The following is a 57,671-nucleotide window of genomic DNA, read 5'->3' on the forward strand; positions in this document are numbered from 1 at the left end:
CTGCGACCTTAGCCGAACACGAGCGAAACGTGCTGGTACAACGCACCCACGCCGGCCTGCAAGCCGCCCGCGCCCGGGTCGGCAGGGCGGCCGGCCCCCGGGCTTGGCCCCGCGTTACCAGAAAATCGCGCCCGCTGTCAAGGAACTCTACGAAGCCGGCCAACAGTCCACCCGCCAGCTCATGACCTACTTTCAGATTGGCTCCCGCCGCACCCTCTACAAAATCCTGCGCTTTGCCGGCTGCCAGATCAATGAAAAGATACCTGCGCTTCCCAATAAGTCAACCAACAAGCCCTTATGAAGTGAGTTAAAAGGCAAGAAGGAACAGAAAATTTGAATTAATAGCCTTTGCAGAGGTCTACCCATGACTGGTAAGAATGCATAGCTCTACTCCTTATTAATAGGCGAAGGCAATGTGGCGACAAGGGGCGATGTATTATTTCCCGAAGTTTGAACAGATTCGGCGCTCTACTTAAGACAACGCCATAAGCCCAATATATACTAACCGCTGCCTTTATATAATTCACTGAAGGCTTCCCAGTACTGCTGTATTTCTCTGATCATTCGCCTTAACGTTGCTCTGTGTAACTACTCCAGCGGAACCCCTGAATTTGTTTGTTCAGCGAGCGGCCAATCTAAATAAGTCCGGGTAAGCGTAGAGCGGTTTGGGTGGATTGTTTCCAGAACAATGCTGGCGGGTATGCAAGCAAAGTAGGGCGAAATGCCTTGTTCGTAGAAAGCCGCTTTCTCGTAGAGCAGTTCCGTAATTATGCCCACGACGGTGCCCAGTTCGTCCAGTACAGGGCTCCCGCTGTGCCCTGGTGAAGTACGGGCAGAAATTACTAACAGGTTTTGCCCTGAATACTCCTGCACCACGGAATTCACTTCGCCACGGTGCACCACTTGGTACGCATCGCGAGTACGCGGAATGGCAGGGTACCCGATGGTGATGATCTCATCTAGGATACCTGGTTGCGCCCCCAAGGTAAAGTCCGGTACGTCAGCCTGCGCGTCAACGCGCACAATAGCAATGTCAACGCCTAGCCTATCTTGAAACCGTTCCACTTCGTGGTGAGGAATGAGTTCATCGTCCTTGGTTAGGATCCGAAAGCTCGTTGCATTAGCCAAGACATGATCGTTCGTCACGACCAACCGGCATCCTAGCGTATTATCTGAGTTGTTCATGTCGATGTACCATCCGGTGCCGATTCCGAAATCACCGTTGGCATTCTTCACCTCAATCTTAACGACAGAGTTTTTGTACCGATCAACGACATAGCGGAATCCGAGCAACGCATTCAGCAACAAGCCGTGATGGTGCAAGTTTTGCGTGTAGTCCCGGTTAAACACGTACTCTTGGTCCTGAACTGGTCCATATACCAAGGGAGTGAAATCCTCCGTCAGGATAAACTTCTCTACCAGAAGATCGAATGCAGCGTCGACCACGGTTCCAGACAATCCACCATCAAAGCCATCCGGTTTCTCGCTGAAGAAGTACTGATAGAATAGATCTTTGGACGGGACGTTTGGGTACTGAAAGGAGCGTTTATTCTTGAACCGCTCCTGGCTAAGGCCTGCCGCCGCAATCGCCTTGATGCGCTCAAAACGGGATGGATCGGTTACCTCAGCGGTAGCATAATTGACGACCGCGTGAAATATAAGTAAGCGATTCGGACTGCTGAAGAAGTACTCGTAGGATTTTGGTTTCATAATAATGAGCCATGGTGGAACCTGGCTTCCGCAAGTTAGGGATAGGATTCAAGCGCAGCGACAGCTCTGTTCTCATCTACAGCTACCTGCTTCCAATATGATCTAAGAGTGCAAGGGTGTCGACCAGTGCTAGAGCAGTAGGGAGAACACTGGATTGTAAGTAGTAAGCCAGTTATCCGTGCAGCCCATGTAACAGGCTAAGACACCAACGTGCGGATCTATATAGTCGTTTGCACCCATCCTATTATGCACGAAAATCATTTTTATGGATACGCTTTTAATCATAATGATTACGAAATCAGAGTTATTGAACACGCATATTAGGAAATAACAAACGCTTTTCGGTTATTTGCGTACACAATTACTCACATAGTGTTTACTAGGCCCCGATGTACGCGGAACTGCTTAAGATCATAGAAGGTGGCCTTTCCAAGGACCCCCAAAAAGTAGCTAGCTACGCTAAGTTGCTGGCGCAGAATTACGCCAAGGATGGCGACAGCAAGTCTGCCGATCGTATCATGCGCTTGCTCGAAAACAAGCGCAGCCCGCTTGTTTACCTAGACCAGGTAATCACGCCTCCCGTTGATCAAGAGACGCGTCTGAGCATTGCCGATTTTATCATGCCGGGCGCGCAGGCCGAAATCCCTTTCATTTTCTCGGACACCCTGAAGAGCAAGCTCGACGTGTTTATTGGGCGTTTGGCGCACCGCAATGAATTACAAGCCGCCGGCATTACCCTTACGTCTTCACTGCTGCTCTATGGCCCTCCTGGGTGCGGCAAGACGACATTGGCCCATTATATCGCGCAACGCCTGGACTTGCCATTAGTGGTAGCACGGCTTGATTCGCTAGTGTCTTCCCTACTGGGCAATACGTCTAAAAACATCCGGCAAATCTTTGATTTCGCCAACCGCCAGCCCTGTATTCTCTTTCTCGACGAGTTTGACGCCATCGCCAAGGCCCGTGACGACCAGCACGAGTTAGGTGAGTTGAAGCGTGTGGTAAACAGCCTGCTGCAGAACATGGATGAGTTTGTGAAATCGGGCATTTTGATTGCTGCCACTAACCACCAGGACTTGCTGGACAAGGCCATCTGGCGGCGTTTCAACACTATTGTAGAGGTCGGCAAACCCGACATGGAAGAAATTCGACAGTTACTCGCGCTGTACCTTAGCCGCGGCTACGTGGATTTCACTCAGGACGCCCGGAAATGGGACAACATCGTGCAACTGATGGCTGGCAGCAGCGCCGCCGACATCAAGTCGATTTGCCAGAACACCATTGCCCACAACATCATGGCCAAGCGGCCAAAGGTTACCTACGCCGATGTGCTGCTCCAGTATTACCATTTCAAGAACCACAATAGTACCTCTTTTAAGGAACTGATCAAGTTCTTGAGTACCTATGACGTGAACCAAAAACTTATCGCGGAGATCTGCGATATTTCGCTGCGCCAGGTTCGTAATTATCTGACTCATACTGCTTAATTCATTTGCTATGCCGGACCAGAACTTACCCATTAAGATTTTCTACAAGCGTGGCCAGTATGACCAGCGCGCCACCGAAGGCATGGGCAACAAGCAGTTGCCTAAGTGGGTGGAAGGTCCGGCAGAGCTAGCGGCTAAGAGCGAGCTGTTTCAGCAAGCCTTGGCCGAAACAGCGACGGGTTTTGCCAATCGCCCTGCGGACAAAGCGTTTATCCCAGCGGTCATGAAGGTAGCCCTGCGTTCGCAGGCCCTTGCGAAAACTCCCCGGGCAGCCGTTGGAGAATTGTTCAACCGGAACAAGTCCGAATACAACTTTATTGGCTCTGTGCAGCCGTCCGAACTTCTGGTACGGGTTGATTCAGCGCAGCACCTAGAATTCATTACGCGTAATGTCGCGCAACCGCAGGAATTTCAGGTCGGTATGTCGGCTATCAATGAATTGGCTCCTTTTGAGCCAATCATCGAGCTGCCACAAGACTTAACCGGAACGGTGCTGAAAGTAAAGCTTATTCACTTTCAGGAACGCCACTTGGACGAGCAAATCGAAGCCTCGTTTGAGGCGACCCTGCGTCAGCAACAGGTTTCTTTCTCAAAGATCAAGTACACAGTCGAACTGACCATATACGAACTGCAACCGACTAGTGTGGATGCCCTACAGGTGGTGCAAGACTTTGAGGCGCTACTCTCCATTACGCCCGCGCCAGTCTATGGAGTTGGGTTGGATGAAGCAGATGCGGCGGCGGCAATTTCCGTCAAAGTGCCCGTAACTGGTCAGGAGTACCCTACCATCGGCATACTGGATTCCGGTATTGAGCCCATTGACCATTTGCGGGAATGGCTAGATCCGCGCAGCTACGTGGCCGTAGCCCCCGAAGATCTGGATCGGGCTCACGGCACTGGAGTGGCGAGCATTGTGCTGTACGGCGACGAACTGCAGGGCAAGCAGTGGGTAGGGCACGGCGCTTACAAGTTGCTTGACGCCACCGTTTTTCCTCGACGCGGCAAGGCGCTGACAGAGGGCGAGCTTATCAAACGAATTCAGGAAGCCGTATCACGGTTTCCTGACGTTAAAATCTGGAATCTTTCGGGAGGCGGTGACATGTCCTGCCCTGAGCAAGACTTTTCTGATTTCGGTAAAGCGCTCGACGCTATTCAGGACCGATATCAGGTCCTGATCAGCAAGTCGGCAGGCAACTGCCGAAACTTCGAGCAGTTCATGCCCAAAGCCCGCATTGCCCGTGCGGCAGACTCGGTTCGGAGCCTGGTAGTAGCGAGCATGGCGCACGACCGCGGCCCGGACGATGACGTTGACGCAGACTGGCCATCCCCCTTTTCGCGCTCCGGCTTTGGTCCAAACAATTTAGCCAAGCCCGACATTGCCCATTATGGAGGCAATTCCGGCGCTCCGCGCAACGGGCAGAAGGCTTCGTACACGGGGGTAAATGCCTTTTCCCTGGCTGGCGGCATTATCCAGCTATCTGGTACTAGCTTTTCCACGCCTCGTATTACGGCTCTATTGGGCGGGCTCAATCAACGCATGGCAGACGGCTTCGACCCGTTGTTGCTCAAAACGTTAGTGGTGCACTCAGCCAGTTATCCAGCCGGGTTAGCCCTTGACCCAATTGTCCGTCTTAAAGAGCTCGGATATGGCCGCCCTGGAAGCGTGGAGCAGATTCTGTATACTAATCAGCACGAGATCACCATTATTCTGCGCGACAAGCTGATCAAGGGTGGTTATCTGGAAATGTGGGACTTTCCGTTTCCAGAAGAATTGATCGACAACGGGCACTACTACGGCGAGGTTATTCTAACCATGGTAGGCGCCACACGATTGGACGGTACGCAGGGCGTAGAGTATTGCCAGTCGGACCTTAAAGTTGCCCTGGGCACGTACGACCGGATTATCCTGTCTACCTCCAAACGGAAGCGGCCGCTGAATCCCTACCAAAAGGAGAACGGCCATAACCTACTTCTGCCCGATTCTTACGGGGCGCTCACCGGTAAAAAGTACCTCGCATCGCCGTTCACGCGTGAGCGGCAACTGCGCAAGTACGAAGGCAAGTATCACCCGGTCAAAAAGTTCGCTATCAACCTGGATGAGCTGCGCAAGAGCAAAAAGGCAGGCTTGGTTGCACCCAAGAAATGGTTCTTAAAGGTGGAAGGGTTGTTCGCCCAGGCAGCTGAAAGCGCGGCTCGGCAAACGGGCGAAGAATTAAGCCAAGAATTCTGCATTGCCATCACCATCCGCGACCCACGCCAGCAATATGATGTGTATAGCTCAGTAACGCGTCATTTAACGGCCAGCAACTTCCAGCACAACAACATTCAATTGCGCAATCAGGTGCCCGTGCAACTGCGCAACGCACCGGATGGCAGCCAAGCATAAATAGCTGGCAAATAGATCACTTCCATTCACCCTCTACCACGTAGTTCGTGCTGACGACCCCACCATAAAACGAGCCAGCCGCCACGGGATGTGACGGCTGGCCTACAGAAATCAGTGCCAGCAAGTACGAATTGGACCCTCGCGCCTTGCTGCCTGTCCGGCGTTACTGGATTTGCCATCCGTAACACTGCCCCTTCATGGACAATTCAGTCCGCGAAAGTAGCTACTTTTTTGTACGCACCAACTTCGTGGACCGTTGTCTGGCTCGGTGTGCTCTTCCGATAAGAGCGAACCCTACTCACACAGACAACCTCGTGGGAAAGAATCTGCATATCACGCCCCGCCCGAACGGCTGGGCCGTCATCTCTGCCGGCGCCGAGCGCGCGGCCGTCATTGCCCCTACCCAAGCCGCCGCCGCCGCTATCGGCCGTGAAATGGCCATCAACCGGGGAAGCGAACTGCTCATCCATGGCCGCAATGGCCAGATCCGGGAACGGAATAGCTACGGCTACGACCCGGAATCCAGCAAGGCTGATCTTAATTTCTTGCTCACCTGCGCTTTGCCTTAAAGGCGAAGCGCGGGCCACTTGCTGCCTTTTGCCGCTTGGTGAAAGGAGAACGGGACTGCTCATGCAGTTTTTCAGCAAAACCAGATTGGCCCGCGCCTCTCTGCGCCCGTCCCATTCACACACCTAGAACCAGTTTTCAGTAACATGGACAAGTCCAATAACAGCTCGACTAAAGAGCACGAAACCAAAAACAATACCCCTAGTACCAGTAACAACGGGAATGGACATGCTAACAACGGCGGGCCTAGCAACGGAGGCGCGAACGGTAACCCTGGTGCAAACCAAGGAAACGGTAATGCAGGTAATTCTGGCAACGGCAACTCAGGTTCTAATAATCCGGGCACCGGAGGCACGGGGAACGGTAACTCAGGTGGCAACCCTAGTAATGGCAACCCCAATGGTGGCAACAACGGGAATGGAGGACCTAAAGACGTCACTATCATCATCAACGGCACGCCGCACATGGTAGCGAAGGACGAGATGGCCTTCCGCGAGATCATTGCCTTGGCAGGACTGGCTAGTGGCCCGAATGTGAGCTACACGCTTACTTACCGCAGGGGCCACGGCAATAAGCCGGAAGGCAGCTTAGTAGAAGGAGACGTTGTTAAGGTTAAAGACGGAATGATTTTCAATGCAACAGCAACTGATAAGTCGTAGTCCCGACCTCCAGCGCTTGCGCGACGAGGGGTATCATGTTGCGGTGGTTGAGGGTCACCTGCTCATCCGGGATGTGCCCTACGTCACCTCGGCAAAGACCATCGCGCGTGGCACCATTGTCACGGCACTGACTCTGGCCGGAAACGTGACCACCCGCCCCACAGATCACGTGGCGCATTTTATGGGCGAGCAGCCCTGTAGCCGAGAAGGTGAGCCGCTGACGAAGATTATGCACCCGAATATGGGGACACAACTAGCTGTCGGGCTGTTTGTCAATCATATGTTGTCTAGCAAGCCTGCTGCAGGCTATCCGGACTACTATGAGAAGATGACCACCTACGTCCGGTTGATTGCGGGTCCGGCGGAGGCACTTGATCCTACCGCTACGGCCTGCACCTTCCCACCCATTGAAGCGCAGGAGCGCGAATCGGTGTTTCATTACATCGACACGGCTTCCAGTCGTGCTCGCATCTCCACCGTGTCGGATAAGCTAGCGGGTGGCCGCATTGCGATTGTGGGGCTGGGAGGCACCGGCGCCTACGTCTTGGACTTAGTCGCCAAGACGCCTGTCGGGGAAATTCACCTGTTCGATGGAGACGTTTTCTCTCAGCATAATGCCTTTCGTTCTCCTGGCGCAGCGTCGCTGGCGGCGCTGCAGGCGAAGCCCGACAAGGTGACCTACTTCGCAGAGCTTTACTCGCATATGCACCGACACATCATTCCGCATCGGGAATATGTGACGGGAACCAATCTGGGGCAGTTGGGGGAGATGAGCTTCGTGTTTCTCTGCCTAGACAAGGGCAGCGCAAAGCAGGTGATCGTGCAGCACCTGGAAACTGCAGGCATTCCGTTCGTCGATGTTGGCATGGGCGTGTACCACAATGTGCAGGCCAACGCACTGGGGGGAATCGTCCGGGTAACGACGAGTACTGCGCAACAACGGACCCACGTGTACGCAGGTCAGCGCATCTCGTTTGGCGACGCTGATGGCGGGAACGAGTATCAGCAGAACATCCAGATTGCGGATCTCAATGCGCTCAATGCAGCCTTGGCGGTAGTCAAGTGGAAGAAACAGGCTGGATTCTACCTGGATCTGGAACGTGAGTTCCACAGCACCTACACCATTGATGGGAACATCCTGCAAAACGAAGACCAGCTAGGATGAAGCACGCTGTCTTGCACCATGACTTTGTAGAGTTCGTTCCCCAGGTGCTGGAACAGGGTGTGCTCTACGTGTCCATGCCCTACGCCACAGCAGCGCATTTATGTTGCTGTGGTTGCGGCAACAAGGTGGTTACGCCACTGACGCCGACAGATTGGAAACTTTTTTACGATGGCGAAAGCATTTCACTGACTCCATCGATCGGCAATTGGAGCTTCCCCTGCCGCTCGCATTACTGGATCAAACATGGCAAGATTACCTGGGCCGGCCAATGGTCTCAGGAAGAAATTGCTGAGGGCAGAGAACAGGATCGAATCGCGAAGAAAGAGCGACTGTCCAGAGTCTATGTGCCTGAGGATGTAACTCAACAACAAACTCCGGAGCCAGTGGTGGAAACATCTGGATTCTGGCGTAGGCTGTGGCGATGGATTACTTCTGAGTAAGCAGGAGGAAGTCCATGCTGAATACTGTGCGCAAAACCTGCTGCTTAGTCAATAAGCAGTCGGCTTTGCATTCTCCTATTAACCTAACGTTATATATGTCTCTTCATGATGACATGCAGTATGTCACCAGTCGCGTGGCATCCGGCGAGTTTCCGCGGTACTTGTATAAGTACCGTCCGCTTTACGAACACACAGCCTCAATGCCTCTGCTGGAGAATACCGCCAGTATATTGGCTAAGGCGCAGGTGTGGCACCCATCGCCAACGACGTTCAACGATCCATTTGACTGCCAGGTAGCCCTGGATGTGCGACGCTCGTCCACCATTGTGCGCAGCGTAGCCAAACTCATTGAAAAGTCGCGCGAACAGGTGCCTATGAGGCGGGCAGATCGCCGTCGCGGCTTTAATAATCTGCGCCGCCAGACGCCGTTTACTGTTGCTCGGGCACAGGTCTGGTTGCGAGAAACCCTAGCCAACATCGGCGTCTGCAGTTACGGAACGCGCGGCGATAATTTACTGATGTGGGCTCATTATGCAGACTCCCACCGGGGTGTTTGCTTTAAGTTCGATGTGCTTGCCGATCCAGCTGCTTACCTAGACATGAAACCGGTCACCTACAGCCGGGACTACCCGGTCCTGTCAGGACTTGATGAGCAATCCGTCAGCAAAGCCTTATTGGTGAAGGCGGATATCTGGGCCTATGAAGAAGAATTTCGAGTCTTTACCCGTACCGGGCCGGGTGGAAAGGCATTCGCTAAATCAGGGTTAGTGGAAATCATCATTGGAGCCAAGGCTGCCGAAGACCCAGTGGATGCTTTGGTCGACTTGCTCGAAGCAGACCCAGACTACGGCCATGTACGACTGCAGCAAGCCCGCCTTAGCACCCGTTCGTTTTCACTAGAGTTTGGTCAGTACTGATATTTATTGCTACCCAACCCGATTATAGCATGTTGTGTACCACACCACGAAATTGCTAGCTGTGCACTCCTAACACCAGGAATATGATAAACATTGATCTTAATGCCATCCGTCCACTCAATGGCAAACGTGCAGAAGGGTTTGAGGAGTTGTGTGCACAGTTGGCGCGCTTTGATCGGCCCGCCAATTCACGTTTTGAGCGGAAAGGCACACCCGACGCTGGTGTAGAGTGTTATGCCGTCTTGGAAGATGGGAGTGAATGGGGATGGCAGTCCAAGTATTTTGATTCATTTGGCCCTTCTCAGTGGCAACAACTAGATGAATCAGTAGAAACTGTGCTGGTTAAGCACCCTCATCTGGTGCGCTACGTCATCTGCATACCCCTCAACCGTCCCGATGGCCGAATTTCAGGTAAGCAATCAGCCATGGAAGCTTGGGCCAGGCATGTCAGCAAATGGCAGGGTTGGGCAGCAGGAAAGGGTATGCAAGTTGAGTTCATCTACTGGGGTGAATCGGAAATTTTAGACCAATTAGCTCGGCCTGCTCACTTAGGCCGGGTACGCTTTTGGTTTGATACTCAAGCATTCGACCAAGAATGGTTTACGGCGCGGCTGAAGGAAGCGCTGCAAACGGCGGGGGCCCGTTATACAGCAGAGCTAAACCTAAGCTTGCCAATAGCTGAGGAATATGAAGCTTTTGGCCGCACTTCAAAATTCTTTGACGGTCTCAAGGCTTTGGCTAAGGATATACGTGAGCATTTTCGGCGACTGTACCCAAATCAAGAAGTATTAAAAAATAAGCCTATTGGTGAAGCATACACTGAGCTCGCCCAACTAATCCAAGACATCTTACCTAACATTGGTAGAATCCCGGAGCAGCCTGTTGGAGAGTTGCTTTACGCCCCACTTGTTGAACAGCTTTCATCAGCTATTCGGCTGACGAAGGCGATCGAAGAATTGCTTCTTAAAAAGGAGTTTGAGCCAATCCCCTCCGCGAAGCAAAAAAAGAATCGGCCCACAAGCACTGAGCCTTATCAAGACCTGCGCAATGGCATCTACCGGCTCAATACGTCCTTGAGAAAAGCACGGAGCAGCTTCCAGCAGGCAACTGCCATAGCGAATACCCAGTTGCTGATCATGACTGGTCAAGCCGGGTGCGGAAAAACTCATCTGCTGTGTGATATTGCTGCACACCGAATCAGTGAGGGGCGGCCCACTGTGCTGCTCATGGGACAGCGCTTTATTGGGACCAACGACCCCTGGATGCAGGCGCTGCAACAGTTGGACCTCGCTACCATTAGCGTAGAGGAAGCAATTGGAGCACTGGAATCAGCTGCACAGGTTGCAGACAGTAGACTCTTATTGCTTGTTGACGCAATTAACGAAGGAAATGGTCGCTCTATTTGGCCAAACAACATTGCTTCATTCCTGACACAAGCAACGCGCTCGCCTTGGCTAGGTGTCGTGTTCTCGGTGCGCTCCTCATATGAAGGATATCTGGTACCTGCTGATGTACGCGCTCAAGCGCATTACGTAGACCATCAAGGCTTTACGGGCCTCGAATACGACGCTACCAAAAGTTTTTTTATTCACTACGGCTTAGAACTGCCTTCGACACCACTGCTTGCACCGGAGTTCCGCAATCCATTGTTTCTAAAAACGTTATGCAAGGGGTTGAAACTAAAAAACCAGCGGCGATTGCCCCGGGGCTTTCATGGAATTACGGCAGCTTTCAATCTATACTTGGACGGGGTGAACGAAGTCCTAGCAACAAGATTGGACTACCACCCTAGGCAAAATCTAGTGCGAAAAGCCCTGGAAGTATTTGCTGAAGAAACAGCTCACACCGATGAGCGCTGGCTGCCGCTCTCTGCAGCTACCAGCGTCGTTGATAAGTTGTTGCCCGGGCGTAGCCATACCCAATCACTTTATCACGGGTTGGTAACCGAAGGCGTATTAACGGAAGAAGCGTCGCGCTGGACCGGCGAAAGTGAACATGAAGAGGTCGTGTTTATCTCTTACGAACGTTTGGCGGACCATCTGTTCACGAACGTCCTACTAAACCAGTACCTAGATGCAACCAATCCCGCAGAGTCCTTTAAAGCAGGCACGCCCCTGGCTGTCCTCTACGATACCACCAAACGGTTTCACGAAGGCACGGTAGAAGCCTTATTCATCCAAGTGCCCGAACGTACCGGACGGGAACTGTCCGAACTAGCGCCCGAAGTCTTGACGCACTGGAACGGCCATGCTTTTCGGCAGAGCATCATTTGGCGAAAAACAACGGCCTTCTCTCCCGCTACTCGGCAGGCTCTCCGAGCATTCGATGAAACGGATGGTAGGTTAGAGCAGACTCTTGAGGCCATCCTCACTGTGGCCAGCTTACCTGACCACCCATTCAATGCAGAATTTCTGGATCAACGACTGCGAGAGGATGGCATGGCAGAGCGCGATGCTTGGTGGAGCATCCTCTTACACGATTTATGGGATACACAAAGTGCTGTTGATCGACTAGTGGATTGGTCCTGGGGCGTAGAAGTCACCACCCCCCTTGATCCGCAAGCGGTGGAACTGTGCTCTATTACCTTGGCGTGGCTTTTCACGTCTTCGAACCGATTCCTGCGCGATCGGGCCACGAAAGGATTGGCAAACCTTCTTACTGGCCGATTGGAGGCTGCTTGTAAGCTTGTCGAGCGCTTTGGTGATGTAGATGATCCCTACGTGGTCGAACGGGTGTACGCAGCAGCGTACGGCGCTTCTATGCGCAGTTATGACGTCGCAGCGGTTGAACAGCTGGCCGTTCGCGTGTTCGACTGCGTTTTTGCTCTTCAAGCACCACCCGTACACATTTTGCTGCGCGATTACGCGCGCGGGATAATTGAATGGGCCATCTACTTAGGCGCAACACACGCTTTCGATCTCGCACGAATTCGACCACCTTTCAATAGTAGTTGGCCCGTTATACCAACCGAAGCGGAGGTAGCACAACTGTTTCCTGACCATGCTGCCAGACGGCAAGACAACGACGGATCCTGGGCACTAGATCGCATCAGAGACTCCGTTATGGCGGATGATTTTGGTCGCTATGTAATTGATCCAAACCTCGATGATTGGCTAAGTGTACCGTTGAGAGAACCCATATGGAAGCAACCCAAAGATCAACGGCAGCTACTTACGGAGTTGGCATTAACCCTCTCGGAGTCTGAACAAGAGGCTTGGGCTGTGTTTCAAAAGGCAGAAGCGGCATTGAAAAATGCACAGCAACTGCAACTACAGCAACTGCTTGCGGAGCAAGGTGACGACGATTTCGCGCCCTTCTTCTCCGAAAACTCACCGGAACTTGAGAAGCTACAGGCGCAACTAGACGTCCTAACAAGTGAAGAACACCAAGCATATGAAGCAGCCAGTCAAATCCTGGAGGCTGCGTTCACACCGGAACACATGCAGCAGCTCGAAGCGATTGTTGGCCAACCTGAAGCCAACTATGAAAGCCGAGAGGCCCCTCAATTTGATGAGGATCTAGCCAAACGATACATCGTTAAAAGGGTACTGGATTTGGGGTGGACGCCGGAACGTTTTGGCGTGTTTGACGAGCATACTATTGGCTACCGTGGCAGGGAAGCGAGGAAGTCCGAGCGAATTGGGAAGAAATATCAGTGGATTGCCCTGCACGAAATCATGGCCTACACTGCGGATAACTATCATTTTTATGAACGTTATTCTTCCGACGAAGACAAGAGCACCACTTACGAAGGCCCGTGGCAACCTGGAGCCCGGGATATAGATCCGTCAAACATGCTGCGGACTACTGCTAAAACCAGCTTCTGGTATTCGCACAAGCCAGCCTGGTGGGCTGTGCAACGCCAGCAGTATTGGGGAGCTCCTGATAAACCGAAGGAGTGGTTAGCAGAATGGCAAGACCTGCCCGCTGTCGAGAAGCTGTTAACTGTACAGCATCCAGAAACAGGGGTCAAGTGGCTCAATTTAGAAGGTTCTTTCAACTGGACCGAACCCGTTACACCCGATCTCGACTCGACCGACACGGAGAGAAGGCAGATCTGGTATACCGTCAGAGCATACCTGGTGAAGCAAGCAGACGCTCCGGCGTTCATGCAATGGGCTGAGGCCGACAATCTGCAAAGCAGGGACTTGCCCAAACCAGCTCAACTGTATGAGGTGTTCCTGGGGGAGCACGGGTGGTCTACAGCATCCCAGTATTACCAGCGGGCCTACTACAACGGGGAGACATGGCAAAAACCAGGTAGGGACTGCCCCGTTGAGGTGCAAGTATTCTCGTTCGATTATGTAAACGAAAGAGGGACGTTCGATTGCTCGCTGGACGAAACGGTTTCCTTGAACATGCCGCGTGCCGAGTTAGTAAACTCGTTGGGCCTGCGTTGGACCGGCATTGGCGCTGACTTTATTGATGAAACAGGCCAACTGGCCTCTTCAGATCCAACTGTCCACCAAGACGGACCGGCAGCCCTTCTGGTGCGAGAAGATCTAATCCGTGCCCTTTTGATCCGAGAAAACTTAAGCTTGTGCTGGGTTGTGACCGGCGAAAAACAATCAATCGGACCCGACTCAAGAGAACGCTTCCTTGGGCGCTTGAATTTGTCGGGTGCTTATATGCTATCTGATACGGGTGCAGTCGGGTTTCTCAACTGCTTCATGGAAAAAGCGACGCGTAATCACCAAGATCATGACGTCCTAGTACATACCATAAGATCATCCGACACCAAATAAGATGGAAGCATAAAAAGGGGCTCAGCGGTCGCATGTACTACACGCTCGGAAAGCTGAGCCCCAAGTTGAATGCGTGGCGTCCAGCAGTCGCAGGTGAGGTAGGCGTTGTCCCAGAGTTTGCCAGTGAGGCGGGCCATCATCGATGTAGCCAGATGGACGCCGAGGTCGGGCAGGGCACAGGTCACGCAGTGCGTGTAGCGGTTAGCAATTATAGTGGCATAATGAGTATAACACTCAGCCTGTTGCCCCCACTCGTCGGCAGCAGGCGCCTCTGTTCAGGCAGACCCACTTGGGCCCAGGGCGGTGTTGACTAGCTTGATCATGTTTCAGAAAGCATTTCATTCGCAGTATGCATTTTTCTTCCTTGTGGCTCAAGGTCCGCGCTTTCGGCGGGGCTTGCAGGAAAGCAGCCCTACGGCTGATCGATCCCGAAACATATTCCAAGCGAAATATTTTTTTGTTTGGCGTGCTGCTGGTCGCTTTTGTCCTCTGGAAGCAGTTGCTAGGCTTATACAACCAGTATGTAGTTGCTCCTGCCCTGAGTCAAGTTCCACGCGGCCACATTACCGATGTTGCCGCTAGTCTGCTTGCTATAGCTAGCATTCTTTTCTTTTACACCAAAGTGCGGGCCGGGTACCGTCTCTCCTTTTGGCAGCGCATGGTGTTGTTTGTTCCGGGGCTGCTTTACGCCGCTGCCTTGTTCTTTAACGGGTTCGACCCAGAAAACACCTGGAATTTCTACACGTTTCATAGCACTGAGCGGCTTCGGTATGCTGATACGGTCTTGCTGCTGCTGCTAGGTGGGGTGGTTCTAACAGGATACAGCATATGGATCGGCGCTAGCGCCCCCCGCCCCTCTGGCAGCTACTTACAGGAGGATGTTCCACTTACGCGCACTGCCGCCGATTCGCTGAATTGGCGGCCTGAGGCGCGCCGGGTAGCGCAACAGATCACGTCACTCTCCACGCACGCATCGTTTGCAATTGGGGTGCTCGGTAAATGGGGAGATGGCAAATCATCGTTTCTCAAACTCATAGAATCAGAGCTAACCGACACTAAAGCTATTGTTATCCATTTCAACCCTTGGTTGGTAGAAAGCACAGCAGCAATCCGCAAAGATTTTTTCGCTACGCTCAAAGAGCGTCTTGGGGACTACAGCGGGGAGTTAGCCAGCGAAATCGGTACCTACGCCAACGGCTTAGCCAGCGTGTACGACAACACCGCCGCCAAGGCCGTGAAGGAAGCGGCTTCGTTTTTTTGGGATACTCCCACCTTGACCGAACAATTCAAGAAGGTGAACGAGGTCATTGCACGTCTGCGTAGGAAGATCATCATCTTCATAGATGATATCGATCGACTGGACAAAGACGAAGTATTAGAGACCCTGCGGTTGGTGCGCAATACGGCTAGCTTTGGTAACACCATTTTCGTGCTGGCCTACGACAAGCAGTATGTAAGCAACGCAGTCAAACTCACCAACCAAGCCAACAGTAGTCAGTACCTGGATAAGATTGTGCAACTGGAAATTCCATTGCCTCAGTTTAATCCCACCAAACTAGCGCAGCGTACGCTGGACATTATCCAGCAGTCAACAGAGCTTCGGCCCTACCACCCTGCATTGAAGGATTTGCTCATTGGCAACACGGCTAGTAGGCCAGCCGACACGTTCCAACAGCACTACGCAGCGCATATGCACGATCCGAAGGTGTGTTTTTACCCAGAGGTAATCACTAACATGCGCGCTGCCATCCGCTTTACTAACTTATTCACGTTTGATTTTCTACCGCTGGCTAAGGAAGTCCAGTTGGATGAAATGGTAAACCTGACGCTGCTGAAATTTAAGCACCCGGCCCTCTACGAAGCTATCAAGTCCATGCGTGTGGTGAAACCAGACTTCGATATTATGGCTGGGCGCTCGGAGAGCATCATCAAAGTACACGAAGAAGGACTGGATGCTTTCTACAAGCAGAACCCTGTTGAAACGGATGATAAAGAGCTCTTGGACAAACTGATTCAGCATTTGTTTGGCAACGACCATCTGCCTCCTGGGCAGCGGACGATTCAACGCCCTTCTTCTTTCAGTGTTTATTTCTCAGCGGGGAGCTTTGACAATGTGCCCTTGGCAGAACTTGAAGAACTGAGGCTTGGTTCAGCGACCGCCATTATGCCTAAACTCATTCACTGGCAAGGCAAAGAGCAGTTGGCTGAAGCCTTCGAGGTACTCGTTCACGTACGGGAGTTCAACGACCGGGCCGATTTTGAAAATGTCGCAACTGCAGTATTAGCTGCTGGCAGCATACTAGATCGCTCAGTCATAGAATGGATGCGCGAGATAAACAGTCTCAGCAAGCAGATAATTGAAAATCTGTACAGACAAGATGTGGAGACGTTTAAACAGTTTTTTCGGCATCAGTTCGCTAATGCCAAAGACCCGTATTTATATGAGGCTCATCTGGCTTACAATATCAAGGCCGACGCATGGAGGGGTATTACAACAAGTTTTTTCCTTTCGGATTCGGAATTGAATCAGTTCACGTTGAATTACCTGTCCAGGTATTTGGATGCGAACAAGAAGGTTGATTATACCGCTTTTGGCCTCCATCGATGGAATGGAGAGAAGGTTGATCGAAACAACATGATCTGCATCTTACCAGCTGCCAACGAGTTGATGAAGCATGCGCTGCAGGCGTATCCTGATACCGCGCTACAAGCCCTCATCGTTCCTACTGGCCGACCGCCACAGGAAAAACACTTGACTTTTCAACCCTTTTTGATGCAGATTTTTGGCTCTTGGCCAGCTGTAGACGGCTTCATTGCTAGCCTACCTGATTCAGAGCAGGCTCGCCAAGTACAAGCAGAATACCAGTTGTACAAGGACTCTGGTTATAGAGAATTTATCAGAACAACCGTAGCGCCGGCCTAGAATTACCCAAGCCGTGCTATGTATCCAAGGTCACAATCAAGGAGGTTGCGTTTCTTACTTGCGTACGGATTTGCTTAGAATCATAGTCACTTACAGATAACACCTATCTCATTTCATATCATTATACCAGCTTGTTTCCTTGAGCTTTACGTTGCGAAGGCGCCAACCAATCGAGCTTATCTAGTAACCGACTGGTGATGCACTCCTGCCCGTTTCTAATAGCCTGGATAGCAGCCAAGCGGAGCAGCGCTGAAATTTCACCTATCGCACCCTCGCTCATGGCCAATATCTTCAAGCTCAATTCGTCGCTTTCCAGGAACGACGGTTTTTTAAGAGGCAGCTTGTATTCGAAGCTTGATAGCAGCCGCCGGTAATCTTCCCCATCCCGCCAACGGGGTAGCAAATGAGGCTCAAACCGGTTGGCTAGCTGGGGGTCGGTGTGGATAGCCCGGAAAGCATCTTTGGTACCAATGGCGACGATTGGTATCTGCAGCTCGTTAGATAGGTATTTGATTACGTTTAAAAATCCACGTTGCTTGGTCAGGTTACCGGCTAACACATGGTGGATCTCATCGATGATGAGCATTCGTGCTTGTACAGTAGACAGCAACTGCAGCACTTGATATTGCTTCCGATCAATTTTATCGTTGATTTTGTAGGGCGAGGCCAAGCGCTCTAGAATCCCATTGTAAAACCGTTTTTCATCCGGCATTGGGGGAGCCTGTATCATGACAACCGGCACTCGCACAAAATCCTCATCTGGCAATGAGTACGCTTGGTGTTGCTGCAGAAATCGATGCGCAATCACCGTCTTTCCGTTGTTCGTATTGCCGACCAACAGCAGGTTAGGCATACGGTGGGTCGGAGGATGCACTAATAAATCTTCCATCCGGTCCATTGCTTTCTTGGCAAGTGGATAGCCGATGACAGGGCTAACGGCTAGATTATGTATACGTTTGGTAGCCACTTCTTGAACCAATCCGTGTAAATCTACATGCAGGTGTTCCATAATTAGAGGTCTCCGAAAGGCGTATAGTGACGGGGTTGAACAGCGGGTAGTGATTCTTGTGTCACCGGCTCTTTTTCTGTGGCCAGGAAAGCTAACCGAGAAGCGTGTACGGGCTGCCGTTGGTTGCGGCGCCGCACCTCCTTCGTTTGCTTCACGGCTTGCTCTTCGATATGCCGCATTGCCTCGTAAGCGGCGAAGATGTGTTCTTCATCTACCGGAATGTTCTGCGCGCGCACCCGCCGAACAGCTTCCCGGTGCTCCCAGATGCTCATCGGAGGGCGCGACGTATCACGGTATGGAATAGCAAAATACTGTTCCAGCTCTGGGTCGTAGAAATAGACAATGCTCACGTCCCGTGGGTCCCGCTTGAACAGCAACTTCTGACGCCGCTTGTACTTGTCCGTCGTCTTTATCCACCGCCGCAGGACGTCATGATAGTAGTAGATGTGATCAATCAGTACCCCGTACTCCTGTACAGTCCGCTCCTCAAACGGCATAAAGTCCAAGCGCACCTTTTCTTCGCTCATGAAGCGGAATGGCAGGCCGCTGCCAGATGTCGTGTCGGTGCCGAAGACCCCTTGCTTATAGCGTTCGAGTGGTGCCATTCCGAGGCTACTGTGCTCACGTTTGTGATACACATCCGTGATGAACGTTAGCAGCCACTTTTCCAACTCGCGAAGCGTCAAAGCCGCTTTCTCCTCGGACTCGTAGTCGCCCCGTTCGGCAACGGAGGAGAAGGTGGTGCCCGGCAGGGTATGGATTTCTTCCAGGACAGTACCCAAATACCGCTCGATGTGCCCCCCGTACCTCGGCGTGGCAACGGGTCGCCAGTTTAGCTCAATCCCGTATTGCTCGCAGGCGCGCTTCAACATCGTGCCGTGAAATTCGCGGGCATTGTCCAAGTGCAGCGTGCGCATTACCCCCCAACAGGGCCACTCGCCGCCCAAATCATGCAATGCCAGAATCTGTTCCTTGGGCAGTATAGCGTTAGCGATACACATGCCCGTACCCATTGCACCTGGCGGATCAAAGGAAACATAGAAGCCCACCACCATACGACTGAACACGTCGATGGCCATGGTAATCCAAGGCCTGCCGACAGGCAAACGCTGGATTTCATCCACTAGCTCGATATCCAGCTTCGTGTGGTCGATCTGCACAAAGGCCAGTGGGAAATCAGCACCGGGAAAACTGCCTTTGTGAGGAGCCAGTTGATCGTCGGCTACGGCCTTCCCGTAGCGATAGCGTAGCCGGTTGTACTCGGTCAGCTGCCTAATACGGTTGCGAATTGTATTGGGGTGAGGCACCTGCAGGCCTGCCCGACGACACTGGCTCACCACCCGTTGATGAACTTTAGCTAGGGGCTTGCGCTGCTCCGTCAGGTATTCCTCCTTGATAGCCTGTTGTACAATGGCGTCTATCTCGGGGGCCAATCGAGGTTTTCCTCGGCCACCGTTGCGCGGCTTGTCCATGAGAGAGGCAACGAGCCCGGTGGCTTCGTAGCGCTCCAACCAACGATACAGCGTACTCGGACTAACCTTATGTTCACGCGCTACTTGCTTAATCAGTGCCCCGTCCGTTCGCTTGTCCAGAATCGGCTTTAACAGCGCAAAACGGTTATTCGCTGTTGCCCATTGTTCGTCAGTGGCGAGCTCGAAACTGGGTGTTTTCGCGTCATTGGCATAGACCGGCAGCACATCGTCTACCGCGGCGACAACAATATGATCGTCTTCCATACGCTCCAGCAATAGCCGCCGCATATCCAACAGGGCCTTTACGTGATATTGACGGCCCTCGTAAGACACTACCGACCTAGCAGTAATGGGAAAGTGATTCATAAACGACGGAACGGTTGTGTGAAGGCAGGGACTTGGCCGGTAAGTGACCAAATAGGCGTTTGCATCGTCAACGTATGGGTTAACTCAATGCCGACCATTCCCAAAGCGACCATGTGCCAGAGGACAAATAAATATTCTGCCTGCTTATAGGCATCGCGCACGGCAAGCTGGATGAGTTCGGCCGGTGTCGTGCTGGGCAACAAGCCCAGCAAATCCTGCAACCGATGAACATAGCCTAGCTCGACCTCGACCCATCGGTAGCGATTGAGAAAGCGAACATTTTCCAAGTACTGTGTTCGGATTTCCTTTTCCGTTAATATCTTAAATTCCCATCCGCGCATAGCTGCGTAGCGAACTGCGGCGCGAAATTTCGGGCGCAGTGTGGGCCATTCGGCCCAAAGAGTAGACCGATATTTCACCTCGATCAAACGGGGTTTGAGCCACATACCAGGCGGCCGATCCGAACGGTAATGAACAAGCATATCAGGCGTGTAGGAACGTAGTTTCCCGGTCTCATCCTGAAACTCGATACACACGGGTTGCTCTTCGAAGGCCTGCACATTCCGATCAAATTCTAATAAGGCAATCAAGTCCCGCTCCAGCGTAGACTCGAATTCGTGTAACCGCTTCATTTTCTTGCTAGGCACAACGCCGGCAACAGAGGAATAACGAAGAGGGATGTTGCGTACAGGCATATCAAAACGTTCTCAAGAAGTTGTGTAAATGTTTAAAGCAGTCGCACCTTCTACTAGATGATTTCGCAGCTCGTTATGGATGGAGTGAAATGCGGTCACAAGTGGAAGAACGAATGAAAGTGACTGTAAACTTTTGACTTAGACATTGTACACCACAGTTGCATGTCGCATCCAAATTCGCAAGAACTAATGTATTTGACAGGCGGGGGCGGTAATCCACAGCCGGGCGAAATCTCCTTGGCTCACAACGGCGTGCTTTTTCTAGATGAGCTACCCGAGTTTAAGCGGACGGTGCTGGAAGTAATGCGCCAGCCGCTGGAGGAGCGCCGCGTAACTATTTCACGGGCCAAGCTGAGTATTGACTTTCCCGCCAACTTCATGCTCATTGCTTCCATGAATCCGTGCCCCTGTGGGTACTACAACCACCCGGAGAAAGAGTGCGTGTGCGGGCCAGGAGTTGTGCAGCGCTACCTTAACAAAGTGAGCGGGCCGCTGTTGGACCGAATTGATTTGCACGTGGAGGTGACGCCGGTCACGTTTGACCAAATGACGGAAACGCGGCGTTCAGAATCTAGCCACGACATTCAGAAGCGGGTAGAACTGGCCCGGCAGTGCCAAGCTAAGCGCTTCAGGGACTTTCCTGATATCCACTCCAACGCCATGATGCCGTCGCAAATGGTAAAGGACATTTGCCGAATTAACCCAGCGGGCCTTACGCTACTTAAGACGGCCATGGAGCGCCTGGGCCTTTCGGCCCGCGCGTACGACCGTATCCTGAAAGTAGCGCGTACTATTGCCGATTTGGCGGGCACCGACGACATCGAGATTCAGCACTTAGCCGAAGCTATTCAATACCGCAGCTTAGACAGGGAAGGCTGGGCCGGCTAGGAAGTAACTCAGGCTACAACCAAGTAGAATAGCAGCAGTGTCGTTGACTGTGGTGGCAGAGCTTCCGCTTCACATCGCTACTTCTCAATTTCACCCGTAGCTTTGCAACACCATGTATAAAGCGCTGCTCAAACCGTTGCTGTTCCGGCTAGATGCCGAGCAGGCTCACCATTTGGTACTCGACAACCTGAAACGGGCCAGTGCAGTACCCGGCGGCATGGCCCTCCTGCGGGCACTGTACGACTTTCAGCATCCTAGCTTAGAGCGCGAAGTATTTGGGCTTCCGTTCCGCAACCCCGTTGGGCTAGCAGCTGGCCTCGATAAGAACGCCATGGTTACAGATGAGCTAGCTGCGCTCGGTTTTGGTTTTGTGGAAATTGGAACGGTAACCCCGCGTGCCCAGCCCGGTAACCCAGCCCCACGCTTGTTTCGGCTACCCCAGGACGAGGCCTTGGTCAACCGCATGGGCTTTAACAACGAGGGGGCCTTGGCTGCGGCAGCTCGCTTGCGCAAACGGCAGTCAGACATCATCATTGGCGGCAACATTGGCAAAAACAAAGACACGCCCAATGAGCTAGCGGCCCAGGATTACGTAGCGTGTGTGGAGGCCCTGCACGAAGTGGTCGATTATTTCGTGGTCAATGTATCGTCGCCGAATACGCCAGGCCTGCGCCAACTCCAAGAGCGGGAGCCGCTTATTCAATTGCTACAACAGGTGCAGGAGCGCAACCAGTCCCTACCCCGCCCTCGTCCCTTGCTGCTTAAAATAGCGCCTGACCTCACTGACTCCCAGCTTGATGATATCTTGCTTATTGCGCGGGAAACGGACTTGAATGGTCTCGTTGCTACGAATACCACCATCAGCCGGGACGGACTGAGTACGCCAGCAGACCATGTGCACACTCTTGGGGCCGGCGGCCTGAGCGGGCGGCCCTTGCGTCAGCGCGCTACCGAGGTTATTCGCTACCTGCATTACCACAGCCAAGGCCACCTTCCGATTATCGGGATTGGTGGTATCCACTCTCCGGCCGATGCGCTAGAAAAGCTGGCGGCCGGTGCGTCTCTGATCCAGCTCTATTCGGGCTTTATCTACGAGGGGCCAGCCCTTATAAAGCGCATCAACCGCAACTTGGTAGAAGCATAACCCTTCGTCCTACATAGCCTGCCCTTACGCGTGGAGCGTACCCAGGTATATTAACCTACAACCGGGCCCCCACCCGGAATTCTATTACATCGGCGGAGCCGCGGTGCACTTTCAAATCTACGTTGCCGAATACCCGATCGGTGAAGTAGTATTTTAAGCCCAGGCGCTCGTAGTAGAACTTGTTGGATTTATAGGGATTATAGACGTAGAAGCCAGGTGCGAAACGAAGGAGAGCCGACCAAATAGGAGTTCGTGCCCAATGTATAGGCCTGCTTTTTTTACGTCTGGGAGCTTTTCGTTGGTGCGGGCGGTATCACGCAATTGGGCCGACAAGCTCCGGTCGTAAAAACCCTCTAAGCCCGCCGTGAGCAGACTTTTGCGGTTGAGGCGGCGAGTTGCGGCGAGTGTGAGTGAGTTGACTAGGTACTTGCGCCGGTCGGTTTCGTTGCGTTGCTTTATTCCTACAGTAGTGCTCAGCTCCACTCGATTGTGGCCCACATCGGTAGGCTCGGAGGCGGGGTCGGGGGGTAAGGGCGTGAAGGGCCGCTGCTGGTGATAGTTGAAACCTAGGAGCACGGTGGGCAAGTTAATGCCAAAGTTGGGCTTCGTAGTGGCACCATTGGAGTAGTGATTGAGGCCAGCACCCAGCATAAGCCCAAGATGCTCGGAAAGAGCTACGTCGTATTCAGCCCGAAACTGAATGGTAGCATTCAGGCGAGAGCTGATGATGGTGTTCTTGTGGTTGGTGGCTTGGTCGTAGCGAATGGGAAAGAAGCCCACACCCGTACCTAGGCGAAAGCTCAGTTCCTGCCGCTGCGTGCGCCAGAAGCTCTTGTTGATGTATATGGTAGCCGCGTAGGAGCGCCCTAGTACAGTATTGTAGTAATTGTAGTATACCAGAGCAAGTCCCACTTTGGGGTAGCGGTACCACGCATGCCACGGCGCCGACCCGTTCGTTTGGCGCTGCACGTTCAACTCAAGGCCCGTAGGGTGCGATACGGCGAGGTGCTTTACGGCGGGTGTGTGCGCTAGTATAAAGCTTCCTTGCGCGTAAGCACCTAGCACTAGCGGACCCACTGGCATTTGCTGCTGTTGCGCATGGACCTTACTTACCCCTACCAACCCGAGCAACCCAATTCCTACTACTCTAAGGCGAATCGTCATATCGAAGCAAAACCAGCGTTTCAAAAATAAGAAAACTGACTGGATGCGCGACGGCAGCAACCGAAGCTGAACACTAAGGCCAGAGTTTTATCAAAAATTGCAACGTACTCTTGCTGTTGCACTTCGCTAATACTTGCTAGTTACTATTAGGCTAATTCTTACCTAAATCAGGACTCAACCGCAACTAAACCCCTGTTTTTACGCTATGATGCCTTGAAAACCACGAGGAACGTGGCTGTAGTGGTCAGTGAAGTGGTCTTTGTAGGTGTTGTTTCCCATTCTTCTTTTCCCATGAAAAAAATTGCAGCTCTCACGGTAGTTCTAGCTTCGGCCGCTTCATTGGCTCACGCCCAGGACGCCGGAGGTTTCCGGATCGGCGTTAAAGTTGGCGGTACATATTCCAATATCTCCGGCGACAACGTAAGCCAGATTACCGGTCCGAACTACAGCACCGACTTAGGCGACTACAAACTAGGTTACAACGGTGGTATCTCCTTGACCATCCCTCTGAGCAGCGACGGCTTCTTCTCTTTCTCACCCGAACTTCTTTACAACCGGAAGGGCTACGAAATTCAGTCGAAGCAGACAGGCAACCTAGGTACTGAAAACGGTAAGACCGTTGAAAGCCGCGAAATAGAACAGAAACGCGTGCTGCACTACCTAGATGTGCCGCTGCTTGCCAAGATTAACGCGGGCGGTCTGTTTTTCGAACTAGGCCCACAAGTAAGCTATTTGTTTGGCTCGAAGAACAAGCAGCAAACGACCACCAAATACACAGACGGCACCAAGAATAAGGCTGACAACGACGGGGGCTTCCTGGACTACAGCGGCATCAAGCGTGGCGAGTCGTCTAAGTCTGACTTAGCACAGTTCGACATCAGCGGCGTGGCTGGCATAGGTACATGACCGACGGCGGTGTTAGCCTGGGCCTGCGCTACGCTCGTGGCTTCAACTCCCTCATTGACACGAAAGACCAAGACAACGAGCCGAAGGCATTCAACAACGCCTTCACTCTCCAGCTTGGCTACCTCATCCCTACTCGCTAGGCGATTAGAACAATCAAGCAAAGCTGCCCTGGCGACGGGGCAGCTTTTTTGTTTACGGAACATATTCTTTTTTCGAGCCGCCTCGTTTAAGCTACTACTGACGTGCTTACTTAGCTTGTTAGCGGTTCATTTTCAAACATTTGCTTTTTTATCATCATGAAAAAAACCGTATGCGCGCTAGCTTTTGCGCTGGCTGCTGTTGCCGTAACTTCCACTGCCCGAGCGCAGGGAGTCCGTTTAGGAATTAAGGGGGGAGCCAACTTGTCCAACCTGTCGGGCGACCTTACCAACGATGATGGGTACGACAACAAAGTGGGGTTTCATGGCGGCCTGATGCTCAACGTGGGCTTGCTTGATGATGGATTCCTATCCTTGCAGCCAGAAGTGTTGTTTTCGCAGAAAGGCTTCGATTATAATGACAGCTACGCCTTTGGCGTATACAAGAACACCGGTAGCGTTACTTACAACTACATTGATGTGCCGGTGCTCCTGAAGCTAAAGGCCGGTGGCTTGTTCTTCGAGGCAGGCCCGCAGTACAGCTACTTGCTGAAGGTGAAAGATGAGTCGACTCAGACACTTAACGGCAACGTTATTGCCCGAGGATCGGGAGAAGCCGACCTCGACAATGTGAACCGCAACGAGATTGGGTATGCTGCCGGTCTGGGCTTTCAGTCAGATATAGGAGTGTTGCTGGGTCTGCGCTACAATGGCTCGTTCACGGACTTTGCCAAGAACAATAGCTACCGCAATGGTGAGCTGTCAAACGCTCGCAACTCGGTGTTTCAGCTTTCCTTGGGCTACCTTATTCCCAGTAAGTAGCATTGTGCATTCACAGTGGCAAAAGCCCCATTCAGCTACCTGGGTGGGGCTTTTGCGTGGTAGCAACGGGTACTTGGCACACTTTTAGTCTAGTCTAAACACGTGCACATTTTCTCACCTTCACCACTCTAGTTGCACCATGAAAAAGAAACTGCTAACTGCCGCTGTCCTGCTTACTGTAGCCGCAGCCTCCTCTGCCCAAGCCCAAGGCGTACGTCTGGGCCTGCGTGCCGGCGCCAACTATTCCAACCTAGCTGGTAACGTACGCAACGAAAACACTTACAATAACAAGCTAGGCTTGCTAGGAGGCGTGATGCTGAACGCCGATGTCACCGGCGACGGATTCTTTTCTATTCAGCCCGAAGTTCTGTACTCACAGAAGGGCTTCGAGAACAAGCCAACAGAGTATACCAACCTGATTGGAGCTAAGCAGAAGCGCGAAGGCAAAGTAAACTACAACTACCTCGACGTACCCGTTTTGCTGAAAGTGAATGCGGGCGGCTTTATTGTAGAAGCAGGCCCGCAGTATAGCTACCTGCTCAGCGCTAACAACGAAACCAGAACGACTACTTATCCGGCCCTTGGTGGCTCGCCTCGCACTTCTGAAACGCAGAATAAAAAGGATTTGGATGGCCTAAACCGTAGCGAGCTTGGATATGTGGCGGGCATCGGCTACCAGGCCGATAATGGTGTGAGCCTGAACCTGCGCTACACCGGTGCCTTCAGCGACTTTGTGAAAGGTGATAACGGCACCTATTTCGATGGTGACTTGCAAAACGCTCGTCATTCAGCAGTTCAGCTTTCCTTGGGCTACCTCATCCCTAGCAAGTAGCTTGCAGCTAGCTTCCTAACCAACTACCCGATCTTCTACTGCGGAGGTCGGGTAGTTGTGTGTTATGCGGGTTGGGAACTACGCATTGGCTTATACTAAGCAGTGCGGCAGTACCGTTTGATAGAAGTATAGCGCTATATATTTCTTATCCTTATGCGTATCGTCTATTGCTTTTTGCTTGCATTCCTTTTGCTAGGCACCTCTATTGTTCAAGCTCAAAGCGTGTTGACAGGTCTTAAAGGCGGAGTTGCCATTGCCAATGCCATTGGGCGCGATGCTACTGGCAGTACCCTTCGGTTTGGCGGCCAGGGTGGGTTAGCTCTTCGGGTGAGGCCTTATAAGCACCTGGGCATACAAGTTGAAGCCCTCTACGCCCAGCGCGGCGACAACAGTACTAGCTACGGTCCTTCATTAGGCCATCAGCTAAATTACCTCACCATCCCAGTAGTAGCCCAGTACCGCTTCGGTGATATTTTCTTTGAGGGCGGAGGGCAGTATGGTCGTCTTCTGTCGGCCAAGCCGGTGCAGGAGCAGCGTACTGCCATCGGCCGTGCGGCCTTCAACCCTTAAGACATGGGCTTTCTGGTAGGGTTTGGCTACCAAGATACTACGGGCCTGATGGTAGGATGGCGCTACATAGGTGGCCTAAGCAACGTGTATCGTCGCGTAGACTTGGCGGGTAGTAGCCAGGTACAACTCCGTAACAGCGCCATGGAGTTCTACCTATGTTATGTGGTAGAGCCCATCAAAATAGTAAGGGGCAGCGGCCACTTTGCTGTAGGAACAGCCAAGCTAGTGTTTGTGAAGACGCCGGTTCTACTCTTTAAAGGAGTTAGGTTTTTACTTTACACAGGGCCCTCTAAGCTGGTTCGCGCCATCCGAGGCAAAGACCGCCCAGCCCCCACAGCTCCAGAAGCGCCCTCTACTACCCCAGTCCTACCCGCTTCTCCTACCCCAGCAACTAGAAGAGGCATCCGCTGCAGCGGATGCCTCTTCTAGTTTGCTGGGGTAGTGGCCCAGACTTACTGCTGTACTGCTGCCGCGTAGTTGCGGTAGAAATGCGGAATCGTCTCAATACCCTTTAGAAAGTTGAACACACCGTAGTGCTCATTGGGCGAATGGATGGCATCGGAGTCCAAGCCGAAGCCTAGCAGCACCGTATCCAGCCCTAGTTCAGTTTTGAACATAGCGACGATTGGAATAGAGCCTCCCCCACGGGTAGGAATAGGCCGCTTGCCAAAAGTAGTTTCCATTGCATCGGCGGCGGCTTTATAGGCTACTGAGTCGGTAGGCGTTACTACCGGCTCTCCGCATGGTGAGGCTTTACTACTACCGTTACGCCAGCAGGCGCAATGCTCTCGAAGTGCTTCTGGAAGATTTCCGTGATTTCATCGGAGGTCTGGTGGGGCACCAGGCGCATAGAAATCTTGGCGTAGGCCTTGGAAGCAATAACGGTTTTAGCACCCTCGCCGGTGTACCCACCCCAAATGCCGTTCACATCCAGCGTGGGCCGGATGCCGATGCGCTCCACTGTGGTGTAGCCTTCTTCCCCGTACGTAGCGGGTAGGCCGATGCTTTGCTTAAACTCTTCGTCAGAATGCGGTACGCGGTTCAACTCGGCCCGCTCCTCCTCACTCAGCACGGCTACCTTGTCGTAAAAGGCCGGGATGGTGATGTGGTTGTTCTCGTCGTGCAGGGAGGCAATCATCTTGCACAGCACATTGATAGGATTTGCCACGGCACCGCCGTAGAGGCCGGAGTGCAGGTCGCGGTTTGGGCCGGTTACTTCTACTTCGTGGTAGCTCAGGCCGCGCAACCCTACCTCAATGCTGGGCTGGTCGTTGGCTAGCATACCCGTGTCAGAAATCAGAATAACATCGGCCTTGAGCTTCTCCTTGTTGTTGCGCACGAAGATGTTTAGGTTATTGGAGCCGATTTCCTCCTCCCCTTCAATCATGATTTTGACGTTGCAAGGCACACCGCCTTCCTGGTTCATCACCTCCAGGGCTTTCACGTGCATGTACACCTGACCTTTATCGTCGCAGGCGCCACGGGCGTAGATTTTGCCGTCTTTAATAACAGGCTCGAAAGGCCCGGAGGTCCATAGCTCGTACGGGTCGGCAGGCTGCACGTCGTAGTGGCCGTACACCAGCACCGTAGGCAGGCTGGGGTCGATAATTTTCTCGCCGTATACAATGGGATTACCAGCCGTGGGGCACAGCTCCACGTTCTGCAGGCCCACTTCTTCAAAACGGGTTTTCAGGTACTCGGCGGCGCGCAGTACGTCGCCATGAAACTTGGGGTCGGCGGATACGGAAGGGATGCGGAGCCAGTCAATCAGCTCACTCAGGAAACGCTCTTGGTTCTGCTCGAGGTAGGAAGCCATGCGGCGGTGGGGTTGGTTGGAATTGCTAGGAGGGCAAAGGTAGGAAAGGAGCTTTGGTAGATAGCTCACTCCTTCGGAAGGTATTCATGTACAATTTCCCATGCTTTGTCTAAGCTTATGCCTTCGCGTTGAGCTACAGCTAATGGGTGGTCAGTAGGCTCTAGTTCAATAATTGGCCGCTGTCCGTTGCCTTGGAAGTGCGCCTTGGTTTTAAGGTTGAGCGTGGGCGCACAAACCTTTATTTCTGTACATAGCCACCCGAAAAACGGGCCTATTTCATCTATATCTGGATTTTCCAGATAACAGTTAAAATGTTTCTCTGATTGACTAACCCAAACCCCAAAGCCAAGGGTTTCTTCTTGCCCTATTATGGGTATCTCCAACACTCCACGGATAAAGAACTCTTCCTTATTGATGACACAAGTGTCATTCTTCAGAGAGACCAGACTCTCTCGCTTGTCTTCTGGGATAGTGTACATCGGCCAAGGTGCAGAATACCCAATATCTGGTAACCCTTCGTGTATTTGGCCGCAGCAAGCGCATTTGTAACTCATATATCTACTTCTTATCCCACGGCATGGGCACGCGGCTTTCAGTGCCGGCGCGCAGGCGGCCAATGTTAGCCCGGTGGGTGTAAACAAGCAGAGCGGCCAGCACAAAGCCAAACCAGAGCAACAACGAGTTATCGGGGCGGAACTGGGGTAGCAGTTGGAGTAGGGCAAACACGATTCCGGCCGTCATGGAGGACAGAGACACGTAGCGCGAAATCAGCAGCACCGTGATAAATACCAGAATGCACACGCCCACCGTAGCGGGGGCAATGGCCAGCATCATGCCCAACACGGTGGCTACCCCCTTGCCACCCCGGAACCCGGCCCAGATGGGGTAAATGTGCCCCACCACGGCCAGCACGCCGCAGGCCAATTGGTAATACAGTAGCTGATCGGGTAGAATAGCCCCTTGGTTGAGCATGACCTGAGCTAGGGAAGTAGCGGCCCACCCTTTGAGCACATCCACAGCCATTACGAAGGAACCGGGCTTCTTGCCCAGCACCCGGAAGGTGTTGGTGGCCCCGGAGTTGCCCGACCCATGCTCCCGGATATCGAGCCCGAAAAACGCCCGGCCTACCCATAAAGCCGTTGGGATGGAACCAATAAGGTAGGCTGCCAGCAGCAACCCTAAAATGAGGGGAAAATTCATGGACGGGTGGGAGTAGGTGTCGAGCTATAGGACAAAGATACGCGGCAATAGTAGAGGGGTTGGGGCAGAGTATTCTCGGCAGAGTATTGTTTGCTTTGGCCTCCCTACAAACAAAACCGCCCTGCTAGCAAGCCAGCAGGGCGGTTTTGTTTATTCGTCGCCGAAGGGGTCGTTGGGGTCTTTTTTCTTCTCCTTCACTTTCTTTTCCTTCTTCTCTTTCTTCGGCTCATCCGCTGGCGCCGTGGCATCGTCTGCTGGGGCTACATCGGCCTTCTTGTTTTTCTTTTTGCCAGTGTCCTCCATGGGAGCATCGGCCGGGTCAGCATCAGCTGCGGGTTCATCCTTTTTCTTCTTTTTCTTACCCGTTTCCTCAACTGGCGCGGCATCAGCGTTAGCATCGTCAGCTACGACGTCCTCTTTGTTTTTCTTCTTTTTCTTCTTGTCGCCTCCTTCCATAAAGTCGAAGTTGCCGGTGCTCTGTGGCTGGGCCACGTTCACTTTGCGCTTACCTGTTTCTTTAAGGAAGTCTTTGCGGAAGTGGTTGAGGAAAGTTTGCACCTCTTGGTCATCTCCGAGATAGAAGCCGTACTCCGTAGCCGTGTTGTAGTCGCCTTTCGCTTTCAGACCAATGATTTCATCGAAGGAACCATGTTGGGCTTTGGCCAGCATCACGTTGTTCTGGTACTTGAGGTAGTACCACGTCTGGGGCTCGGCCTCCAAGTATAGCTCTACCGCGTCGCCGGTGCTTTCCCGCTTGATTTCAATGTAGCCGTCAATCATGGCATTGATATCTTTCTTACCAATGCTTACTAGGCCAATCTTTCCAACTGAGTACCAGGCCTTGAACTTCTCGTTCCAGCGCAGCTTCACCTCGCTAAGCACCAGTGTATGCAGAAACTTAGGCGACACCTTTTGTAGGGGCGTATAGTTCCCTTTGCGGTTGCTGTATTCCAGGGTAGCCTTGTTGCCAATGAACTCCGCCATCTTATACAGCTGCGCCTGTGAGCCAACCAGCGCCTCAGGCAAGCCCTTGGCATTAGTAGCCATATCGTTGCCCATAGCTTCCACCGCTTTTTCAGGCAGGTTAATATCGAAGGTCAGGAACGCGTCTAGGTCGTAGATGGCGCTGTCGGGTTTGGCATAGCCTAGGCCGGCGCCGGCCAGCGTGTAGTCTTTGTTGGAGTTGATTAGGTTGAGCTTACCCCGGAAATTCAAAGCTCCAGTTGAGTCGTTCAGGGTCATTACGGCGCCTTCGTACACATCTGGGTCGGTAGCCTCGTGGCGGCTGATGGCGTACTGCCGTTTCTTCTGGTCGTACGTCAGTGTGCCATCTACTTCAAAGATGTTCAGGTCGGTGACGCCGGGCTTGGGGGCTACAAACAGCGGGTACACCTTCGTCGTATTATCGGCCAAGAACAAGCCTGTGAGCATGGGGGTACCATCCTCCGCCTTGGGCTCACCTAGCTTGATGCGAATGCCTTTCGGGTCAATACTATCCTGCACCGCAAACCAGTCCGACGAGGCTGGGTTTTTCACAAAATCCAGCTTGGCTTGTCCATCGAAAATAAAGCCTCGCTTCTGCGAGTTCATCTTCACGCCACCACGGTAAGCAATGCGCGGAGCCAGCCGGAACTTGTCGGTGGCGAGTAAGGTAGCAACGGCCGTCGTAGGCGGCGACGCTGGTAGCTCATCCCCCGTTGTGTTGCGCTTGAGCAGGCCACGGCTTGCTTTGCCGGCTTTGCCGCTCATAGCTAGCATAGCCGTAGAATCGACGGCGAAGTTGGCGAACTTGATGGCGAAGGAATCAGCAGAAGCGTTTTTATAGCTGTACAGGGCATTGCCGGTAAAAGCATTGCGCGACTGAATTTTGATTTCGCCTTTGTACAAGCTGTGGTACTTGTGCAGGGTATCCATCACCACTTCGGCATTTTGGAAGGCCCGCATTTCCGCGTTGGGCAGGATGTACACTTTGTTGGAGTCGGGCGAAATCCAGGCGTCGGCGGCGGCAATGCGGGGCACTCCACCCGCTACCAGGCGGTAGCGACTCAGGTCGTACTGGCCCGTAGCGGCTTGGAACTTCAAGCCATGCTGCTCGGGCTTGGTGCTGTAGAAGAAGGAACGTGAGGAGTCGGCGCCGGGCGCTACGCGCAACTGCACCAGCTTCTTTTTGTAGTCCCACTTACCACCCGAGAGGGTAGTTCGGTACTGAGAGTACGGCAGATCAATACTAGACTTGTTATCGCCTTCCTCCCGGGCAAATTCCGTGTTACCCGCTTTTAGGTCCGAGGTAAACGATACGTTGTTGGCCGTCAGAGCAGGCTTGTTCACCTCCGCAGACTTAATGCTAAGGGTGGAATTTTTGCCGATGTAGCGCGTAGGCTTAAACAGCAGCGCCGTAGAACGAATAAACGACTGCGGACCATCTACCCGGCCGTTTCCGTAGAGGCCGCCTGGTGTGTAGGCCAGTGTACCTCTGAAACCGTAGGTGTTGTCGTACAGCTTTAAGTTCTGGGCCTGGCTACCGTCGGCACTGCTCAAATACATAGAGTCTTGCTTCACGGCCCACTTCATTTGGTAACCGGGCAGCAGGCTTACTTTCGCGTATTCCGTCCCGTTCAGCGGACCGGGCAGAATGGTACCCGACTTACCAACCGTTACCACAGAGTCTCGGTAGAAAATAAACTGGTCGCTGGTGAAGTCGCCGGTCAGGTACTTCACGTTGCCAATGCCTTGCAAGCCACGGTTGCTCATGGTCACCTTGTTAAATAGGCGCCCTTTGCCACCGTAAAGCGGGAATCCTTCTTTCGGCACGTTGTAATTAAAACCCAAAGAGCCATCTTCCTGTAGGGTGAGCTTAGTTTGGAAGTTAGGCATGATGCCACCGCTCACAAACGTTCCCTTAAATCCTACCGCTGCCCGGTTCTTGTTATTTAACGAGTCGAGCTTAAACGGCGGAATGTCGAAATACATGGTGGTGTCGTAAGCGCCACCTAGCACTTCTGGCTTGTCGAAGAATACATACGCCCCGGTGCTGGCATCGAAGGAAGGGTAGGCTCCCAGCTTTTTACGCCCCGATTTATTGTTGGGAGCATTGATGTAGAGACGACCAGCCGAGGTTTTCTTTTTGTTGGTAAGCGTAAAGTCGGTGTCCTTGCGCGCTTTCATTACCGAACCCCGCGAGCCTTTACCCTTTACAATGATGGAGTCAATCTTTACCAGATCAATGTAAAAGCCATCGTAGTCGAACTTAAACTCTTTTCCTTTGAAGATAAAGGCCGAGGCGACTACCGTACCATTGAACAGCACTCCCCGGTTTTTTTGGATGCGAATGACGCTGGAATCGGGCTTCACAAACACGGTCACCGAGTCGTCAGAGAAGTTGAAACGGTCAACACCGCGCACCAATAAGTCATTGGTTTGCAGGTTGAGGGTAGCATTCTTACCCGAAGGCGACAAGCTCTTGATGGCAATGTGGTCGTAGTCCTTCTTACCCCGTGAAGAGTTTACGTAGTGCGTAGCCTTGGGAAACAGCACTACCTGATCGGTTTGGGGATACCACTGTATGTAGCCGTCACGGGCCAAGCCCGCCATAGCTGAACGCAAGTTATCCGGCTTCAGACTCAAGGCCGTGGCCATGTCCTGAATGGTAAACAACCGTACGTTGCCGTGGCTCTGGCTGTAGCTACTACCATCTGCAAGGGGTGAATCTTGTTGATGGCCTTGATCTGCTGGTAGCGGGTGTTGGTGTAAAACTCCTTCGATTCGAAGTTGGCGGTAACTTGGTTTTTAGCCGTCAGGATAGAGAAGTCGATGTAGGGGGTCCGCACGGGCCAGGTCAGCAACTCCGCCGCCACCTCCATTTGGTGGTAGGAGTCGTAATAAGGCGTCGATTTGTACAGGCCTTCCTCTCGGGTTAGCTGCAATACTTGCTGCTTCTTGGTGTACTTCAGCTTTACGCCGGGGTGGGTAAGCGAGTCTTGCTTGTCCTGGTAGATGGTAACGCCAGCATGCTGGGCCGTGATAATTGTGTCGCCGAGAACGTACGCGCGGGAAGAGGCCTTAAACTTAGGCTTGCCGTCCACTTCCACAATAATGCGCGACAACGCCCCATCAAGCGACGCTGAGAGTGCACGGTTGCCGGATAAAGAGAAACCACCATAGTAGCGAATGTTGTCGCCGATGTTCTTAACCCGGGCGTTGTTAGTGGCAGAAATAAAGCGCGGGTAACCCGTATCCGTTGTAGCTGTTTTTTTCTTGATGCTGCGGTAGGCAAACCACCCTTTCACGGGTGATTCCAGCACGGCCGGGTACGTGAGCGTCACAGGGTTAGCCACAAATTCGGCCCGGCTGATGTCAAAGTCGTACGCCGCCAAGTCTGCCGTCACGGGATTGTTGTTTACCTGCCAGGCGTATTGCCCGCCGTAGCCGACAAAGCGGCTGCGAGTGGGAATTACTGCTCCACTAGTTTTACGGATGTAGATAGAGTCGCTCCCCGACGCCATAAACAGGTCGGCGTCTTTAATGATGAGTACTGGCCCGCGCGTAGAGGGTGCCAGGTAGGTATCATATGAAGGAGTGGCGGCAGCGTCCCAGCCAGAATCGGTGGCTTTGGTAGTTTTCTGATCGTCGCCCCACAAATCTTCATCGCCCCAGGCGTCGGCCTTCTTCTTGGGGGTTGCTTTGGTATTGAGCGGCTTGGTAGTGACGGCCGCTGTTACTGGGGCTGCCGGAGGAGCCGGGGGCGCCATAGAAGGCATGTCGGTTTCGTTGTAGGCGTAGCTGAATGTGCCCCCTACTACCCGCAACGTGTTGTAACGGGATTTGTACAGAAACTTCGTATCCAGAAACTGCGCGGAACCGGCCAGAAACTTCTCGCGTCGGTGGGCTGCTCCTTCTCCAACGTTTTGCCTACCACATTCAAGAACTCCGTCATCTGCTGATCGGAGAAGTTCTGTACTTGCGCGCCCGCGGCAATGGCCGTGTAGAAATGCTCGAAGTGAGGCCGGGGCCGGAACTTCCGCGTGAGCATGTACTGGCTCAGTGCAATAATGTAGCGCTGGTGCGTAGCCGTGAGTTTATTAGTGGCCCACAGTTGCTGCAAACGCGTGCCGGCGGCCTTAGAGGTAGTGTTGTTGGTGGTAGCCATCATTGACTGCACATCCACCATGAATTGTTGCGGCTCACTGCTCAGCTTGCCCGCAAACTTGGGCAATGCTGGTGCTGCCGGAGCCGCCCCGGCCGCTTGTTTAGAAGGTGGCTGGGTCTTTGGCTGCTGCGCCCAAGCCGAAGAGCTTAGGCTTACTAGCAGCGCACAAACCCATCCAAAAACGGTACGCTTCATATCAAATTCGTCAAAGCCTTATTAATCGCCTACAATTTCGACAAAACCCTGCACTTTTTAGGCCACTTCGCCTCTCCCCTAACCACAATCATAAGGGGCCCTACTTTTGTACCATTCTGAGGCTCAACCGGGTGCCCTTAGCTCCTACAGCTCGGCATCGTGCCGCTACGGTAGCTCCTAAAACGACACCACCCGCGCAAGATTGTTGCGCGGGTGGTGTCGCTTCTGCCTTCTTGCGTAAGGCGTTATGCGGGCTGCCGAAACACGGCCGAAACCCAGTGATTTTGGGTGCGGTGACTTTCATACTGGAAGCCTGCTTTCTCGGCCGCCGCGCGAATCAGCGGGAGGTCTTCTTCATAGAAACCAGAAAACAGAATGGGGCCACCCGGCTTGAGGTGGCCTGCATACGCACCCATATCTTCCAGCAGTACATTGCGGTTGATGTTGGCCAGAATGATATCAAACGGAGCTTCTCCTTCCAGCGCGGTTACGTCCCCCAAGCGAGCTTCTACCTTGTCCTGCACGTTGTTCTCTGCGGCGTTGTCGGCAGCGTTTTCGGCGGTCCAGGGCTCTACGTCCACGGCTAGCACGTAATCGGCGCCGAGCTGCACGGCCATTACGGCCAGAATGCCGGTGCCGCAGCCCATGTCTAATACACGCTTGCCTTGGTGGTCGATGTGCAGTTGATTGGTAATCATGAGAGCCGTCGTGTCGTGATGGCCGGTGCCGAAGGACATGCGCGGCATTATCACAATTTCGTGCTCCAGATCGGGTCGGGCCTCGTGGAAGGGTGCCCGCACCGACACCTTATCGGCAATGACCAAGGGCTGAAAATTCTTCTCCCACTCGGCATTCCAATTTTGGCGGGTGATAACCCGATGAGAATACTCCAGCTCCCCTATTCCCTCGTAGCGGCTCATGACCTCCGCCACATCATCGGGGTTAAACACATCCTCCGTCGTGTAGGCGCAAAAGCCATCATCGTTGTCCTCGAAGGTATCGAAGCCAAGCTCAGCTAACTCAGCTACTAGTATATCAGACAGCTCGCGGGGAGCCTTCACGCTCAGTTCAATAAAATCCATGGTTGGCAGAGGGGTATCAGGAGAAACGAAAATGCCGCCCAACTAACCCGGACGGCAACTTCAGTGCAAAAATACAGATTTGATGCGGCCAATAGAGGCTTAGAATTTCAAGTTGTGCCAGAGCTGGCGCCGGAGAGCACCCTCATTGCGCATTACACGCCTGATCGGCACCCAAGCCGTAGCCATTGCCAGCGCAGCAAAACCTACACGTACCCACCACCACGGCACAAAATACAGCACTGCCCCAGATGCTATGCTAAGCAGGTTTATCAGGGTAGAAGCATTGCCTCGCATGTTCGTAAAGTCAATGCTTTTGCTGATGACTTTGGCCTTATAGAGACTACCCCATAGGCCTAGTACTAGCAGAGTGCCCGCTGCCAACGGTAGCAGGCCCAGTAAATTCCAGCGCCCCTGCGGGAACAACGTCAGCAGTGCCACCGCTGACACCAAGCAGTCAGCCAAAAGCACTGGGCCCACCAGCCGCAAGTACAAGTGCAGTAGCCGTTTCGTTAGGCCCAACCGAGCAATTTCATTCGCAGCCACTGCCCCTACTGCTCCGAAAAGATTATTGTTAACGTAAGTGAAGCTAATGGTTGGCAGGAAGGTCATCCAAAAGATACCGTTCAGTGGGTCACCATGTTTGGCTGTCATTCTACTGCTAAGGACCAGAATTGTCACTTTGAAAACGAGTGCAATAGACAGTGCCGGCCAGCACTTGCGCAGGTAAGCCTTCCACTCTGGTGAAAGACGGGCCAGCAATTGGTTTGCGGTCTTGTTTTCAGGGGTCGTGGCGAGGTAACGACTACTAAACTTCTCCCCTAGCCCGGCCAGCGCCACACCCCACAGCACTAGTGGGCCTGCTATGGCCAATGTGGTCAGCGCGGTAGTGGCGAAGGGAAGAGTAATAAATGTGCTCAGCCAACCAGCCGCCGCTACTAGACACAGTAGGTTTAAGGCAAACAATGAATGACGCCACCGCCCCATTGACAGCAGCAGGCGTAGATTGAAGCTAACCGTAGCTGCACTGAGTAGAACTAATAGGTTGAGGCCAAGCGGGCGCCAGGCGCGCGGAGCACCCACTAGTGCTACCAGCAGAAACAGAAGCAGGATAAGCCGACGTACGGTAATTAGATCCAGCAGAAAGGCCGTAACCATGTTGTGCTTACCCGACACCGGAAAATGGTCGGGTAAGGGCCGCTGCACGGGTCTGTAGGTGGGCATAAAGTCTACTAGCAAGGCCGACAGGTAGAATATGCCATTTATCAGGAATAGCAGTTGCTTGGCAAAGCCCTCGGGTAGCGACGCTTCTCGGTTCAGCATGAAAGCCATGCCCACCCCGTAGAGCACACACAACGACGCTATCAAGATGAGGGCAGCGCGCCCTTCGCCAGCATCGGGCCAGAGCACGGCTTTTAGGCGGCGACTCAGCAAATAGGGAAGAAAGTGCCCTAGCGTTCCGTCGTGAGCCATGTCAGGTCCTGGGCAGAGGTGGAGGCCGGGTGCAGCAGTTGAAGCAATGCGTCGTTGAGGTAAGCCTCGCGCCCGCGCAGGAAGTCAGCCATCGAGCCCCAGTATTTTACTTCGCTGTCGTCGAGAATCAACAGATGCGTGGCTATTTTCTCAATGTGCGCCAAGTTGTGTGAGGACACGAACGTGAGGCACTGGCTGCGGTAGCTGCCTAGCAGCTCCAGAATGCGCTCTGCCGAGAAGATGTCCAATCCGTTCAAGGCTCATCAAGAATCAACAGCTCAGGGCGGTGAAGCAGGCAGGAGGCAACGGCCACTTTCTGCTTCATACCAGTGGAAAAGGAGCTAAGGCGCTTGCGTCGTACATTGTCGTAGTCTTCCAGCAAGTGCCCGAGCAGACTGTTGATGCGGGCTGTAGCGTCGGGTAGCTCATAGATTCGGGCTACGAACTGCAGGTACTCTTCGGCGGTGAGTTGCTCTACAAGGTGCCCTTGGTTGATGAGGGCGCCAATACGGCGCTTGACCGCCACCGGAAATGTTTCGCCCATAGCAGTACCGTCTAGCAGTATTTCACCGCTGGTGGGCAAGAGCACATTGGTAAGCAAATTGAAAAGCGTGCTTTTGCCGGCTCCGTTGCGGCCTAGCACACCTACACAGTAGCCCGTGTGGGCGCTGAGGCTTACGTCACGCAGGATACTTTTGGCCCCAAAAGCTTTCGTGAGCTGACGAAGTTCTACTTCCATTGACAATAAACTGCGTGGCAGATACTAAGCATTCTGTACCTATATCGGGTAGGCCAAGGTAGTAACTTCTGCCTGGGCAGACACTGTGTGACTAGCAGCAAAAAGCCCCGCCCTATTGGCATAGGACGGGGCTTTTCATTTTGTATAGCTGCTCTTCACTACTGCTGCCGACAGCCGGCAAAGGAACGTACCTTGGTGAAGTAAATGGCAAAGTCGGCCAGGTTACGCTGGGGCGTTACAAACAAGGAGTAGTCCGCGAAACTGGGAGAATCGGTGATGTACCATAGCCCGGCTTTGTCGGCGAAGAGCTTGTTGGTTTCCTTGTACACTAGCACATCAGCGAAGGTGTCCTCGGCCTCTATGTAGAGAGTGCCAAAACAGTAGTTCTTACGACGCGGGTCCGTTTCCAGGTACACCGACCCATAGATGCGGCAGGGCTCAACGCTTACCGGTTGGGTAGCTGCCACGAAGGGCACGCGCGGGGCCGGCTGAAATGGGCTGAGCGCCAGCAAACCAGAAAACAGAACAGATGCGAGCATAGCAAGGGGATATACCTCGTCCCAAGGACAATTATCCGACCAAGTTTAGTTCGGGCAAGTATGCCACCACGTGCTTAGAACGACTTGATGATTTCCGTGAAATCGCGCGACTTGAGAGAAGCGCCGCCAATGAGACCTCCATCTACATCAGGCTGACCAAATAGCTCCCGAGCATTCTGGGCGTTGGCCGAGCCTCCGTAGAGAATGGTGGTGTTTTCAGCAGCCTCTGCGTCGTAGGCGCGGGCAATCTGTTCGCGAATGAAGGCGTGAACTTCTTGTGCCTGTGCACTAGTAGCCGTTTTGCCGGTGCCAATGGCCCAAATGGGTTCGTAGGCAATTACTACTTGGTCGAATTCCTCGTTAGAGAGGTGAAACAAGCCGTCTTGGAGCTGCTTGCTGATGAAGTTAAAGGTATCATCCGCCTCGCGGGTTTCCAGGCTCTCGCCTACGCAGAAAATTGGTTTCAAGCCAGCTGCCAGAACTGCTTTTAGCTTCTGGCTCAGCAGCTCATCGTCCTCACCGAAATATTGACGACGCTCGGAGTGGCCCAGAATTACGTACTCGGCTCCTACCGACTGCAGCATTTTGGCCGACACTTCACCAGTGAAAGCACCACTTTCTTTCTGGTGGCAGTTTTGGGCACCCAGGTGGAATCGGCCCCCTTCGGGGAGTTGCTTGCCAATAGTCGTCAGGAATGGGAAGGGCGGGCACACCACTACCTCCACTTGGGAGCCAGTTACTTCGTCCTGCACCATGTTCACAATTTCGGAAATCAAGGCCTGACCGTCTTGCAACGTGGTATTCATTTTCCAGTTGCCGGCCACAATATTCTTACGCATAGCGGAAAGGGTTGAGGTTGGGGTTGACCCGCAAGTTAGCAGGATGTGCTCCAATGAAAGCAGATTTACCTGCCGGCAGTTGCTACTGCTACCGGCTACGGCTAGCCTTGCGCCTACCCCACCACACGAGTACCAGGCCAACAATGGCTACCAGCGCAGCCGCGGCCAGCGCCATCCAAGCCAGTACCAGCGTATCGGCAGCGGCACGGCGGGCGGCCCAAATGCCCAACAGGCCCCAGGCTACGGCAGCGGGGTAGGCAAACTCCCGAAATTTCTTGGTCACGTTCAGGGCCACACCGGCTGTAATGCCTACCAGCACAATAGCTATTTCAATGGCTTGCGCCGCCGCGGGCTGCCACTTGGTACCTATGCCCAGGGTTACGTTTACTACCGTTGCCACCGATATCCACCCCAAGTACAGGCCAAATGCTACGCTACTATACCACGGGGCCTCGCCCCGCTGCACGAAGTGCCGCGTCCGACCATATACCACCGCTAGGCTAGCCAAGATTAGCAACATTACTACCATGCTCGGCACCAAGAGTTCATACGCAAACACTACCAGCCATAAGCTTGTCATCAGGTTTGCAAGCACCAAGGGCCGCGCCACAGCATCGGGAAGCAGGTTACGGCGCTGAGCGGGAAGTAGCTGCCAAATGGCGTAAAAAGCTAAGCCCAGAAATATCAGCCCCCAGATGCTGAACGCGTAGCCTGCCGGCGTAAGTGGCGTTGGGTATTTATAAGATACCTGCCCGTTTGTTTGCCCATTGAAGGGGTAGCGTTGCGACACGTAATTGAGCGCGAGGTTGGCGGCAATAGCAGCCGTAGCAGCCCAGCGCCAAACACGACTTTGGGTGGGAGCTACAAGAGCATCAAAAGCAGCTTGGGAAGAGAGATGCGAATTCATGAAGTGAAGAACAAGGAAGTAGTGCAAATCTCCCTACGCAAGCTTTACAGACTTTAGTTGAAGTGCGGCTCGCACCAGCTCACATTCTATCTTACTCTACTCCCACAACAAGAAGCCCGGCTGTATCCTTGTAGATACAGCCGGGCTTCTTGTTGTAGAGAGTGCGCTTTACAGCTTCTCGGCCAAGAACCGTGCTGTGTGGTTGGTATCCTTGAGCTTAACCATTTCTTCTGGCGTGCCTTCAAACAGCAAGTGCCCGCCGTTGATACCCCCTTCCGGGCCCAAGTCAATAACCCAGTCAGCGCACTTGATGATGTCCATATTGTGCTCAATGATGAGCACCGAGTTTCCTTGCTCCACTAGTGCATTCAATGCCGTCATCAGCTTGTTGATGTCGTGGAAGTGCAGGCCGGTGCTAGGCTCATCGAAGATGAACAGAATCTTATCGTTCTGTAAGGTATTGCCCTTGGTCAGGAACGACGCCAGTTTCACGCGCTGAGCTTCGCCACCCGACAACGTGTTAGCCGACTGCCCCAGGCGGATATAGCCAAGTCCGACGTCGTCCAGGGGCCGGAGGCGCTCCACGATTTTAGGCTGGTCCTTGAAGAACTGAATGCTGTCTTCAATGGTCATTTCCAGCACCTCGTTGATGCTCTTGTCCTGAAACTTCACGTCCAGAATATCTTGCTTGAACTTGCGTCCCTCGCAGGCCTCACACGTCAGGTAGATATCGGCCATGAACTGCATCTCAATCTTTACTTGGCCTTCGCCTGGCATACCTCGCAGCGGCCGCCATCAATGTTGAAGGAGAAGTGCGACGGTTTGAAGCCCCGTGCTTTGGCTAGTTGCTGGTCAGCAAACAAAGTCCGGATGGCATCGTATGCTTTCACGTACGTCACCGGGTTTGAGCGGCTGCTTTTGCCAATAGGGTTTTGGTCCACAAACTCTACGTGCGTCACCTGCCCATTCACACCAGTTAGCCGGTCGAATTTGCCGGTAGCTTCGCCCGCTCCACCGCCTAGTTGCTTGAGCAGAGCCGGAGCCAGAATACGCCGAATTAGGGTAGACTTGCCCGAGCCCGATACGCCCGTCACCACGGTCATCACGTTCAGCGGAAATTTCACCGATACGTTCTTGAGGTTATTCTCGCGGGCACCCGTCAGCTCCAAGGCGTTGCGCCAAGGCCGACGGCTTGTGGGCACAGCTACTTCCATGCGGCCGCTCAAGTACTGACCCGTGTAGGTATCGGAGGCTAGTACTTCGGCATAAGTACCCTGGAACTGCAGCATGCCACCGCCACTACCCGCTTCGGGGCCAATGTCGATGATCTGATCAGCCTGTTCCATCATCTTGTCCTCGTGCTCCACTACAATGACGGTGTTGCCAAGCTGCTGTAAGGAGCGCAGAACGCCTATAAGCTGCTCCGCATCCTTGGGGTGCAGGCCAATGCTGGGCTCGTCAAGGATGTACATGGAACCTACCAGCGCCGAGCCGAGCGACGTGGCCAATGAAATACGCTGGCTTTCCCCACCCGAGAGCGTGCTGCTCAAGCGGTTTAAGGTAAGGTAGCCTAACCCTACGCGGTTTAGATACTCCAGGCGGTTGGTTACTTCGGTCACGAGGCGCTCGGCTACCTTGGCCTCGTGCTCAGGCAGGTCGAGGTTCTGGAAAAACTCTAGGGCCCGGCTCACAGGCAGCAGTACCAGATCCGTGATGCTGTTGCCATTGATCTTGACGTACTGAGCATCTTTGCGCAAACGCGTACCGCGGCAGTCGGGGCAGGTAGTGCGGCCCCGATAGCGGCTTTGCAGCACCCGGTACTGGATTTTGTGCGTCTGAGTCGATACCCAGTTGAAGTAGGCATCAAGTCCTTCAAAGTACTTATTGCCTTTCCACAGCAAGGTGCGCTCGGCTTCGCTGAGTTCGTTGTACGGGCGGTGAATGGGGAAATCGAAGCGGATGCCGTTTTTTAGCAGGGGCTTCAGCCACTCACTCTGCTTATCAGTGCGCCAAGGAGCAATAGCCCCTTCGTATACCGTCAGGCTCTTATCCGGAATTACGAGGTCTTCGTCGATGCCTAACACGGAGCCGAAACCTTCGCAGGTCTGGCAAGCACCGTAGGGATTGTTAAAGGAGAAGAAGTTGACGCTGGGTTCTTCGAACACCAAATCATCCAGTTCAAACCGGTCGGAGAAGGTGCGGGTTTCCTCATCCAGCTTTACTAGGCAGGTGCCATGCCCCTCGAAGAAAGCCGTCTGTACGGAGTCCGACAGGCGGAACATCAGGTCTTCGTCGCCGGGTTGAATAACAGCCCGGTCAACCATAATGAACACGTCGCCCTGCACTTCCGGCTGGCCTTCCGCAATCAACTCCTCAATGAAGGCCGTCTCGTTGTTTACAACAACCCGGCTATAACCTTTCTGCAGAAGCAAGTCCAGCTCCTTACTCATCGGCCGACCGTCTTCGTTAGGCAACAGCGGCGCCAGAATCATTGCTCGCGTGCCTTCGGGCAAACGAAAGAGGTAGTCTACTACGTCGCTACGTTGTCCTTCCGAACCTGCTCGCCGCTCACCGGCGAAAACGTACGACCCACGCGGGCAAACAGCAACTTGAGGTAGTCGTAGATTTCGGTGCTGGTGCCTACTGTGGAGCGGTTATTCTTGATGCTGACCTTCTGCTCGATGGCAATAGCCGGCGAGATGCCGCGGATATAGTCCACGTCGGGCTTGTCCATGCGGCCCAAAAACTGGCGGGCATACGACGAGAGGCTCTCCACGTACATGCGCTGCCCCTCGGCATACAGCGTGTCAAACGCCAGCGAAGACTTACCAGAGCCCGACAAGCCCGTGACAACGATGAATTTATTGCGCGGCAGCGCCACGCTCAAGTTTTTGAGGTTGTGAACCCGGGCGTTCTTTATCAGGATGAACTCGCGCGGGTCGAGCTGGTCAATGGGATCAGCCGCGGGGGCGGCTACTTGCAAAGCGGAGTTATCGGCCATAGGTCGGTAAACAACGACGGCCGGGGGTTTGGTTTCCGGCGGAAGCGGTTTAGGCAGGCGAAGGTACAGTGGATAGCTGCGGGTAAGAAACACCTCTGCACAGAACCACTACTTGCTGTCCGCAAATTCATAACATTGTAGCACCGCCTATCTAGTAGCTATAATCCCTTATCCTCTCTTTATAGCAAAAGGCTTAGGAGCTAGCCTCAGCAATCAGGGCTATGTAAGCAAGGCACTATACGTTTTTGAGAAGCTACCAGAACAAGAAAAGCTATATACCTAGCCAGTAGATTTTTAACTACCTTTTTAGCCCCTTCCCTACTACTGCCTTCCACACAGTGTACCTGCGGGTGTCATATGCAGGCTGTCCGACACGTAGAACTGGGGGCGGGGTTTGCCGTTGGGGCCGAGCAAGGGGGTAGCCGTGTCCACAAAACGCAGGCGCTTTGGGTGCTGCTCGATGTAGTTTTTAATCAGGCGGTTGGCCTCCTGCACTTTGGGATAAAGTGCCCAGCGCGAAGGACTAGGCTTAATGGCCAAAAATACGAGCGGCACATTGGGGAGCTTCTGCTGCATCAACTTCTCAAATGCCAGAAACGACTGAAATACCTCCTGAGGCGTGGCACCGGAGCCAATGTCGTTGTCGCCCTCATAGAGTACTACTTGCCGTGGCTGATAGGCTACTACTAGTTTGTCGAAGAAATACAGGGCATCGGGGAAGCGGGAACCGCCGAAGCCACGGTTGAGCACTGGCTGTCCAGCGAAATCAGCCTTGAGAGTTTCCCATTTTCGAATCGAAGAACTACCGTAAAACAGGATAGGATTTTTGGGTGGAGGGTTGCTACTGTCCTGCTGGGCAAAGGCACGCAATTCGTTGGCCCACTGCTGGGGGTTGATGGGTGGATTAGTTTGGGCTAAGGTTGGGAAAACCGCACGCAGTGCTAGCAAAAGCGCGCCCCCAAACCCACGGATGGTAGCAGTAAGCATAGGTAAACAAGGAAATGGACAGATACGAAGTCACCCAAGGTACTAGGTTGAGTGCAAACTACCGTCGTTGTCATCCCATTATGAGACTTTGCACCTCATAGCATTCGTAAGATTATTGATTACCAGCTTTATTTGCCACCATAGTGATATAGAACAAGTATAGTGCAAACCAGATGCGGTTTCAAGTGTTAGACAGATTCTCGTGTCCAACTTTTTCGGCCCTTTCAGCTGTGCTGGCGCCCTTCTTGCTAGGCGAGCCGCGTGTGGCTGGTATGTATTCGGTAAAGTTGGTATTTTCCGTTCTCTTACTGCCCTATTACGGTAAGATACCATTGTTGAATTTGACTTTATGAGGAAAACTCTATTCGTACTGTGTTCGTTCTTGCTCGTTCTGGGACACGTACTCCCAGTATTAGCCAAGCGCCTGCCTTCGCCTGATCCGGCCCCTATCCTAAACGGACAATGGAAGGGCCCTTTGAAAGTACCCGGTGGTACGCTTGACCTAATTATTACCCTCGTGCCCTTGACTAATGGCACGTACTATGCGGCACTGGATGCTCCTCAGCAGCGCATCAGCCGGATGCCAGCCGAAGTAGTACTGAAGGGAAATGACATCACACTTAACATTGAGCAAGCTGGTAGCCGCTTTATAGGTAAAGTCAAGAATGGTGGGGCTCAACTGGAAGGCACCTGGACGCAACCAGGTCTTTCCGTTCCTCTTACACTCATGCGCGCAGTTTCTGCAACAGCTACCGCCAGTAAGAAGCCTCGCCTCACCCCGCCGTACCGCGAGGAGGAAATCATGTTTACGAATGCCGTCGCCAAAATCAGGTTGGCCGGCACCCTCACCATACCTGCTGGCCCGGGTCCGTTTCCGGCCGTAGCGCTACTTTCTGACTCGGGCCCCCAGGACCGCGACGCCGAGCAGCAGGAGTATCGCATGTTTGGCATGCTGGCCGACCACCTTACTCGCCGCGGCATTGCTGTACTCCGCTTCGATGACCGCGGCGTGGGTAAGTCGCAAGGCAACTATCTGACTGCTACTACCGCCGATTTGATGGGCGACGCTCAAGCAGCCATGACGTTCCTGCGCGCCCGCAACCTAGTGGACCCGCAGCACATCGGCCTGATTGGTCATGGTGAGGGTGCCAACGTAGCGCTGCTGGCAGCTGCCCAACCTGAGCCAGCAGCGCCTGCTTTCGTTGTGTCATTGGCCGGCTATGGTCTGCCAGGCCGGGATGTTTTGGTGCGTCAGCAGGTAGAAATTTTGCGGCTCATTGGAGCTAACCCCGCCCAGGTAAAGGCTGCGTTGGACTTCCACCAGCACATGATCGATATCATTCGGCAGACGCCCAACGACAACCAAGCTCGTGGTAAAGTAGCAGCCTATCTACGCCTCAATAACACCGACCTAGACCCCCAAATGGCGCGGGCGCGGGCCGCTCAGCTTACCTCGCCTTGGTCGCGTTACTTCCTAGACTTTGACCCGGTGGTGCTGCTTCCAAATGTGAAGTGCCCCGTCTTGGCCCTCAACGGCACGGCTGACCTCCAAGTAGACCCCGCCCAAAATTTGGGAGTTCTGAAGAAGGGCCTACACAACTCGCAGGTGAAGTCGGATAAGCTTGTTGGGGTCAACCACTGGTTTCAACCTGAGGCCAAAGATTGGCCCTTGATAAACGGCACCCAGCAACCTACCTTTTCCCCTAAGGCGCTCGACATCGTTCGGGAGTGGATCTTCGACAATACAAAACGCCCACAAGCTACCCCCACAACGGTGAATAAGGCCGCCTCGCAACCCGCTAAGAAAACGCCTAAGAAACCCACTAAATCAGCACAAGCAAGTCGGTAACGGACTTATCGTTCTTAACCCTGTGCTCAGGGATACATAAGGCCCCTACTTAGCCATTCAGCTTCGGTAGGGGCCTTTTATCATGCTGATACTGACGAGCAAGGTGGATAACAGAGTAGTTATCCACACAGTTATCCACATTTCGCCTGCCTATTCTCTATATTCTCCAAGGCTTTAGGTACCCACTGCTAAGTGCTGCTAGGCAGAAACGCGGTCCGGAGTCATATCAAGATTACGCAGCTTATCGGCACGTAAGGCGGTAAACGCTACAACTAGCATGGTTACGGTTCCGCCGAATATGACGGATGGCACCACTCCTAAGTGCTTTGCCGCCACGCCCGATTCAAACGAACCTATTTCGTTGGAGGAGCCAATAAAGATGTTGTTTACCGCTGATACACGGCCTTTCATGTGCTCTGGCGTAAAGGTGTGAATCAAGGTTTGGCGAACTACCACCGAAACAGAATCGAAGACCCCAGTTAGGAACAGCAGGAATAAGGACAACCACATGGTAGTGGATAGTGCGAAGCAGATAGTAGCTGCCCCAAAACCAGCTACAGCCCATAAAAGCTTACGCCCAGCATGACGGCGTAGCGGATAGTAGGTGAGGAAAGTAGCCATCAGGACTGATCCTACGGCTGGGGCAGCCTCCAAATGACCGAGGCCAGCCGCACCCACCTTCAGAATATCTACTGCAAAAATTGGCAGTAGAGCCACTGCTCCCCCAAATAGAACTGCAAATAAGTCGAGCGACAGGGCGGCAAGTACTAACTGGTTGTTCCAAATAAACCGCATACCACTCAGTACGCTATCCTGCAGGCTAAGCCGTTCTCCTTCCATTACGGGAAGAGGCCGTGAGGCAATGAGAACAAACTGCGCCAAAGCAACAGCAAGTAGCACTGTGGCTACGAGGTAGGAGTTGGCGACATCTAAATGCGCGATGAGGTAGCCGCCTACCGCCGGGCCCAATACCGATGCCGCTTGATACGTGGTGCTGTTCCACGTGATGGCATTGGCTAATTGGTCGCGGGTAGGCAACAGTTGAGGCATAAAGGAAAACAACGCTGGCCCCAGAAAGCCCCGTGCAATACCACTAACGAATATGACTCCGTACAGGGCATGCTGCGAAAGCAAGGATGCCCCGTAGGATGAGGAGAAGAAGGTTAGTGCCACGGCACAGAGCAGCAACGCCGTAACCGTGACTACAATAATATTTTTTCGTCTTACGGAGTCGGCCACGTGACCAGCATACAACGACACAGCGATGCTAGGAATAGCTTCCGTCAGCCCTATCAAGCCCAGGGCTAATGGGTCTTCAGTCAGCTTAAAGATCTGCCAGCTCACTACTAGCCCCTGAATACGGGTAGCCATAGTGAGGCACACGCGCGCTGAGATTAGCCGACGAAAGTCTGAAATTCGCAGGGCAGCGTATGGATCATGAGGAGCATCGGAGGAATTGGAAGGCACGGACATGGCAGCAAGACAGAGAAACAGGTGTAAAGGTAGCCCCTACGAACCGGCTCACTGGCACAATTGGCCCCTTGTGTCAAGTAGATGTTGCTTGGGTAGCCAAGTTCCGTTCGGCCATTTGATACCGTCCGTCGTATGAAATACCTGAGAAAGGCCGAGCTAGTACTTGCGAAAGAACTTGCAATGCGCGGCACGAGCGAGTTCTCAGAGCTTCTTGCCTGCGCCTGCTTTTATCACTCTCTGCTACTCCTACATGGCTGCTCCTACCCCTGCTCCCGACTACCTTACCCTTCACCACCGCGACGACCTAGGCGTATTGTTGGTTCGCTGGCAACGGCCCTTGAGTGGTCTGGAAGTGCAAACCGGCTATGAGGCCATTGCTACCCACGCTGTAGCTTGCCGCAGTCGTTACTGGCTACTTGACTACCGAGCCGTAGCGTGCCCACTGAAGACGATACTGACTGGTTTCTAACCCAATTTATTCCTCCGCTTGCCGGGCGCTTGGGCGGCCGGGTTTACCTAGCGTTCTTGATGGCTCCTTCCCACCTCAGCGCTATTGACCAGGAGGATGGAGTGCCCCTAGCCTCCGATACCCATTGCCATCTTCGTATGTTCACGGAGGAAGGCTTAGCCATAGCGTGGTTGGCGCGACGTCAGCATTACGAAAGCGCGTAACGCAACCCGAGTTCCTACTGCCTTTCGTATTCTCTTTTGTACTGTTTGCCTCTCCCCCTTCCAACTATGTCCTTCGCCTCTTCTACTTTTCGTGTCCTCTTGCTAGCTGGTTTGTGGACAGCTGTTCCTGCCGCTAGCCAAGCTCAATCCTCTACTGGTACTACTGCCAATGGATTTGCCCTGAAAGATGGGGCCTACCGCCTGAATGGGGTCGTGATGCAGCTACAGGCCGGGCAGTCTACTCGACTTTCTGCTCCTCTCAAATTCACGAATGGTCTTACTTTGCGACCGGATGGTATTATGGTTGCGAAGGACGGGGCCCGTCAGCTATTGGGTGAAGGTAAAGCCATTAACCAGCAGGGCGATGTAGTAAACCTGCGCGATGATATGATGGCGGCAGAGGCTATTCAACAGTACGACCAGAAAGTCACGGGTGCTACTCCTACTGTTGTGCCAAGTCGTTCCATTCCCGTTGACCCTACCATTACTGCCACACTGCGGCAAACCGAAGCCCGGCTCCAAGTTCTACGCCAGCTAGCCGACCGGTTAAACCAGCGTGCTAGTACGGCTCTGGGCACCAATTCTCAGGCCGAGGCAGCCCAATTAGATGCGAAATTACGCACCCTGGATGCGCGGCTGCGCCGGTAGCTGGCACAACTTTGGCACTCTTTTTTTCAAGCCCGCATCTGCGGGCTTTTTTCGGCACTATTCTTTTTTTATCTTGTTTTTCAGCGCTTCACAAAAGCTGATATACCAACAAATTATATATATAATATGCTTTATGTTAAGGTTTCATTAGTGTAAAATTTTTTTCTTTTTACACTAGCCACCCATTGTGTTTAGCCCTGCTGTTTTCTACATTTGATTTCTACACGGCACTTCACCCTTCCTTCACAATTCCCGAACTCTTTAGTTCTCACCGGCAACTGCATTCTATGGCCTAAAGCTCTACGTTCTCTAATTCCCGTAGCCTTTATGGAAACCATGCAGCCGAGCGACTCCGCTCTTATCTCGCTTTATATTGCCGGCCAGGAAGAGGCCTTTGCGCAGTTGCTTGAGCGGCACAAAAGCCGCGTGTTTACTACTATTATGCTTATCGTTCGTGATGAGGATGTAGCAGAAGATTTGCTGCAGGATGCCTTTATAAAGGCTATTCACACCATGAAGAGCGGACGCTATAATGAGGAAGGAAAATTCTCTTCTTGGATTTGCCGTATCGCACACAATCTGGCCATCGACTTTTTCCGGCGTGAAAAACGTAGCCCTTTGTTGAACTTGGATACAACAAGTCACGCCTTTAATTCGTTGTCGCTGGCAGAAGAAGGTGCTGAAGCTACCATGACGCGGGAAGAAACCCACGCCAGGCTTCGGGAGCTGATTCAGGAGCTGCCCGCGGCGCAGAAAGAAGTCCTGATCATGCGTCACTACGGCGACATGAGCTTTCAGGAAATTGCCGATGCAACGGGGGTCAGCATTAATACTGCGCTAGGGCGGATGCGTTATGCGCTGATCAACCTGCGGAAAAAAATGGCCGCACAACCCGTTTTCTATGATCAAAACTTTACCCCACGAGACACTGCTCCGGTACGTGTACAACGAATTGCCAGCTGAGCAGTACAAAGAAGTAGAGCAAGCGCTACTTCATGACCCTGAATTGGCTGCCACTTGCGCCGACCTGCTGCTTGCCCAGCAAACGCTCAATGGCATCCAGCGCACTCCTAGTCAGCAGTCTACTGCGGCCATTTTGCAATACTCGCGCACCTTCATGCGCCAAGGCTAGGTCTACTTCTGATACAGTTCATTATGCGTGCGGAGTACCGCGAAGCGTACCATCTGGTAACTTCGCGGTACTCCGCATTTTTGCGTTCAACGACTGGCTACGCACACCAGCTACTAGCCTCTCGCATACTTGCTGGTAGCTTACTTTCTTCTCATGCGTAAATCCGAGCGGTTTCGTCTTTTTATTGAGTACTTCACTACGCACTTTCCAGAGCCCAAAACGGAGCTTACTTACTCTAACCCCTATGAGTTGCTCGTTGCAGTAGTACTAAGTGCCCAGTGCACCGACAAGCGGGTCAACCAGGTCATGCCGGCCTTGCTTGAACAGTTTCCCACGCCTGAACAGCTAGGAGCCGCCTCGGCCGAGGATATTTTCCCTTTCATTCGAAGCGTCTCTTACCCAAACAACAAAGCCAAACATCTTGCGGGGTTAGGCCGACTACTGATTACAGAGTTCGGAGGCGAAGTTCCTAGTAGCATTGAGGAGTTACAACGCCTTCCCGGCGTGGGGCGCAAAACTGCTAATGTAGTGGTATCCGTTATCTACAACCAGCCCGCAATGGCGGTAGACACACACGTGTTTCGGGTATCGCACCGGCTGGGGTTGGTAGCCCGCAGTGCCGCTACGCCATTGGCAGTTGAGAAGGAGCTAATGCGCTACACTCCGACCGAATTAGTACCAAAAGCTCACCACTGGCTGATTCTTCATGGTCGCTACATTTGCGTGGCCCGCCAGCCTAAGTGCGTTATATGCCCACTAAAAGAGTGGTGTAAGTATTATGCCGACGTAGTATCAAAAGGATTGTTGGTGGAGTCTCCTAAGCTTTCCAAACGCAAATCATCCCCCAAGATGGATGACCTAGGCACAACTTAGTCTATAAGTAGTTCTAGATAGTCCAAGATATAAAAAGCAGGCCGCTACCATGTCATTTGATGAGTGCAGGTATTCTCCAATACTTGCTCAATAATATTTCCTATCTGTTGGCGGTCGAAATATTTCTGCGCTACTTCTTTGCCAGCATCACCAGCAGTCCGCAATAAGTTTTTATCTCGCAACACTGTTGCAATTGTAAAAACCAAGGCATCTACATCTTCTGCGGGGCTGTACCATCCGCAGCGGTGTTGCTCCACGAATGTTTTCGTCCATCCGGCATTGGTGACGATGACAGGCGTTCCGACGGCCAAACTATCGTAGAACTTGGCAGGCGAATTAGCATCTAGCACGGGCAAGCCCAAGAAAGAAACTACCGCTACGTCAGCTAGGCGAAACCACGTAAAGACAGCGTGCCGGGGCTGTGGCGCTACTAACCGAATGAAAGGGTAAGTAGCAGCGGCCTGCTCCACTATTTCCTGATGAAACCCATGCCCCATAAATAACCAAGTTACATCAGGGTGTTGGGGCGCTAGTTGAACAGCAGCCGCAAGTAAAGTTGGAATAGCATTGGCACGGCCAAAGGTACCTGCATACAAAATTACCCGTTGCCCTTCCAGACCTTGCTGCTGGCGCAATGCGGCTACCGCAGCAGAAGTAGCACAAGCGGCCAAATCGAGGTCAGTACCATTGAGTACAGTAGTAACCTTGTCAGCCGAGATTCCTAGCTGGCGCACGTAGCTTGTCATATCTGGTGACAAGGGCAAAACATGGCGAGCTGATTGGTACAAGCTTTTTTCGAGGTCAAAAAGACGCCGCTGAGCAAACAAATTTGGCACCGCTCCCATAGCAATGGGAAAGGATGGCCACAAGTCTTGCACTTCAAATACCCATGGTACCCGACGCAGCCGCGCTACTTGTGCCGCTGCCCACGCCGCGGTGAGAGGGGTGCTAATGCCCCATATAACATCAGGCTTTTCTAGGCGCACCCCTTCTCGCAGAGCATAAGCGGCATACTGCCCAAAAGACAGAATGCGGCGGGCTACCCCCATCTTATTCTCATAGGAAACCTCTGCCGCGCGCATCGTCACCCCCTCTGGCAGCCACGGAAACTCATAGGTGAGACGCTGTCGTTCCCATGTGCGGGTCGTGATGAGCGTAATGCGGTGTTTGCGGGCCAGTTGGGCCAGCAACGAATAATGCCGACTCGTCGCAGGACAGTCTGGGTTCGTATGGTACTGGCTAAAGACGGCAATGTGCATGCAAATTTCAATGAGAATTGCCGAGTGGAAGAATCTACTTACGAGTTTTGACCACCATGCTATCCTTGCTGCTACCGCTCGGCCCGGCGTGGTTTGGGGCGGTAGCGCGATTCGCTGAGGATGCGCTGCGCATTCTTTTCACTCATCAACTGCCGCAGGGTTACGGTGGGATGCTCTGCCATATATTTCCGCACAATTTGCCACCCAACCCAGGCTCCTACCCGACCAGGACACGTCTTATCAATTTCGGGAATGTTGGGCCGCTCCCCCACGTACTTCTGAATGGTGAACGACTCAGTGTTGTAAAGCAAGCTCTTCTCAATGAAATGCGCCCATATCTTGCTTTCATTGAATGCCACCCCTGCCATTTCTTTATTGGTATAGCCAATCAGTAGAGAGTCGGCTGTGCAAGGCAACACTTTTTCGGCGAAGTACAGGCTCTTACCATAGTATACCATCTCGCTAAGCATGGTCGGGTTGACGGTCTGCTTCTGATTGTATTTGCTACTAATGGCCAGGGCTATTGTGGGCATTAGGTGGTCAGGCGTGTACCGACGCAGCATGTAGTCCGGCATCTGGGGCCGGTACTTAGCTGTTGGTCCCACAAAGAAATCAGGACTAATCATCAGCAAGCTATCATTTACAAATAGATGCTGGCTAAGACCCGTCACAAACGTTTCCACTAGCGGCGGCTGGAAACTGGGGAAGTAATAGCGAATATGCTGAAAGAGCGGCTTCAGCCCTGCTTCCAGCTTGGGCGTAGTAAATATACTATCCGCTTTCAGGTACAGGCGTCGTAGATCAGGGTTAGAGGCGAGGCGGAGTAGAGTGGCGTTCTGTGCCTGGGCAGGGTACTGCTGCACCTGCAGAATTTGCCGGGCAAACAACGGATGCGTCTCCACGAAGCGGTTTACATCGGCATTGTTTTTCAGTTGAAAGAAAGGCACCTCCAACCGTTCCAATTGCACCGCAACGGGCACTTTGGCAATTTCCGGGTCTAGCTCACAAGCATCTTCGCCGCGGTTACAGCTGGGCAGTACCAAAACGGCCGCTCCTATTACGGCTGCAAGCCAAGGGCGTATACGGGCAGGAATGTGCATCTCGCTTCTATCTTTAAGGCGAAATTAGCCAAAACGAACGGTGGATTGCTGCCTTTCGTGTTTTCCCAACGCAGTTCCGTAATTACCATGAAAAAAATATTCCTTGCCCTGCTGGTTACGGGGGCCACCATTAGCGGCGCGTCGGCACAGGTAGAGATTGGCTTGAAGGTTTCGCCTTCCATCACCTCACTACGAGCTGATGCCCCTTCTCAGTACGCGTTGCAAAGTAAGTCTAGCAAAATCAGTTTGGGCGGCGGCCTCGTAGTCGACTACTTCTTTGGTGAGAACTACGCGTTCAGCACAGGAGTAGAGTTAGCCGGCAAGGGCGGAAAAATAACTTACTACGATGAGAACACGCGCTCAACCCAGACTCAGAAAATTGGCTTACAGTATCTGCAAGTGCCCCTCACGGTAAAGCTATTTACCAATGATATAGCCACCGACACGAAGCTTTATTTCCAGTTGGGCGGTACACTTGGCGGAGCTATTGCTGGCAAGATAGATGGAGACAAGTACTACACCGACCCAGGTAATACCAGTGCTGGTCAAACCAAAGCTATCAAGCACGTTATCATCCCAGATGCTAGCGTACTCTTGAGCGTAGGCACTGAGTACCAGGTAGGGCAAAGCACCAAAGTATTCGGTGGAGTAAGCTACCACCGGGGCTTGCTCAATATTGATAACTACTTCGAAGACTCGCGCGGCTTCAGCTCGGCCACGCTAAAGAACAGCGAGTTTGCCCTTGACTTGGGCTTGAAGTTCTAAGCTGAAAGACTCCTCGAAAAGCCACTGCCCGCGCCATGTAGCGCAGGCAGTGGCTTTTTGCGTTAGGGTTGGTAAGGGCACAACTTCAGCACGTTTAATTCGAGGGCAACATGCTCAGGGTGTGTTCCTCTACCCCGGGTGCCACCATAATAGTTCTGGGGGCCGCAACGGACTGAGGCCGTCGAGTGAGATGGTAGGCGCCAGCAAAGCAAATTGTAGCCAACAGCAGAAACTGCAGCAGGCCAAAGACTATTCGTATAGGCATGCAACAACCGTTTTAGTGCTTGGCCACTTGGTTTTCAAATGTAGAAGCGGGCCTTACTACCCAAGCGTAAGATGGCAGCCGCTGAAAGAGACTGTACTGCTCGGGAGTTAGAACCTGAAGCATAATATCATCTAAGGGAAGTACCGTCAAGTCTGATGTACTCTGTAAAAGCAACTGCTGCATCTGCTCGTGAGCAATCCGCCGCACAGCCGCACGTTGCCAGTGAGTGAGGTGCAGGGCCTTGGTTAAATAGCCTGTCAGGCAGTGTGTTTGCGCATTAAGCAAAGCACTATAGCTACGGGCTCAGGTAGCTCGTGGTCGGCTCCGATCAACTGACGATTATGATGTCGGGGCAACGCCTGGCTACTACCGCTTAGCATCAAGCCAGCTAGTAGCAAACAATAGGAGAACTTCATTTTGCGCAAGGTGTAGAGGAGCAGAAACAGTATCCGTAACAGGATATTGCAAACGTACTTGCCTTCCCCCCTACCCCCTAGCTATTTGGCCTAACAGCAAGTTTCTCTTTCTTAACCCACACGTTTTCTGTCTAGTAGGCGGGTTACTCTACTTATCACCGCATCGCGCTATCTCATAGTAGCACTTACCTCAAGAACGAACCAGTATCGCATGGCTCCTTGGTAGTTTCTTATGATAGGATAAAAGACAATATATCGTTGACTTGTAGGTGAGCCACCGCTAGTTTACTTGGCATTTTGAGTATCTCGCCGAGTATTGTTGAGCTTTCCACATTTTAGAATTAGGTTCGTAAAGAATTGCCTGTAAACCTCCTTTCTGTCTCGATTCGGGAAACTAGGATGTCTATGTGCTTTCAGAGTTAGATCGTTTTGCGCACTAGTTTCATGTCCACACCCGCTGTTTGTATCATTGTTGATGACAATGAAATCAACCGTTTAACCCTAGAACATATGGTGGAACTAACTCCCGAGTTGGAGTTAGCCGCTTCCCTACCAGGAAGTCTAGAAACGCTGCAATACTTCCGCCAAGGCGGCCGTGCCGATATCTTATTACTTGATATTGAGATGCCTCATCTCTCCGGTCTGGAGTTGGCACGTCTGATTCCTTCAGAAGTAACGGTTATTGTAGTTACTACGCACCGAGAATTTGCAGTAGACGCTTTCGAGCTTCGCGCCGCCGACTACTTAGTAAAGCCAGTTGAATTTTCGCGTTTCACGCAGGCAATTAAGCGTGTGCTAGAGCAGCGCAGCGTAAAAGTAGCACCCCAACCAGAGCCCGTTAGCACCGAGTTATTTGTGAAGGTAGGCACCCGTATGGTGCGCCTCGACTTCAACGATGTCTACTACATCGAAGCACTATCGACGTACTCTATCATCGTTACAAAAGCTCAAAAGCACATTGTGTACCTTACGCTCAAAGCTATTACCGAGCGGTTGCCTTTTGCCCATTTCGTGCGCGTACACCGTAGCTACATCATCAATACCCAGCGTATTGATGCCATTGAAGACAATACGCTGAAGCTTGGCCCTTACGCAGTGCCAATTGGTAAATCGTACCAAGAAGCCTTTTACCAAAGCTTACGTGAACTATAGGAGTTGGCTTTGCCTGTTGGCTCGAACTTTAGGATAGCTCCTGCGGCAGTTCCTGCAATGCCCGGTTCACTTGCGCTACCAGTCGCGCTACTGCTTCCGGCAAAGGTAGCTGCTCTGCTTCGGCCCCATTCGGTCCCTGTTCTAGCTGACGCACTGCGGCACTCACATTGTGTATACCAAGCGACTCCAGGCTTGGTTTGATGTGGTGCACTAGCTCCGCCACTCGCGGCCAGTCGTGAGTAGCCGCCGCAGCTTCTACCTTCGCAATACTGGTGGGCATATTATTTAGAAAAGAGCGAATAATCTTCCCCACGAAGCTTCGCGACCATGGGAAAGCGCACGTAGCTTGGTAAGATCATAGCTGGGCTCAACGACGGAAACCGCCTCCTTGAGCAAGCGTTCTATCTGCTGATACAGCTCCGCCTCCTCAAATGGTTTAGTCAGGCACGCATTCATACCGGCTGCAAGGTAGCGCACATTATCAGCCCGAAACGCATTAGCAGTAAGAGCCAAAATTGGCACATTGGCCCGCTTACGGTCGGGCAGCTGGCGAATAGCTGCCGTCGCTTCTAAACCACTCATCCCGGGCATCTGAATGTCCATTAGCACTACATCATAGTGATGCTGATTGAACAGGTCGAGACCCTGCTGTCCATTTTCTGCTTCGTCTACTACTACGCCCCACTCTTCTAGTAGCATGCGTGCTACATCCCGGTTGATTTCATTGTCTTCAACCAGTAGTACTCGGCGGCCCTGCAAAGCCCCGGTATCGAATGCGGGCGCTAGAGTCGAAGTGGGTACTGCGTGCGTGCGTGGGAGCGTGAGGGTAAATTGGAACGTACTGCCGCGTCCTACCTCACTTTCTACCGTTAGGGTGCCCCCTAGCTGCTCCACAATAGCGCGTGAAATGCTTAGCCCTAGTCCTGTACCCCCGAAGCGTCGGGTAGTATCAGAGTAGGCCTGAGTAAATCCTTCAAAGATGCGCGCCTGCTGATCCAGCGGAATACCTACTCCCGTATCGGTTACACTGAACTCCACCGTCAGCGTGTCCGTGCTGGTAGCAATCTGCTTACCGATTACTGTAATCCGACCGCCTGGCTCCGTGAACTTCACGGCGTTGGCCATCAGATTAATCAGAATTT

At 52.9% G+C, this 57,671-nt stretch carries 48 protein-coding genes and 4 pseudogenes (1 of these 52 running past the window's edge); 27 read left to right on the forward strand and 25 right to left on the reverse strand.

Annotated features, from left to right (window positions below):
* Positions 1–301, forward strand: a pseudogene (locus VI25_RS25590) (hypothetical protein); the annotation flags it as partial.
* A gap of 287 nt (positions 302–588) precedes the next feature.
* On the opposite strand, the gene VI25_RS04455 reads toward VI25_RS25590, so the two are convergent.
* The gene (locus VI25_RS04455; protein ID WP_045689371.1) at positions 589–1,710 is read right to left on the reverse strand and encodes a serine protease; all 1,122 of its coding nucleotides are present in this window, start codon (positions 1,708–1,710) and stop codon (positions 589–591) included.
* A 389-nt stretch (positions 1,711–2,099) separates the two neighbouring features.
* Between VI25_RS04455 and VI25_RS04465 the strand changes: the two genes are divergently transcribed.
* From VI25_RS04465 to VI25_RS04505, 9 genes are all read left to right on the forward strand, one after another.
* Positions 2,100–3,197: an AAA family ATPase gene (locus VI25_RS04465; protein ID WP_045689372.1), complete on the forward strand. Its 1,098-nt coding sequence runs from the start codon at positions 2,100–2,102 to the stop codon at positions 3,195–3,197.
* A gap of 10 nt (positions 3,198–3,207) precedes the next feature.
* On the forward strand, positions 3,208–5,583 hold the full coding sequence (locus VI25_RS04470) for a S8 family peptidase (RefSeq protein WP_045689373.1): 2,376 nt from the start codon (positions 3,208–3,210) through the stop codon (positions 5,581–5,583).
* A gap of 314 nt (positions 5,584–5,897) precedes the next feature.
* Positions 5,898–6,152: a DUF2188 domain-containing protein gene (locus VI25_RS04475; RefSeq protein WP_055562306.1), complete on the forward strand. Its 255-nt coding sequence runs from the start codon at positions 5,898–5,900 to the stop codon at positions 6,150–6,152.
* 144 nt (positions 6,153–6,296) lie between these two features.
* The gene (locus VI25_RS23925; protein WP_082455393.1) at positions 6,297–6,809 is read left to right on the forward strand and encodes a multiubiquitin domain-containing protein; all 513 of its coding nucleotides are present in this window, start codon (positions 6,297–6,299) and stop codon (positions 6,807–6,809) included.
* The gene (locus VI25_RS04485) at positions 6,784–7,974 is read left to right on the forward strand and encodes a ThiF family adenylyltransferase (protein WP_045689375.1); all 1,191 of its coding nucleotides are present in this window, start codon (positions 6,784–6,786) and stop codon (positions 7,972–7,974) included. Before VI25_RS23925 ends, VI25_RS04485 begins: the two co-directional genes overlap by 26 nt.
* Positions 7,971–8,414 carry a DUF6527 family protein gene (locus tag VI25_RS04490; protein WP_045689376.1) on the forward strand — a complete coding sequence of 148 codons (444 nt, stop codon included), beginning with the start codon at positions 7,971–7,973 and terminating at the stop codon, positions 8,412–8,414. Before VI25_RS04485 ends, VI25_RS04490 begins: the two co-directional genes overlap by 4 nt.
* Before the next feature lie 95 nt (positions 8,415–8,509).
* Positions 8,510–9,331 carry a DUF2971 domain-containing protein gene (locus VI25_RS04495; RefSeq protein WP_161806870.1) on the forward strand — a complete coding sequence of 274 codons (822 nt, stop codon included), beginning with the start codon at positions 8,510–8,512 and terminating at the stop codon, positions 9,329–9,331.
* 83 nt (positions 9,332–9,414) lie between these two features.
* Positions 9,415–14,076: an AVAST type 2 anti-phage system protein Avs2 gene (gene avs2, locus VI25_RS04500; RefSeq protein WP_045689378.1), complete on the forward strand. Its 4,662-nt coding sequence runs from the start codon at positions 9,415–9,417 to the stop codon at positions 14,074–14,076.
* A 349-nt stretch (positions 14,077–14,425) separates the two neighbouring features.
* Entirely contained in the window at positions 14,426–16,999 is a 2,574-nt protein-coding gene (locus VI25_RS04505; protein ID WP_055562307.1) for a P-loop NTPase fold protein, read from the forward strand.
* A 121-nt stretch (positions 17,000–17,120) separates the two neighbouring features.
* Here VI25_RS04505 and VI25_RS04510 read toward each other — a convergent pair whose 3' ends face one another.
* Genes VI25_RS04510 through VI25_RS04520 form a run of 3 tightly spaced genes read right to left on the reverse strand, consistent with a single transcriptional unit; the run spans position 17,121 to position 20,541 of the window.
* Positions 17,121–18,008, reverse strand: coding sequence for a TniB family NTP-binding protein (locus tag VI25_RS04510; protein ID WP_052695360.1), 888 nt, complete (start codon positions 18,006–18,008; stop codon positions 17,121–17,123).
* 2 nt (positions 18,009–18,010) lie between these two features.
* Entirely contained in the window at positions 18,011–19,846 is a 1,836-nt protein-coding gene (locus tag VI25_RS04515) for a helix-turn-helix domain-containing protein (protein ID WP_045689380.1), read from the reverse strand.
* Positions 19,843–20,541, reverse strand: coding sequence for a heteromeric transposase endonuclease subunit TnsA (locus VI25_RS04520; RefSeq protein ID WP_045689381.1), 699 nt, complete (start codon positions 20,539–20,541; stop codon positions 19,843–19,845). The genes VI25_RS04515 and VI25_RS04520 overlap by 4 nt, the downstream gene beginning before the upstream one ends.
* A gap of 195 nt (positions 20,542–20,736) precedes the next feature.
* Here VI25_RS04520 and VI25_RS04525 point away from each other — a divergent pair.
* Positions 20,737–21,429, forward strand: a pseudogene (locus VI25_RS04525) (YifB family Mg chelatase-like AAA ATPase); the annotation flags it as partial.
* Positions 21,430–21,541: 112 nt separating this feature from the next.
* Positions 21,542–22,573 carry a quinone-dependent dihydroorotate dehydrogenase gene (locus VI25_RS04530; protein WP_045689383.1) on the forward strand — a complete coding sequence of 344 codons (1,032 nt, stop codon included), beginning with the start codon at positions 21,542–21,544 and terminating at the stop codon, positions 22,571–22,573.
* A 153-nt stretch (positions 22,574–22,726) separates the two neighbouring features.
* Here VI25_RS04530 and VI25_RS04535 read toward each other — a convergent pair whose 3' ends face one another.
* Entirely contained in the window at positions 22,727–23,737 is a 1,011-nt protein-coding gene (locus VI25_RS04535; RefSeq protein WP_045689384.1) for an acyloxyacyl hydrolase, read from the reverse strand.
* Positions 23,738–24,028: 291 nt separating this feature from the next.
* On the opposite strand from VI25_RS04535, the gene VI25_RS04540 reads away from it, so the two are divergent.
* From VI25_RS04540 to VI25_RS04560, 6 genes are all read left to right on the forward strand, one after another.
* Positions 24,029–24,643, forward strand: coding sequence for a porin family protein (locus VI25_RS04540; RefSeq protein ID WP_045689385.1), 615 nt, complete (start codon positions 24,029–24,031; stop codon positions 24,641–24,643).
* On the forward strand, positions 24,640–24,783 hold the full coding sequence (locus tag VI25_RS25010; protein ID WP_161806871.1) for a hypothetical protein: 144 nt from the start codon (positions 24,640–24,642) through the stop codon (positions 24,781–24,783). The genes VI25_RS04540 and VI25_RS25010 overlap by 4 nt, the downstream gene beginning before the upstream one ends.
* Before the next feature lie 156 nt (positions 24,784–24,939).
* Positions 24,940–25,602 (forward strand): porin family protein, encoded by a 663-nt coding sequence (locus tag VI25_RS04545; RefSeq protein ID WP_045689386.1) that lies wholly within the window; start codon positions 24,940–24,942, stop codon positions 25,600–25,602.
* Positions 25,603–25,741: 139 nt separating this feature from the next.
* Positions 25,742–26,434, forward strand: a complete 693-nt coding sequence (locus VI25_RS04550; protein WP_045689387.1) for a porin family protein — start codon at positions 25,742–25,744, stop codon at positions 26,432–26,434.
* Between the two features lie 222 nt (positions 26,435–26,656).
* Positions 26,657–27,004, forward strand: a complete 348-nt coding sequence (locus VI25_RS04555) for an outer membrane beta-barrel protein (protein ID WP_236704885.1) — start codon at positions 26,657–26,659, stop codon at positions 27,002–27,004.
* Between the two features lie 3 nt (positions 27,005–27,007).
* Positions 27,008–27,433: a hypothetical protein gene (locus VI25_RS04560; protein WP_055562309.1), complete on the forward strand. Its 426-nt coding sequence runs from the start codon at positions 27,008–27,010 to the stop codon at positions 27,431–27,433.
* Between the two features lie 23 nt (positions 27,434–27,456).
* Here VI25_RS04560 and VI25_RS04565 read toward each other — a convergent pair.
* From VI25_RS04565 to VI25_RS04635, 15 genes and pseudogenes are all read right to left on the reverse strand, one after another.
* Positions 27,457–28,820: pseudogene (locus VI25_RS04565) on the reverse strand (dipeptidase).
* 65 nt (positions 28,821–28,885) lie between these two features.
* On the reverse strand, positions 28,886–29,374 hold the full coding sequence (locus VI25_RS04570) for a DUF2199 domain-containing protein (RefSeq protein ID WP_045689673.1): 489 nt from the start codon (positions 29,372–29,374) through the stop codon (positions 28,886–28,888).
* 4 nt (positions 29,375–29,378) lie between these two features.
* Positions 29,379–30,020: a glycerol-3-phosphate 1-O-acyltransferase PlsY gene (plsY, locus tag VI25_RS04575; protein ID WP_045689672.1), complete on the reverse strand. Its 642-nt coding sequence runs from the start codon at positions 30,018–30,020 to the stop codon at positions 29,379–29,381.
* Between the two features lie 150 nt (positions 30,021–30,170).
* A complete protein-coding gene (locus VI25_RS04580) occupies positions 30,171–33,656 on the reverse strand; it encodes a hypothetical protein (RefSeq protein ID WP_045689671.1) in 3,486 nt (1,161 codons plus the stop codon).
* Positions 33,641–34,825, reverse strand: coding sequence for a hypothetical protein (locus VI25_RS04585; RefSeq protein ID WP_045689670.1), 1,185 nt, complete (start codon positions 34,823–34,825; stop codon positions 33,641–33,643). Before VI25_RS04585 ends, VI25_RS04580 begins: the two co-directional genes overlap by 16 nt.
* Positions 34,816–35,361, reverse strand: a complete 546-nt coding sequence (locus VI25_RS04590) for a hypothetical protein (protein ID WP_045689669.1) — start codon at positions 35,359–35,361, stop codon at positions 34,816–34,818. Before VI25_RS04590 ends, VI25_RS04585 begins: the two co-directional genes overlap by 10 nt.
* Positions 35,362–35,606: 245 nt before the next feature.
* Positions 35,607–36,443, reverse strand: a complete 837-nt coding sequence (prmA, locus tag VI25_RS04595) for a 50S ribosomal protein L11 methyltransferase (RefSeq protein ID WP_045689668.1) — start codon at positions 36,441–36,443, stop codon at positions 35,607–35,609.
* A 99-nt stretch (positions 36,444–36,542) separates the two neighbouring features.
* A complete protein-coding gene (locus VI25_RS04600) occupies positions 36,543–37,913 on the reverse strand; it encodes a hypothetical protein (protein ID WP_045689667.1) in 1,371 nt (456 codons plus the stop codon).
* Complete coding sequence (locus tag VI25_RS04605; RefSeq protein ID WP_052695416.1) at positions 37,892–38,170, reverse strand: hypothetical protein; 279 nt, start codon at positions 38,168–38,170, stop codon at positions 37,892–37,894. Before VI25_RS04605 ends, VI25_RS04600 begins: the two co-directional genes overlap by 22 nt.
* On the reverse strand, positions 38,167–38,652 hold the full coding sequence (locus VI25_RS04610) for an ATP-binding cassette domain-containing protein (protein WP_052695415.1): 486 nt from the start codon (positions 38,650–38,652) through the stop codon (positions 38,167–38,169). Before VI25_RS04610 ends, VI25_RS04605 begins: the two co-directional genes overlap by 4 nt.
* A 158-nt stretch (positions 38,653–38,810) precedes the next feature.
* Complete coding sequence (locus VI25_RS04615; RefSeq protein ID WP_236704886.1) at positions 38,811–39,191, reverse strand: DUF6150 family protein; 381 nt, start codon at positions 39,189–39,191, stop codon at positions 38,811–38,813.
* A 74-nt stretch (positions 39,192–39,265) separates the two neighbouring features.
* Entirely contained in the window at positions 39,266–40,030 is a 765-nt protein-coding gene (tpiA, locus tag VI25_RS04620) for a triose-phosphate isomerase (protein WP_045690406.1), read from the reverse strand.
* Positions 40,031–40,118: 88 nt separating this feature from the next.
* Positions 40,119–40,937, reverse strand: coding sequence for a tryptophan-rich sensory protein (locus VI25_RS04625; protein ID WP_045690405.1), 819 nt, complete (start codon positions 40,935–40,937; stop codon positions 40,119–40,121).
* Between the two features lie 168 nt (positions 40,938–41,105).
* Positions 41,106–43,938, reverse strand: a pseudogene (gene uvrA / locus VI25_RS04630) (excinuclease ABC subunit UvrA).
* A 321-nt stretch (positions 43,939–44,259) separates the two neighbouring features.
* On the reverse strand, positions 44,260–44,925 hold the full coding sequence (locus VI25_RS04635; RefSeq protein ID WP_152981489.1) for an SGNH/GDSL hydrolase family protein: 666 nt from the start codon (positions 44,923–44,925) through the stop codon (positions 44,260–44,262).
* A gap of 382 nt (positions 44,926–45,307) precedes the next feature.
* On the opposite strand from VI25_RS04635, the gene VI25_RS04640 reads away from it, so the two are divergent.
* Positions 45,308–46,774 (forward strand): alpha/beta hydrolase family protein, encoded by a 1,467-nt coding sequence (locus tag VI25_RS04640; RefSeq protein WP_161806873.1) that lies wholly within the window; start codon positions 45,308–45,310, stop codon positions 46,772–46,774.
* Positions 46,775–46,972: 198 nt separating this feature from the next.
* On the opposite strand, the gene VI25_RS04645 is transcribed toward VI25_RS04640, so the two are convergent.
* The gene (locus VI25_RS04645) at positions 46,973–48,247 is read right to left on the reverse strand and encodes an MFS transporter (RefSeq protein WP_082455394.1); all 1,275 of its coding nucleotides are present in this window, start codon (positions 48,245–48,247) and stop codon (positions 46,973–46,975) included.
* Positions 48,248–48,497: 250 nt separating this feature from the next.
* Here VI25_RS04645 and VI25_RS04650 point away from each other — a divergent pair, with 250 nt between their 5' ends.
* The 6 genes from VI25_RS04650 (at position 48,498) to nth (ending at position 51,572) form a co-directional block, all read left to right on the forward strand.
* Positions 48,498–48,716, forward strand: a complete 219-nt coding sequence (locus VI25_RS04650; RefSeq protein WP_055562311.1) for a hypothetical protein — start codon at positions 48,498–48,500, stop codon at positions 48,714–48,716.
* 59 nt (positions 48,717–48,775) lie between these two features.
* A complete protein-coding gene (locus tag VI25_RS25015) occupies positions 48,776–48,919 on the forward strand; it encodes a hypothetical protein (protein WP_236704887.1) in 144 nt (47 codons plus the stop codon).
* A gap of 66 nt (positions 48,920–48,985) precedes the next feature.
* A complete protein-coding gene (locus VI25_RS04655) occupies positions 48,986–49,567 on the forward strand; it encodes a DUF6799 domain-containing protein (protein WP_152981490.1) in 582 nt (193 codons plus the stop codon).
* A gap of 327 nt (positions 49,568–49,894) precedes the next feature.
* Entirely contained in the window at positions 49,895–50,530 is a 636-nt protein-coding gene (locus VI25_RS04660) for an RNA polymerase sigma factor (RefSeq protein ID WP_045688220.1), read from the forward strand.
* On the forward strand, positions 50,508–50,699 hold the full coding sequence (locus VI25_RS04665) for a hypothetical protein (protein ID WP_052695154.1): 192 nt from the start codon (positions 50,508–50,510) through the stop codon (positions 50,697–50,699). Before VI25_RS04660 ends, VI25_RS04665 begins: the two co-directional genes overlap by 23 nt.
* A 153-nt stretch (positions 50,700–50,852) precedes the next feature.
* Positions 50,853–51,572 (forward strand): endonuclease III, encoded by a 720-nt coding sequence (nth, locus tag VI25_RS04670; protein WP_045688221.1) that lies wholly within the window; start codon positions 50,853–50,855, stop codon positions 51,570–51,572.
* Positions 51,573–51,616: 44 nt separating this feature from the next.
* Here nth and VI25_RS04675 read toward each other — a convergent pair whose 3' ends face one another.
* Together VI25_RS04675 and VI25_RS04680 are read right to left on the reverse strand one after the other, a co-directional pair.
* Positions 51,617–52,831, reverse strand: a complete 1,215-nt coding sequence (locus tag VI25_RS04675; RefSeq protein ID WP_045688214.1) for a glycosyltransferase family 4 protein — start codon at positions 52,829–52,831, stop codon at positions 51,617–51,619.
* A gap of 71 nt (positions 52,832–52,902) precedes the next feature.
* A complete protein-coding gene (locus VI25_RS04680; protein WP_045688215.1) occupies positions 52,903–53,931 on the reverse strand; it encodes a hypothetical protein in 1,029 nt (342 codons plus the stop codon).
* An 87-nt stretch (positions 53,932–54,018) separates the two neighbouring features.
* On the opposite strand from VI25_RS04680, the gene VI25_RS04685 reads away from it, so the two are divergent.
* The gene (locus VI25_RS04685; RefSeq protein WP_045688222.1) at positions 54,019–54,696 is read left to right on the forward strand and encodes a porin family protein; all 678 of its coding nucleotides are present in this window, start codon (positions 54,019–54,021) and stop codon (positions 54,694–54,696) included.
* A 1,125-nt stretch (positions 54,697–55,821) separates the two neighbouring features.
* Positions 55,822–56,529 (forward strand): LytR/AlgR family response regulator transcription factor, encoded by a 708-nt coding sequence (locus VI25_RS04695; RefSeq protein ID WP_055562313.1) that lies wholly within the window; start codon positions 55,822–55,824, stop codon positions 56,527–56,529.
* A 28-nt stretch (positions 56,530–56,557) separates the two neighbouring features.
* On the opposite strand, the gene VI25_RS04700 is transcribed toward VI25_RS04695, so the two are convergent.
* Together VI25_RS04700 and VI25_RS04705 are read right to left on the reverse strand one after the other, a co-directional pair.
* A complete protein-coding gene (locus VI25_RS04700; protein WP_045688218.1) occupies positions 56,558–56,809 on the reverse strand; it encodes an Hpt domain-containing protein in 252 nt (83 codons plus the stop codon).
* A 5-nt stretch (positions 56,810–56,814) separates the two neighbouring features.
* On the reverse strand, positions 56,815–57,671 hold the 3' end of the coding sequence (locus tag VI25_RS04705) for an ATP-binding protein (protein WP_055562314.1). Its footprint extends 1,210 nt past the window's final position; the window shows 857 of its 2,067 coding nt (coding positions 1,211–2,067); its start codon lies beyond the right edge, outside the window — the gene reads right to left on this strand; it ends in the stop codon at positions 56,815–56,817.

The organism is Hymenobacter sp. AT01-02 (genome assembly GCF_000961955.2).
GTDB classification, from domain to species: domain Bacteria; phylum Bacteroidota; class Bacteroidia; order Cytophagales; family Hymenobacteraceae; genus Hymenobacter; species Hymenobacter mucosus.

What these genes read in the sequence shown, in the direction of transcription:
- VI25_RS04570 (WP_045689673.1), bottom strand. Translation starts at nt 29,374, where the DNA reads ATGAGTTACAAATGCGCTTGCTGCGGCCAAATACACGAAGGGTTACCA.
- VI25_RS04540 (WP_045689385.1), top strand. Translation starts at nt 24,029, where the DNA reads ATGAAAAAAATTGCAGCTCTCACGGTAGTTCTAGCTTCGGCCGCTTCA.
- VI25_RS04580 (WP_045689671.1), bottom strand. Translation starts at nt 33,656, where the DNA reads ATGGCCACGGCCTTGAGTCTGAAGCCGGATAACTTGCGTTCAGCTATG.
- VI25_RS04610 (WP_052695415.1), bottom strand. Translation starts at nt 38,652, where the DNA reads ATGGAAGTAGAACTTCGTCAGCTCACGAAAGCTTTTGGGGCCAAAAGT.
- VI25_RS04655 (WP_152981490.1), top strand. Translation starts at nt 48,986, where the DNA reads ATGTCCTTCGCCTCTTCTACTTTTCGTGTCCTCTTGCTAGCTGGTTTG.
- VI25_RS04490 (WP_045689376.1), top strand. Translation starts at nt 7,971, where the DNA reads ATGAAGCACGCTGTCTTGCACCATGACTTTGTAGAGTTCGTTCCCCAG.
- VI25_RS04650 (WP_055562311.1), top strand. Translation starts at nt 48,498, where the DNA reads ATGGCTGCTCCTACCCCTGCTCCCGACTACCTTACCCTTCACCACCGC.
- VI25_RS04535 (WP_045689384.1), bottom strand. Translation starts at nt 23,737, where the DNA reads ATGACGATTCGCCTTAGAGTAGTAGGAATTGGGTTGCTCGGGTTGGTA.
- VI25_RS04520 (WP_045689381.1), bottom strand. Translation starts at nt 20,541, where the DNA reads ATGCCTGTACGCAACATCCCTCTTCGTTATTCCTCTGTTGCCGGCGTT.
- VI25_RS04530 (WP_045689383.1), top strand. Translation starts at nt 21,542, where the DNA reads ATGTATAAAGCGCTGCTCAAACCGTTGCTGTTCCGGCTAGATGCCGAG.
- avs2 (WP_045689378.1), top strand. Translation starts at nt 9,415, where the DNA reads ATGATAAACATTGATCTTAATGCCATCCGTCCACTCAATGGCAAACGT.
- VI25_RS04685 (WP_045688222.1), top strand. Translation starts at nt 54,019, where the DNA reads ATGAAAAAAATATTCCTTGCCCTGCTGGTTACGGGGGCCACCATTAGC.
- tpiA (WP_045690406.1), bottom strand. Translation starts at nt 40,030, where the DNA reads ATGCGTAAGAATATTGTGGCCGGCAACTGGAAAATGAATACCACGTTG.
- VI25_RS04560 (WP_055562309.1), top strand. Translation starts at nt 27,008, where the DNA reads ATGGGCTTTCTGGTAGGGTTTGGCTACCAAGATACTACGGGCCTGATG.
- VI25_RS04625 (WP_045690405.1), bottom strand. Translation starts at nt 40,937, where the DNA reads ATGAATTCGCATCTCTCTTCCCAAGCTGCTTTTGATGCTCTTGTAGCT.
- prmA (WP_045689668.1), bottom strand. Translation starts at nt 36,443, where the DNA reads ATGGATTTTATTGAACTGAGCGTGAAGGCTCCCCGCGAGCTGTCTGAT.
- VI25_RS04550 (WP_045689387.1), top strand. Translation starts at nt 25,742, where the DNA reads ATGAAAAAGAAACTGCTAACTGCCGCTGTCCTGCTTACTGTAGCCGCA.
- VI25_RS04495 (WP_161806870.1), top strand. Translation starts at nt 8,510, where the DNA reads ATGTCTCTTCATGATGACATGCAGTATGTCACCAGTCGCGTGGCATCC.
- VI25_RS04660 (WP_045688220.1), top strand. Translation starts at nt 49,895, where the DNA reads ATGGAAACCATGCAGCCGAGCGACTCCGCTCTTATCTCGCTTTATATT.
- VI25_RS04510 (WP_052695360.1), bottom strand. Translation starts at nt 18,008, where the DNA reads ATGGAACACCTGCATGTAGATTTACACGGATTGGTTCAAGAAGTGGCT.
- VI25_RS04470 (WP_045689373.1), top strand. Translation starts at nt 3,208, where the DNA reads ATGCCGGACCAGAACTTACCCATTAAGATTTTCTACAAGCGTGGCCAG.
- VI25_RS04700 (WP_045688218.1), bottom strand. Translation starts at nt 56,809, where the DNA reads ATGCCCACCAGTATTGCGAAGGTAGAAGCTGCGGCGGCTACTCACGAC.
- VI25_RS25015 (WP_236704887.1), top strand. Translation starts at nt 48,776, where the DNA reads ATGGCTCCTTCCCACCTCAGCGCTATTGACCAGGAGGATGGAGTGCCC.
- VI25_RS04465 (WP_045689372.1), top strand. Translation starts at nt 2,100, where the DNA reads ATGTACGCGGAACTGCTTAAGATCATAGAAGGTGGCCTTTCCAAGGAC.
- VI25_RS25010 (WP_161806871.1), top strand. Translation starts at nt 24,640, where the DNA reads ATGACCGACGGCGGTGTTAGCCTGGGCCTGCGCTACGCTCGTGGCTTC.
- VI25_RS04635 (WP_152981489.1), bottom strand. Translation starts at nt 44,925, where the DNA reads ATGCTTACTGCTACCATCCGTGGGTTTGGGGGCGCGCTTTTGCTAGCA.
- VI25_RS04590 (WP_045689669.1), bottom strand. Translation starts at nt 35,361, where the DNA reads ATGAAGCGTACCGTTTTTGGATGGGTTTGTGCGCTGCTAGTAAGCCTA.
- VI25_RS04600 (WP_045689667.1), bottom strand. Translation starts at nt 37,913, where the DNA reads ATGGCTCACGACGGAACGCTAGGGCACTTTCTTCCCTATTTGCTGAGT.
- VI25_RS04680 (WP_045688215.1), bottom strand. Translation starts at nt 53,931, where the DNA reads ATGCACATTCCTGCCCGTATACGCCCTTGGCTTGCAGCCGTAATAGGA.
- VI25_RS04615 (WP_236704886.1), bottom strand. Translation starts at nt 39,191, where the DNA reads ATGCTCGCATCTGTTCTGTTTTCTGGTTTGCTGGCGCTCAGCCCATTT.
- nth (WP_045688221.1), top strand. Translation starts at nt 50,853, where the DNA reads ATGCGTAAATCCGAGCGGTTTCGTCTTTTTATTGAGTACTTCACTACG.
- plsY (WP_045689672.1), bottom strand. Translation starts at nt 30,020, where the DNA reads ATGAATTTTCCCCTCATTTTAGGGTTGCTGCTGGCAGCCTACCTTATT.
- VI25_RS04545 (WP_045689386.1), top strand. Translation starts at nt 24,940, where the DNA reads ATGAAAAAAACCGTATGCGCGCTAGCTTTTGCGCTGGCTGCTGTTGCC.
- VI25_RS04485 (WP_045689375.1), top strand. Translation starts at nt 6,784, where the DNA reads ATGCAACAGCAACTGATAAGTCGTAGTCCCGACCTCCAGCGCTTGCGC.
- VI25_RS04515 (WP_045689380.1), bottom strand. Translation starts at nt 19,846, where the DNA reads ATGAATCACTTTCCCATTACTGCTAGGTCGGTAGTGTCTTACGAGGGC.
- VI25_RS04455 (WP_045689371.1), bottom strand. Translation starts at nt 1,710, where the DNA reads ATGAAACCAAAATCCTACGAGTACTTCTTCAGCAGTCCGAATCGCTTA.
- VI25_RS23925 (WP_082455393.1), top strand. Translation starts at nt 6,297, where the DNA reads ATGGACAAGTCCAATAACAGCTCGACTAAAGAGCACGAAACCAAAAAC.
- VI25_RS04505 (WP_055562307.1), top strand. Translation starts at nt 14,426, where the DNA reads ATGCATTTTTCTTCCTTGTGGCTCAAGGTCCGCGCTTTCGGCGGGGCT.
- VI25_RS04645 (WP_082455394.1), bottom strand. Translation starts at nt 48,247, where the DNA reads ATGTCCGTGCCTTCCAATTCCTCCGATGCTCCTCATGATCCATACGCT.
- VI25_RS04675 (WP_045688214.1), bottom strand. Translation starts at nt 52,831, where the DNA reads ATGCACATTGCCGTCTTTAGCCAGTACCATACGAACCCAGACTGTCCT.
- VI25_RS04695 (WP_055562313.1), top strand. Translation starts at nt 55,822, where the DNA reads ATGTCCACACCCGCTGTTTGTATCATTGTTGATGACAATGAAATCAAC.